The sequence below is a fragment of the Thermodesulfobacteriota bacterium genome (assembly GCA_036397855.1).
Taxonomy (GTDB): Bacteria; Desulfobacterota_D; UBA1144; order Nemesobacterales; family CSP1-2; genus DASWID01.
Genome location: DASWID010000122.1, coordinates 1 through 54,365, shown reverse-complemented (window position 1 = coordinate 54,365; position 54,365 = coordinate 1). Strand labels below are relative to the sequence as shown.

The window sequence follows — 54,365 nt, the reverse complement described above, 5'->3', positions numbered from 1 at the left end:
GTACAGTATCATCACCGTCAAAACCACAGATGATATCGTCATTTCTTGATCCCCTAAGGGTATCTTTTCCACTAGTTCCAAGAATAGCATTAGGAGCACTACAGTCACAAGCTTGATCAAAGATGGCAATGCAAGACTCAGCTGCGTCCATTAAAACGAAACCATCCGAGCAATCCGTTCCGCCACTCCAACCAATTAAAACTGATGCAGCATCAGGAGTCGGTGTAAGCGTGACTTGAGAATTTATTGCATAGTCCTCCGTGCAATCTATTCCACAATCAATCCCAGCGGGACTGCTAGTAACAGTTCCCGTACCGGTTCCAAATTTGCTCACAGAGAGGGTAAACAGCTGTGAAGAAGTACTAAAAGTTGCGGTACAGCTCTTGGCTGCATCCATCGTAACCATTCCATTAACATCACAATCTCCGCTCCAGCCGTCGAATGTGGACCCTGGGTCAGGCGTTGCCGTAATTGTTACATTTGTACCCCCAACGTAATCCTCAGTACAGTCAGCTCCGCAGTCTATTCCCGCTGGGCTGCTTGTTAGAGTAACGCTTCCCGTTCCAGTTTTATTTACTGTTAAAGTAAATGTCTCGATATCAAAGGTAGCGGTGCAGTTCTTGTCTGTATCCATTGTAACCATGTTTGCACAACCGGCATCCCCACTCCAACCGGCAAAAATTGATCCTAGATCTGGAGTCGCTGTAAGATTCACTGTTGTTCCACCATCGTAATCCTCAGCACAATCAGCGCCACAGTCTATTCCCACTGGGCTGCTGCCAACGGTACCGCTTCCCGTTCCAGTTTTATTAATTGATAGAGTAAACTGAGGTACATTAAAATTAGCTATACAGTTCTTACCTGCGGTCAGTCTAACTACGCCATTTGTGCAGTCAGGATCTCCCGTCCAACCCGCAAAAATTGATCCCGGATCTGGGGTTGCAGTAAGCGTAACAAACGTGTCTTCATCATAATCCTCTGTGCAATCAACCCCGCAGTCTATACCGACTGGGTTGCTTGTAACCGTTCCGGTACCAGATCCGTTTTTCGTGACAGAAAGCGTGTGCTGTTGTGGTGGAGAAGGATCATTTCCGGGTCTAAACGCAACGCCCGTAGGTTTATCTCCTACTCCCACCGTTTGTACGATAGTATTACTTAGTGTCTCTACAACCGTGACGGTATCGTCAAGATCGTTGGTGACATATAAATTTGTGCCATCATCACTGACAGCTACTCCTAGGGATGAACTGACGCTAATTGTATCCACTACGGTATTACTGACCGTTTCTATAACTAACACGAAAACGTCAAGATCGTGGGTTATATATACGTTTGCGCCATCTGGGCTAAAGGCTACACCGTAAGGACCGTTCCCCACATTCACAGTATCTACTACGGTATGGCTAATCGTATCTATAATTGAGACTGTATCGCTGCCCCAGTTTGCGACATAAGCTCGGGTTCCGTCCGGACTCACCGCAATTTGGCGTGGTCCATCTCCCACGATAATAGTTGCAATAACAGAATTGGTCGACGAATCTATGACAGATACATTATCGCTTGAAGTATTAGAAACGTATACGTATGTACCTAGAGGGTCAATAGCTACACCAAACGGAAAATTACCTACAGTCAAAGTATCCACCAGCGTATTATTAGATGTTTCTATTATCGATACACTATTTGCGTTTCGGTTTGGAACATAGAGTCGTGTGCCATCTGAGCTAATAGCTGGAAAATGTGGTCCGTCACCACTCGCAAAAGTGTCCACAAGTTTTAAATTCTCAGTATTCAGTACAGATATTGTATCGTCGCTGAAGTTTGTTATATAAACCCTTGTGCCATCTGGACTTACGGCGATTCCATTAGGTCCGTCGCCCACGCCAGGAACACTGGCAACCTCCGTTTGGGTGAGAGAATCTATAACAGACAAGGTATCTGCAGCATTGTTTGCAACGTAAACGGCTGGTTGCGTTAAATCGAATAATAGATCAAATTCAGCAGTACAGATCTTGCTTGCATCCATCCTCACGACACTCCCCGAGCAGTCCGTCCCTCCACTCCAACCCACAAAAACTGAGCCAGGATCCGCATTGGGTGTGAGAGTAACCATCGTATTTTCAGAGTAAACTTCATGAAAATCAGGTCCACAATCAATTCCAGTATCTAAACTTGTTACAGTACCCTTCCCCCCTCCAGATTTAAGAACAGTTAGTGCAAAGCTATTAGGCGGTAGGACACCAAAATTGGCTGTACAGCTTTTTTTCTCATCCATGATCAAGCCACTGTCTGAGCAGTCAGCATCACCTGTCCACCCCGAAAAGAAATTACCAGCATTTGGAATAGCTGTTAGATCTACGATTGTGCCCGGCTCATAATATCTATCGCAATCTGCAAATGTAGTACATGTATTTCCTGCAGGGGATCTAGCAACAGTACCAGAACCTGATTTTGATAGGGTCAGTAAGTATGGTGTAAAAACTCCGATACAGGTTTTATTTGAATCCAATTCAACTTCTCCATCTAAGCAATCCGGATCACCGGCCCACTTGATGAATGTTGAGTTGTAATCAACCTCAGGATTAGTGCAGAACTGCATGAATCCAGGAGGGCATGTAGAGAGCGTATTGATTTCCAGGCTCAGATCAGTACTCACAGGGAGAGTCTCGGAACAATCACTACCTGAAACTGGCCCAAGAATTCCTACCTTCCTGCAATCTATCCCGGCTGGTAAAGCCCCATTAAAAGCAATTACCCGTCCAAACCCAAATATATCTACCGTCAGAGTAAACTGCTGGGAGGATGTGTCAAAAGTAGCATTGCAGGTCTTGTTTACGTCCATCAATACATTACCGTCTGAGCAATCGGGGTCGCCGCTCCAGCCTGCAAAGACCCAACCGGCATCTGCGTTTGGCGTGAGCGTCACACTTGTGCCTTCATCATATATCTCTGTACAATCACCTCCGCAATTGATACCAAGTGGACTACTTGTAACTCTTCCGGCACCCACTTTGGTCACATTAAGCGAAAACTGATTTGAGGGCAATAAGTCAAATGTTGCTGTACATGCTAAATCCGAAACCATCAATACACTGGATGTTGGAGACGTTGGGCATCCTGAAGGTCCACTCCAACCAACAAATGTAGATCCGGGATCAGGTGTTATATTAAAGCTTACAATGGAATTTGCCCCATATGATTCAGAACAATCTAGTCCGCAATCTATGCCAGAAGGATTACTGGTTATCGTTCCTGAACCAGTTCCATTCTTTTGTATGGTCAGCGTAAAAAATTTAACGAATGTTGCACCGCATGATTTATCCGAATCCATAGTGACCATACCGTCCAAACAATCCGCAACACCGCTCCAGCTTCCAAATTGCGATCCCGGGTCGGGCATGGGTGTCAGAGTTACCTGCGTATTCTCACCATAGGCCTCCGAACAATCGCCGCCGCATGAAATACCAGAGGGGTTACTTGTAATTGTTCCGCTTCCAAAACCGTCGCTAAGATTTACAACATCAAGTGTAAACTGCTGCAGCCCAAATGTAGCATTACAGGTCTTACTCGCATCCATCGTAACCATGCCATCTGAACAATCCGGATCCCCGCTCCATCCATTAAAGCTAAAACCTGCGTCTGGAGTTGCTGTTAGAGTAACCTCGGTATTCACGTCATAATTCTCAGTACAATCACTGCCGCAATCTATTCCGGGAGGGCTGCTTGTTACTGTACCTGTTCCACTTCCATCCTTTGTGATCGTAAGTGTTTCCTGGCTAGCTTTTAATGCAAATGTCGCCATACACACCTTTGTACCCATCATCGTTACCATACCATCGGTACAATCGGGGTCCCCTCCCCAGCTAACAAAATTTGAATCCGGATCAGGCGTTGCTGTAAGTGTTATTTCCGTTCCTTCAGCACCCGAGAGGAATGCACAATCACTGCCGCAGTCTATTCCAAGGGGATTACTTGTTACCGTACCACCTCCCAAACCCTCTTTACTCACCAGTAGATATGGGAATGTTCGTGATACTTGTAGGGTCTTTAGACGGCTGCGATTGTCATATGTGAAATCCGAGGAAACGCCGATTTCATTATCGAAGTGAACTGGGGCCCCGGAAGCATGGTACGCAAAATTGCCGGCTACCGGTGGGATATGGAGTATCCTGCCATCCGCATCGTAGTTGTAATCTACAACCTCGCCTGAAGGGTATATCGACAGGATAAGATTATTTTTCCCGTCGTATATAAAGTCAACACTATAGCTTACGCCTCCGATATTGACATCCTGTCTTGTTAGCCTGTTTGACTGGTCATACTGGAAGGCGTATGAGTAACTGGCAGAGCCGCTTTCCATAAGTGTCCTGTTGCTTGCATCATCATAGTCAAGAATAACATCATCTTCCCCGGTAGGGTGGTCAACTAACGTCAAACGATTAAGACGATCATATTCAAAGCCGATAGCTTTGCCATCGGCATTTGTTTTAGATGTAACATTTCCAATCTCGTCATGGCCAAACATAGTTGTTCCGCTCTCAGGATGGCTCTCAGAAATGAGGAAGTTCTTGGAATTAGATGTAAAGACTCGATCGTTGCCTTGAGGTGAATCCACCCTCGTGATATTTCCCAGAAGATCGTATTCATAAGAGGTCGTATTATTGTTCGCATCTAATACACTGCTCAGTCTTTTTTCATCGGGATCACCGAAGGAGGCATAATTTAAAGTCGTATTTATGTTTCGTTCATTCTTGACGGTTACTGAATTTTCCGAATAGGACAAATCTATTTTTGTACTATCCGGATGTGTCATGCTTTTCATCCTGCCAAGGGGATCGTAGGTAAAGCTTTCTCCAACATTGGGAGTTACCAGGTCAAAAGGAAGTGACTCATATACCTTGCGGCCGCACGCATCATAATCGATTTCAGTTTGTACACCGGTTGTAGACAGGGCACCGATTGGCCTGCCAAAACCATCGAGAAAGTGTTGAACAAACGAATCGATTTTTCGAATTATCATCGACTGAGCGCTGAGGTTGTCGTATTCAATCGTTGTTTGCGCCTCGCCACTTGGAGGAGGCGTCATAGAAGTTAATCTGTTTAAACCATCATAAGTATACGAAGTGGTATGCCCCCTCCCGTTAGTAAAGCTCGAAATCGTTCCTTCCCAATTGATCGTTCTTGACTCAATTATTGCCGGATCGGTTGCCAGATCGTCAGACGAACCCAATCTTATTCGTCCGGCAACCCCAAAACTGTATTGATCAAAATTTGAATAGAACCCTCTTGCGTTTCGCTGCCATTCTAGATTTCCATCCGGATGATAGGAGAATTCGGTAATGACTCCAAAGTTATCTTCAGAAAGCAGGTTCCCACTAATATCGTAAGTGTTGGAAATCGTTTTTGATTCAGTACCGAATGTAAAGGTCGTTATTAGAGGCTTACCGATTATATAGTTTCCGGCGGCAAGATCTTCAAAATATGTAATGTCTGTGGTTCTTGAAATTTCACCCGTTTCCGCAATTTGAGTTGGCGAGTCATAAAATCTGTTGTAGGTAAAATCGGTAAGGTAATCGACACCATCCCTAGTTATAGTCTCTCCATCTAAAAGTGGTAAAAATATCCCCGTTGTCGAGGCAATCGGATCAATCCCATCATTAGAGATTCGATATGAAGTCCACATATTATTATCAGTCTGGAAGATAAGATTAACGCTATCCCTTACTTCCTTATTATTGAGCAAACCTATGCTCCACCCACCATTAAACGAACCCGTTCTCAAGCCAAAAAACTTATAAACTTCTTTATTGCCACAGGAATCAGTAACGGTAGTGATGTCTTGAAGGTTTAGCGGATCATAATCAAACACCCATGTCCCGGAGGTTATATTTCGTCCGGATGTAGTTCTGGACGTTATCATCCGAAACTGGACCGGCGAAGTTGCGCTTGGAGAATTTAAAAGGTCCAATACAATAGTTTCATAATCATATTGGGCAACACCTCCTGAGGGATATGTAACTGAAATCAACTCACCATCAGGTTCGCTGTCGTTTGGATCAACATCGTAGAAATATTGCCAGCTTGGTCCTATTGGAGGCTGGACCTCCATCAAAAGACGTCCTGATCCTCCATCCCAATGTAACCAGGTAGTAGATGGACTATCATCTCCGGGAAAATAATGATAATTATAAACATTTCCATTCGCGTCAATCGAACTGATTGCATTGCCCCGACATGAGCTATTGAGCATGGCGAAATCGATTACTCTTCCCACACTATCAGTCACTGTTTTAATATGTCGTGTCTTAGAAGCGAGATTTGTATCAGGACATGTACTGATGATACCGGTGTCAGGATCATTATTACTCATATTACAGCAATCGTAGTATTCAATTGTTATCTCGTTGCCATTCTTGTCTCTTATCGAAGTTACATATAGGAAACTATATGAAAAGCCATTGGTGACACGCCGGCTAAATGTATATTCAGTCCCATCGGTTAGGGTCATGACATACCGATCATTAGCCTGATCATAATCTATCTTCCAAAAATCCTCAGTTATATAGGTGCTGTTAACATGTGAATTTATATTTGGGTGGTCATTGTTGTATATGGGGTGAATAGAACCATCTGGCATCTGTAGAAAAAATTCATTTGGATCATTAACAACAGTCAATCCATAATCGCTGATCCTTCCAAAATGCATGTCCCAGCCTAAACCCAAGCTGCCTAATGTTAAGCCAGCAATTGTAGGATTATCTATATTGGTGAAATCTGCGTATAACTTACTATTGTAAGTTCGTTGAATTTTAAGATCAAAGCCGCCATTGCCGGGTAAAATGACATCGGTATGTGTTAGTAATAGGTTTCCAGAAAAAATATTTACGTATTCCTCGGGAGAAAATTTCACATAGGTTTTATTCTTTTTAAACCCCAGTTCGTCATAGTTTTCTCCAATTGCAATTAAATCGTCGGGCTTGAAAAAAACAGAAAAAATTAATAGTAACAAACTATACTTTGAAAGGCTTTTCATTCTAAAAATTTATCTCCACATCTTTCTACTTAAATATTTTGAGTCTATAAACCAATAGATGTTTAACCTAAGTATAGACCCATATTTGAAAGGAGGGTTGAAAATTACAAATTTCAAAAAATGTCTAGTTTAGTGCCGTGACCCCATATTCGTTCTACGATACCCGGGAGCTAACGCTAAGTGCAAACTCCCTGCAACATCTTCTTTTTTTGAGATTCCTTCGTCCCATTCGATTTCTCTCAGTAGCCCTCGCGGCGACTGAAGAGAATGTTTATTTATGTGCTGATGAAAAGGGAAAATACATTTCTATGTTGTTTCTCATTTGTCTTCTCGAAGGGCATAGACTTGTGGCGATCCAAAAAGAGAGAGATTGCTTCGGTCCTTTCAGTCCTTTGCAATGACTCATCGGTAACCCTGCAACAAGCTAAAGGGAAGTTGCTAGTTAAAATTATAAAACGAAAGTTGCTTCCAAAACCTAGCTGAACTGGTTATTTTAATTCTCAGACTCAGAGTAAAATAAACTCAAAGTTTTTATTTCCATGAAAAAGCTCGTCAAGAATATTTCTCGATTCATATTGAAAATCATTCTACTTCTCCTCATCATCACGACCTCTTGGGTTCTTCTTTACAGGTATGTAAACCCACCCATCACGCCTTTAATGGTGATACGGTATCTTGAAAGCGACGGTCAAAGTAGAAGAATCCTTAAGACCTGGAAGGACTATGATTCAATTTCAGACAACATGGCGCTGGCAGTAGTAGCTTCTGAAGATCAGAAATTTTTCGAACACCACGGTTTTGATTTCAATGCCATCAGGGGGGCGGCAATCAATAACATAAGCGATGATAGGGTTAAAGGCGCCAGCACGATAACTCAACAGGTAGCAAAAAATGTATTCCTCTGGCCAGAACGTTCCTGGCTTCGAAAGGGGGCAGAAGCCTATTTCACGGTCTTGATTGAGACATTCTGGAGTAAGAAACGAATACTTGAGGTGTATCTCAACGTAGTTGAGATGGGAAAAGGTATATATGGGGCCGAAAGGGCATCACGGGTTTACTTTGACAAGCCATCTGCCAAACTCACAAAAGATGAAGCGGCACTATTAGCCGCTATCCTGCCAAGCCCGCGCAGAATGTCTCCTGTTAGTCCCTCTTCGTATGTGAACAACAGGCGACAATGGATAAGGGATCAGATGGATAACATCGGAAATCTCAATATACTTACCAAGGATCCGTAATTTATACTCTGCCTCACAAGGCATTGCGTCATGAATTCCGTTATAGAGAATCTCAGGCAAATATTGTAACAAACACCATCTCTCAGGCTTCAATCAAACTCCTTAGCGTGTTGGCCGATTTTGACCTTCTAAGCCTTCTGAGCGCATGTCTCTCAATTTGCCTTACCCGTTCTTTTGTTAAGTTTAGTCTTATTCCTATTTTCTCCAATGTATAATTAGTGTCAAAACCTATCCCAAACCTCATCTTGATAATCTCCCTTTCTCTGCTATCGAGCACCTTAAGCGCATCGTCAACACTCTTTGGGACCAGAGCTTTAGCAATCAGAGAATCAGGGGGACGGAATTCTTGATCTTTAAAAATATCCATGAATGTCGTGCCTTCACGCCCTATAACAGGTGAATCAAGGCAAAGCACGTTTTCACTTGCCTTCAGTGCTCTGCTTACAGCCTTCACGGACATATCTACTTCTCTTGCAATATCTTCAGCAATTGGCCTCCTTCCAATTCTCTTCTCAAGTCGAGCTCGCGCTTCTCTAATCCTTCCGGATTTTTCTAATACATAGGCAGGTATCTTCACCGTTCGTGTCTGACAGTAGATAGCTCTGGTCATGGCCTGTGTTATCCACCAACACGCATAAGTGGAAAACCTGTAGCCCTTCTTATAATCAAATTTCATAACCGCGGTTATAAGGCCGAGGTTTCCCTCTTGAAGCAAATCAAGAAATGGAACACCCCGCCCTTCGTATTTCTTTGCAATACTTGCTACAAGCCTCAGGTTTGCATTAATAAATCCATTTCTGTATTGAATGGCTTTTTTTGAAAAAACCTCCAACAGCTTAAATAATCTCACGAGCTTTTTTGAACAAGGGTAACCTTCAGAGTGGCTTGAGCCGGTACCAGAAAAAGACATTGATTCCTGAGGAATTCTCGCGGCATCAATGTTTCTGCCATATTCTTTCCGTATCAGACGTTTGACCCCTTCAGCCATCTCTTCACATTTCTTGATCTTAGCGGCGACTTCAAGCTCCTTTTTATGGCTGAGCAGGGGCACTGTGCCAACTTCTTTAAAATACGCATTTATAAGTCTGAGATCATTATTTGCGAATCCATCTCCTTTCTCTGTTCTTTCCATCCTATCAAACGTTTCAAAATCGATCTCAGACTCACTCTTGATATCTACATCGGATTCGAAGGATGAAAATTCTTCATCAAATGAATCAAACTGGATCTTGGCAATTTCATCGAAAATTTCCCCTAATTTAGTATCTCGTAACATTTTACTGTCCCCCTAACCTACATTTGTAATGAATTATTTGACTGCTTTAATTCTTCATACAGCTCCCAATTGTTTATTCAGCGGTGCCCTAATCCCGGCAGCGCAAAAACTCACAATTCGATCAATAATTTCCTTCTCGTTCGTGATATTACAGACACCGCCCGATCGCAATTCTAGATCGAAATGGTTTGTCCATGTATGGACCATCGCTCCAATCGTGAAATGTATTCTCCACATAATCTCGGCCTCGGGCGTTTCTGGTAGCACCCTTTTCAATAAATCCTTAACCCTGAAAAAGACCGGATCCAGCTCAGACACAAAGATTCGCCGAATCTCCTTATCAGGATCGGATACCATACGTCCTGCGAAACGGAGAAAATGAGGGTTTTCCAGATAAAGCTCCATGCCCGGGGCAACAAGTGCATAAATAATCTTTTCAACGGGCACAGGATTATCGCCCGCCTCTGCCTCATATGAATCCAAGAGTTCGAAGCGTCTCTTCTTCAGGGGCTCTATTCTCCTGGAAATAACGGCTCGAATCAGTCCATACTTTGTACTAAAGTGATAATTAACCGAAGCCAAATGAGACCCTGCGGCTTTAGTGATATCCCTTACGGATGTCTCTTTGACTCCCCTCTCTGCGAACAATCGTTCTGCAGTATCTAAAAGATTCTCTTTCGTAGTTACTCCAGACATTTTTTACCTCCTCGTTTATTTATATGTTCCATATTTTTGTTTTTACGAATCTCATACATATCAGCAGACTCTAAAACACACTTCCACTGTAAAGACGTAGGGAACCACTTTTTCTAACCCTTATAATACTCCGTATAAATTGGCCCGGTTGACGGGATTATATGGATTTTGCACACGGGCGGTAGTCTCGAAAAATACCTTTTGCAGACTAGGAATCACGCTTCCGGTTGATCCATAATTCTCCCGATTAGTATGTAATTTCGGTGTCTTACGCAAAAGAAATTCGTCTGTGCTGAAATTCATCATGATTGCCTCTTTAAGTTCGTCTATCAGTCATACGAACATATGTTTCAAACAAACGTATGTACTTATTGTATTAATCGTTTTCTGTTTGTCAAGAGGGAATTTTATTATTCAGGAAAATAATGGAAGTAAGTGGTCACCTAACCATCAGAACTGAATCACCGTAAATGAACATCCCGGCGACACAAGCTGTCATCATGCACGCCAGAGTTGCGGCTATAAGAGCACGAAAACCAACCCCCGCTATAACACCCTTTTTATCAGGCGCAAGGGCTGAAATTCCGCCTACAAAAATTGCCAATGAAGCGAGGTGAGCAAATCCACATAGCGCATAAGTTGCTACTATCACAGAACGCGGATGGATTAATAAGCCTTGTTCCATTAAATTAGCCAAATCCTGGTATGAGACCACTTCTGTGACAACTACTCTCTCGCCTATGATCTTTGAAATATTATATGCGTCGGAGATTGGGACCCCGATTACGATTGTAAACGGGTAAAACAGATATCCCAGAAGCCCCTGTAGAGACCAGTCTATATGCATTCCGGTGAAAACATTAACTTTCCCACCGATTCCACCGACGACTAAATCAATGAGTGAAACCAGTCCCAAAACAGCGATAAGCAGTGCCGCGATTCCCACGATTAGCTTAACCCCGTTATTCGACCCATTTATTATTGCTTCAAATAATGTACTTTCTTTTTGGTAATACGGGATAATCTGGACTCCTAGTGTTTTCGGCACTTCACTCTCCGGCAATATTATTTTCGAAATAACCAAAGCGGCGGGTGCTGACAGGATTGAAGCAGAAATCAAATGGCCGGCGATTGTTGGAAAAACACTTTGAAGACTGAAAATATATATAGCGAGAACACTGGATGAAACCGTCGCCATACCAACAGTTAGAACGGTGCAGAGCTCAGAGCGTGTCATCTCGTTTAGATGGGGCCTAACCGTTAATGCTGACTCAATCCCTACGAAAATGTTACTTGCCGCAACCAGGGACTCGGCTCCGGAAACCCTCATAAATCTTGTAAACACGTAAGAAAAACCCCTAATCACAGTCGGCATGATTTTATAATAATATAAAATTGACATCAGGGCCGAAAAGAATATTATGGCAGGAAAAACCTGAAACGCTAGAAAAAAACCCAATGAGGATTCTCCATGCTCGTTCACCTCTCCGGGAGATAGGGACAGCCTGCCAAAAAGAAACTTCGCTCCAGCCGAAGCCGAATCAAGAACCCTTACGACAGAATCGTTAATGAATAAGAAAAAACTTGTACCCGCCGGGATTACGAAAATGAAAGTGGCAAAAGCAATCTGTAATACTAAGCCCCATATAATTACTCGGAAGTTTATATTCCTTCTATCGGTGGACATTAGCCATGCGACACCAAGCAGTACAAATAAACCAACAAAGCTAACGAGGTTATAAATAGTCATAAAGTTCCCTCTCAATGAATCTACACCCGAACTATAGGAATGATTTGATAGGGGTTATGCACGCACCTTGAAAATTGGGGACATTATAATCCAAGTAGAGGGATTAATGAAGGCTCCTATCATTACTTCCGATGATAGTCTCCTTAACCTATTTCTGCATGTAACGGCAATCTTCGCGTCGCTATAAATTATATAAAAGAATGGAGGACTAAAGTCCTCCGCTACCATAAATGATATCGGGATTGCTTCACGGAGTTTAAACGCACCGTATCGAAGTGTTCGCAACAACGGGGAGGACAGCAACACCGATATACAAGAACTTCAATCTTTGAGTAAAAGCCTATCCACAGACCACTTACCTCCGCCACCAATCAAAACAACTAACGCCAAGCCAATTGCTAAAATATGGTATTCAAAACCCTCTCCCTTTTGTGTGCCAAACCAGTTCATGAAGAATCCATTGGGTAAATGAACCATTAAAATAGCACCTAGCATATTCAAACAAATCCCAAACGCTGCAAGCCTGCTCAAAAAACCTATAATGAGTCCAAGCGCGCCAAACGACTCAGCAATTATAACAAGAAATGCAATAATTGACGGCAACCCTTGTTGTGTGAAAAATCCCATCGTTCCAGAAAACCCTGCTCCCCCAAACAAGCCTAAAGTCTTCTGTAAACCATGCGGTAAAAAAACAATCCCCAAAGCTAACCTCGCAACGAGTAAAGCAGAATCATCCTCTGTTCGAAAAAATTTATTTAGCATAAAACACCTCCTGTAAGGCCATTTTACGTGATCTTAAAATATTCTTAGTCACCTGTCTATCTGCAATCACATACTAAAACGCAATTACCAAACGCTGATAATTTGAGTTTACTACGAGTAAGGATTATCCGTTATTATTTTCTGTTCCCTACTACCTCCATCGATAAAAATCAAAGCAGTTAGAACGGCTGCCATCGCAAGCCCGGTGGAAATAAACATGATAACACGAAAAGCATCAACAAAAGATTCCGCAATGGCCCTTTTTAATGCTAAACTCGATTGCGCAGAAAGCCCCGGAGGTATCTCGGCTGCCGCAAGTTTGATTCTCTCTGAATCGAGATACTCAATCGCATAGGGCGTTAGGCTGATGTCGACAATTCTCTCATCGAGCCCCTTGTTGAATGACTGTAAAGCAAATATTCCCAGTACTGCAATTGATAGCAGTCCGGAAATTCTTGATACAGCGTTGTTAATACCCGAAGCAAGTCCGGATTGTCTTACATCAACTGCTTCCATCACAACTGTAGACAGTGGAGCCACACTAAAACCAGCACCTAATCCCAAAACGAAAATTGCGGGGAAATAAGTCAACCAATAACTTCCTCCAATTCCAGGTAATGCGAAAAGCACATAGCCGAGTGCAATTATTGTACCACCTACGACAAGTGGTATTTTCCCACCATGTTTACTTGCCAACCCACCGGCCCATCTGGACAGTAAAAATATCAACAATACAAAAGGTATCCACACAGCTCCTGCGCCGGTTGCCGTGTATCCCTGCACCTGAATCAGATTGAATGGAACGAAGAATAGTGCCCCGCCCATAGCAGCGTACATTAAAAATGTAATTACATTTGCCGCACTGAAAGTTCGAGATCGAAACAGATGAAGAGTCATCATAGGAGATTTGTTATATCGCTCGACAATTACGAATAGCATTAAACAAACTGTACCGACCACTAAAGCAGCGATGACGAAGGGGTTACCAAAACCCATACTAGAAGACTCAATAAGTCCATAAACAACCCCTCCAAGTCCAATCGTGGTCAGGACTGCACCAAGCCAATCTAATCTTAAACCTTCATCATCATTACGGCTCTCAGGGACTCTTGAAAATAAGACTACCAATACAACACACGCAATAGGGACATTTATAAAAAAGACCCAACGCCATGAAAAGTTCTCAACCAACCACCCACCTAACACAGGACCCAACCCAGCCGTAATGGCAGTGAAAGCTGACCAGGTACCTATGGCTCGTCCCCTCTTTCCATCACTGAATGATGAGTTGATGATAGAGAGACTCCCTGGTACCAGTAGCGCTCCCCCAACACCCTGCATTGCTCTTCCTACAATAAGCTGTGCTGTATTAGGTGCGAAACCACACCAGATTGATGATATGGTAAAAACAATAATTCCAATAGCAAAAATACGCCGCCGACCAAAGTAATCGCCCAGGGTTCCTCCTACCAAAATAAGTGAAGCAATAAAAAGCGCATATGCCTCAACCATCCACTGGACCCCTGCCAGAGTTGCATGAAGATCCCTCTGTATTACTGGCAGTGCCACATTTATTGCAGTACTATCAATGAAGGCCATGCTGGTCCCAAGAATTGTCGCAAATAGGATCCATGGACCTAAATCTTCAGAATATGAAGCCGTTCCCGACCCGGCCTGAAAATAAGGTTCACCCGATGGGTTTTTTAGTAAATTCGGCATCAAACGTCAAGCTAATTTTCTTGATTTAAAATCCTTTGTCAAATGAGGTTAAAGTTGGTAAGCAGAAATTTACAAATGTTATGTCGGAGGAAAACAATCTCGCCGACCGGAAAGAATTTACCGGTTTAATGACGATATAATGCATCGCATATAACTGAAAAAACGATTACAGAATCAAAAACAGTTTTGTGAGGAAAAAATCGCCTACAATGATGAGTACCATCGAGATAACCACAGTTAAAGTTGTAGCTCTCCCAACTCCTTCTGTTCCCCCCTCTGTAGTCATTCCCACATAGCAACCAATTATGGAAACTAGTATTCCAAAAAACACGGTTTTCAAAATCCCGCTGAAAAAGTCGGTCAGGGTTATAAACCCTTCCATACTTGATATAAATAGCCTCGGCTTGACTCCTAACTCAACGTCGGCCATGATCATCGCACCGATAATACCGGAAAGGTCGGCAATTACCGCAAGAAATGGAAAGGAAATCGCAGCAGCAATAAATCTTGGAACAACAAGTTTCTTTATCGGATCGGCGCCCAATGTTCTGATAGCATCAATTTGCTCTGTCACCTGCATGGATCCAATTTCAGCAGTTATTCCTGAACCAACCCTGCCACCTACCAAAAGAGAGGCTAGTACAGGACCCAATTCCCTAACGAATGCGAGAGTGACAATGGGCCCTATTACACCCTTCGCGCCAAAAAATGCGAATCCCCAAGCGAGCTGAACAACCATAACCATTCCTATTGCTATAGAAGAGACCACTACTATAGGAGTTGATTTAAATCCAATTTCATCCAACTGTTGTACTACAAGCCGAAAGTTAAACGGAGGGCTAATACTTGTGTATAATGTCCTATAAAACAGGATTACAACATCTCCAACACGTTCAAGTATAGAAAGAAAATACCCGCCAATATCTAATATAATTTCCTTCATTTAAATCAGCTCATTATTTTAAATTGTGAAACGAACTCATTGAACTCTCCAAACCAGCTATCAAAATTATCTCGCGCTGATGAATATGCTATGTCGTAAATACAGTCACCCTTTTTTAATACTACGGTGCTGATTTTTATGGGAACACCAGAGAGCTTTCCTTCATAGATTCTTTTAAGAGAAATCACACCGCTTACGTTCGGCTCGCTGCTTTCTATCAATTTCTTATCATCTATCCCGATTACCAGGGTATTAGAAAGGGCCTTTAGATTATATTTGATCTTATTCTTGTCACAAGTCGAATTTACAGTAATAGTCGATTCATCTTGCGGGTTCCAATATGCCAAGTCGCCGCCCTTTATCTCTATTCTTTTCCAAGTGTCGGGTAAACTGCCAATTATGTAGGCGGTATCCTCTTTTTCATAATACAATCCATTGAGACTACCGGAAGAGGAATCGGCGCCGGCATAGTACTTTGCAAATTTCGCAATTGAGCAAGAATTAAACAAAAAAATAAAAGTCGTTAATATCACGAACCGCTTACTCATAAAGTGACAAGTTGTTATCTTCTTGAACTCCCGCTTGACTTATATCTAAGAAATTAGATTGATTAACTGGAAAAGTATACCTGCGACTAAGGCACAAACCGGGAGTGTAAAAATCCACGCCATAACAATATCCCTGGCTATTCCCCATCTGACGGCTGAAAATCTCGTTGTCGATCCAACCCCCATAATCGAAGATGCAATCACATGTGTCGTACTTACGGGGACACCCAGCGACGCCGCACCAAGCATGACTACAGATGCGGAGGTTTCTGCAGCAAATCCCTGAACCGGCTTAATCTTGAGAAGGTTTACACCAAGGGTTTTAATAACCTTCCATCCACCAAACGCGGTACCGAGTCCCATCACGATTGCACAAGCACTGATTACCCAGATTGGAACCTCTACAGTATCGAGGTAGCCTCCGGTGACAAGGGTCATCGTAATCACACCCATCGTCTTCTGAGCATCATTGGTGCCATGACTGATAGCCATGAAACCAGCGGATAAAATCTGAAGTTTTCCAAAAGTCCTGTTAATTGATGTTGGTGAAAGGCGATGAAATAGCCAGATGATAAGGAACATTAATAGGAACCCAATGCTAAAACCAAAGATTGGCGATGCAACAAGCGCAATCAGGATTTTGGTTACCCCGGCTATCTGAAGAGCGGCAATACCCTTAAATGAGATTGTAGCCCCAATTATTCCGCCTATTAAAGCATGCGATGCGCTTATGGGAAGCCCCACTCTAGTCATAATCACCGTCCAGCCGGAAGCAGTTATCATCGCCGAAAGAATTACCGTCTGAGTTATAGTTTTGGGATCGGTAATATCTCCACCGATTGTCTTCGCAACTTTTGTGCTTAAATACGCTCCTAGAAAATTTAATGTAGCACCGAACAGAACTGCTTGGAGAGGCGAAAGAACCCTTGTTGACACCACGGTTGCTATCGAATTTGCAGCGTCGTTCCAACCATTAGTAAAGTCGAATAAAAGCGCTATTACTATAACTACGACCGTCAATAAGAGGGTGTCATGCATTCTCGAGGACTATTCCTTCCAAGATGTTTGCTACATCCTCACATTTGTCAATCGCATCTTCAAACGTCTCGTAGATATCCTTCCACTTAATTATTTCAGTGGGATCAAAATTAGAATTAAACAGGTCTGACAGGGCGATCCTAAAGACCCTATCGCCCTCATTTTCAAGGCTATGGATCTCGATACAGATGTTTAGAATCGATTTAGAGTTCTTTAGGTTACTGAGCCCTTCTACTCCCTTTGCCACTTCTATAATGGCCCTTTCCAGTGTATCGATTAAGGAGAGCGCATGGGCAGTTGATGTCGTTATTTTATATAAGAAGACCCTTTCCGATGCAGCATAAATAAGGTCAAGAATATCATCCATCCTGGTTATTAGGGAATGTATAAATTCACGATCAATCGGGGTTATGAATGTTTGATGCAATTTGGAAATTGTCTCATGGGTTATACGGTCAGCTTCATGTTCAACTTCCTTTATCTTCTTCGTCTTGTCGGCTGCAGTCGATAGATCTTGCATCATTTCCTTAAAAAGTTTTATACCCGCAAGGATTTTCTCGGAAGCCTCGTTAAAATAAACAAAAAACTTCTCTTCTCTTGGAAAAAATCTAACCATCAGAGTGGATTATGAGTTCTTATAACTCGTTTTTAAAACATGTGACCTGTATTTGAGTAACTTTCAATGATACTTGAAACTCATTTAAAAACCAAGCATCATATTAACTTAAAAGTAGATACATTAGGGGAATTATAGATTGAGCAAGGTTGAAGTTTACACAACTACTTACTGTCCATATTGTCGGGCGGCAGAGGCGCTTCTTGACAAAAAGAAGGTCGACTATAAAAAAATCGATGTTACGCATGACCATGAATTGAAAAGGCGAGTAATGGAACAGTTTAGTTGGAGAACAGTACCGATCATCATAATAGACGATAAAGTTATTGGCGGATACGATCAACTCGCTGCGCTTGAAAGGACAAGTAAACTGGACAAAATCCTCAATCATGTCACGGAGAAATAATGTGAAGACACCCAGAAGGGGCGTCTCTATCGCGCTATCAAAATCCGGGACATACAATTAAATATTTTGACTCATCATAAACTCTAATTTACCTTGAATCCCATGAAAGTGAGAACCAGATTTGCTCCAAGCCCTACTGGCTCCCTGCATATTGGGGGCGCCAGAACAGCAATATTCAACTGGCTATTTGCAAGGCACTTCGGGGGTAAATTTATTCTCAGGATTGAGGACACCGATCGCAGCCGTTCAACGGAAGAATCCATTACTGAGATACTGGATGCTATGTCATGGCTAGGTCTGGACTGGGATGAAGGTCCGTACAGACAGTCGGATAGAATTGCTATTTATCAAGACCACGCTCAAAAACTGATAGAGAGTGGAAATGCATATAGATGCTATTGTACCGCTGAAGATATTGAGTCGAGAAGAAAAGAAGCTCAAAAGCAGGGAAGGATTTATAGATATGAAGGCACCTGTAGAAAACTAAGATCCCATCCTGAAAACAAACCTTACGCCATTCGACTCATGACACCCGACTGGGGCTCAATAGAGGTGGATGACCTTATAAGGGGAACGATAATCTTCGACGCCAAAGAAATTGACGACTTTATAATCCAAAAAACCGATGGGTTCCCGACGTATAACTTTGCGGTAGTAGTTGATGATGCTGAGATGGAGATATCTCATATAATCAGAGGAGACGATCATCTACCAAACACACCTAAGCAGGTTTTAATATATGGAGCTTTCTCGTATGATGTCCCGAAAATTGCCCATGTATCCACAATACTGGGTTCAGATAAAGCAAAGCTTAGCAAAAGGCACGGCGCTACCTCGGTGATAGCGTACAGAGAAAGCGGTTACCTGCCGGAGGCCTTAATAAATTATCTCGCCCGCTTGGGTTGGTCCTATGGGGATCAGGAGATCTTCTCTAAGGATGAATTGATTGAGAAATTCACCCTTGACAATGTCGGCAAATCTCCCGCGGTATTCAACCCGGAAAAGCTTATTTGGTTGAACGGCTGGTACATAAGGAATAAACCAGCCAGTGAGGTCGCAGAACTTGTAATTCCGCTACTTCAGGATAAGGGGTTCCGAGTAAAAATGGATTCCAAATTAATAAAGATAGTCGAGAATCTTAGGGAAAGAGCGAAGACACTCGTAGACATAGTAAACTCAGCAGATTATTTTTTCAACGATGAAATTAAATTCGACGATAAGGCAAAAAATAGATTTCTGACCACAGAATCGCTGCCAATATTTGAAAAGCTCATAAATAGGCTATCCAAACTAGATGAATTTACTATCGAACAATTACAAAGGATTTTTCAAGAAATAATTGATGAAAGCGGGCTCAAACTTGTAAACGTCGCTCAACCTACGAGGGTAGCACTAACAGGTGGTGCGGTAAGCCCAGGGATTTTTGAGGTCATGGAAATACTCGGAAAGGACAAAGTTATCGAAAGATTAAAGAAGGCAGTCGCACATATCTCAAGTGCCTAAAGCCGTAACGGAAAACCTTAGTTTTCGATTTAAGAACCCCCTATCCACCTCGCCCATTTTATTTTATTGTTCTCCAATATGTTTACCAGGTTCTCATCAGCCGTCCAGAACTCACAGCCTTCGTGTTCTGCAAGGGCTAGATAAAATGAATCATAAGCAGTCGGCAGTCCTAATCGCTCAGATATGGCCCATCCCATTTCAACTAATTCTGGTTGATATATCAATTCAATGTTTCCGCTCCTGATTTGATTCAGAGCTGAAAACCCTTCCTTCAGTGTAATGACTTGCCTATGCACTTTATTTCTCAAAGCGGAGGCTATTTCATAGATAAAAAGTGTCGGTGCAACTAGAGAAACCCCTTCAAGCAGCCAATTGCGAAGGACTTCTTGCGCCCTGTTTGTATATATTTCAGGCAATACCCACTTGAGAGCTAGGCTTGCATCAATACAGACTTTGTCCATGAACTATTAACTAATCGTCCTCACGTGTCTAAGATCCCGAATGGTTTCAGTTGAATCCTCTAATAAGGAACTATGGTGTCTTTCCTTTATTTCTCTACATAACCTCTGACACCCGTCAAACCAATCTAGGGTTTTCTTTGATCTATTTACTTCATCTATAGGACTGATGATTCTCTTTAAATCATCAGAAGAGATACGTACGACTCTACCTATTTTATACGCCTTAAGTTTTCCTTCTCTAATATGCCGTCTCACAGTAGCCTTACTAATCTTGAGTCGTTTCGACACTTCATCTATGGTTAACAGATCTTCCATTGCCGTCCCATGTGTTAAACTTTATTTTAATATTCATAAGTATGGATAGATACACATAATAGGTCAATACTTTACTTGCAAAGCTAGGAAGTCTCGTCGATCTCAACTACAATTTTTGAGATGGCTTTCGCATCATCTTTTGACCTAACCTCGTACCCCTTAAACTCATCACTTACGGTATCGTAGACAACGAATGTCGAGGGAATGTCCTTTTTGTTCACCCCGTCGTATCCCATTATAGCTCCAGGATTAATCAAAAGGGTTTTATTAACATGTTGAACTCTATAAATATGGTTATGGCCAAAGCACACCACATCATAATCTCCCGACTCAGCAATTGATCTTGCAATATTTGGATAATGATTTACTGCAAGACGCTTTCCACCTAGCTTGAGCTCTGCAAATTCACCATGAATTATTACGCGGCCACCATACTTAATTGCGTTGTTGGTGATGCGGTATTGATCGCCATCATTATTTCCGAACACTATATGGATTTGCTTTGGAAAGCCATCGGCCATCAAGTCCACTATGAACGGGGAGCACAAATCCCCGCAGCAAATGAGAGCGTCAGCACCCTGAATTTTTTCGACTGCAGCTCCCAAATTCCACACATTGTCGTGAATGTCTGAAATGATTGCAATTTTCATATTCTTCACTTCTAATTAAACATGACATTTACACCATATTTATTTACCCACATTACTGCAATGGTACTTCAAGAATGCCGTGGATATTTTTGGTGATTCAAATTAACTACATGCTTAAGATTCTACTATATTATACATATTGAGCCTTCACCTCAATTAATAGAATATCAACCCTAATGCGCTATTTATAATGGGCTAACACTTCAAATCTAGAGACTTCATTGTCTAACTTATGTCAAATTATCTTTATTTGAAACAAACTAATACGCAAATTAGAATACCCTAGAGATGAAGATAATAGGACTTACTGGAAATATCGCATCTGGAAAGACCGAGGTAGCAAATATTTTTAAACAACTAGGGGCAAAGGTAATTGACGCCGACAAGATTGCAAGGGAAGTCGTGGAACCCGGCGAGATTGCCTGGAAAGAGATCATAGAAGAATTCGGAAACAATATCTTAAATACCGATGGCTCAATTAATAGAAAAAAATTAGGGGAAATTGTCTTCAATGATGATACGAAGAGAGAGCAACTAAATCGGATCACCCACCCCAGGATAATGACAAAACTAAAAGAGTTAATCGATAAGTATAAGAAAGAAAATGGAAATCTGGTAATTGTTGAAGCGGCTCTCATAGTTGAAAAAGGAGGTCTGTTAAATCTTATTGATGAATTGATAGTAGTTGTCACTGATGAAGAAACTCAGGTTGAAAGAATAATGAAAAGAGACGGACTCCGAAGAGATGAAGCGCTCTCAAGAATAAAATCCCAGATGCCAATATCTGAAAAAACTAAACATGCAACACATGTTATCGATAACTCGGGGAGTTTAGGAGAAAGTAGAAAACAGGTTGAAGAAGTTTGGGAAAAAATAACAACTGAGTTGCCACAAAGACTCTAAGACACAAAGTTCGAATTCATAGAGTTAAAATGCAGAAGTCAGGAGTCAGAAGTATTTATTCTTCTGGATTCTGAATTCTGACTTCCAAATCTACGTTTTTAAAACTCATGTTCCTCCTTTGTGCCTTAGTGCCTTAGTGGCTAACTACGACTTTGATTAAGGGAATTTTTCTGGTATAGTTGATTCCGCTTTTTTGAGATGGAGAAGGGGTTTGGATTCTAATTATATCCCTAAAACTTACAAAATCTCAAACGTAAATTGTTTTCTGAATTTAAATGATAATTCTTACTACAACAGGCCCGACGAAACACAGTTCAACACCCAAATTGCTGTCTTCCTTACCCAAGTGTAATTTCCCCGATCCTATAGATCAGTGAAGGAGTAAAACATGAAGGATAAGATTGAAATTCTGGAGCATAAGGAAAAGGAAGCAGAACAGGGTGGAGGAAAAGCTAGAATCCAAAAGCAACACGAAATGGGGAAGCTCACAGCTAGAGAGAGAGTTAATCTTCTGCTCGATAAAGGCACATTTGTGGAACTAGACAAGTTTGTCGTTCATAGATGCACAGATTTCAATATGGATAAAAACAAAATACTTGGAGATGGTGTAATAACGGGGTACGGAAAGATAGATGGGCGACAGGTATTTGTATTTGCACAGGATTTTACTGTTTTTGGCGGATCTCTAGGAATGGTCTACGCAAACAAGATCGCAAAAATTATGGACCTTGCCACACAGGTCGGAGCCCCGGTAATCGGTTTAAACGATTCTGGTGGTGCAAGGATTCAGGAGGGTGTTGAAAGCCTTGCAGGCTACGCCCACATATTTTTAAGGAATGTACTCGCCTCGGGTGTTATTCCTCAAATCTCGGCCATAATGGGACCCTGCGCAGGTGGTGCTGTATACTCTCCAGCTATGACCGATTTTATAATTATGTCGAAAGACACCAGTTATATGTTCATAACCGGTCCCGACGTCATTAGAGCCGTCACCCATGAGGAGGTAACCAGAGAGGAACTTGGTGGCGCCATGGTTCATAATTCAACTAGCGGCGTAGCCCACTTTGCAGCACAGAACGATAAGGACTGTATTTTACTCATCAAGGAGCTACTAAGCTTCTTACCCTCCAACAACATGGAAGATTCACCAAGAATTTCAACAGACGATCCCATTGAACGACGTGAAATGAGCCTGAGGGGTATAGTCCCAGAAAATCCCAACAAACCCTACGATATCAAAGATGTTATCAGGCTTATCGTAGACCATGGTTATTTCTTCGAGGTTCAAGAACATTTTGCCCAAAATATAAATATCGGATTTGCTAGACTGGATGGCAGGGTTGTGGGAATTGTAGGCAACCAGCCAAATGTGCTCGCCGGATGTCTTGATATTAATGCGTCCGTGAAGGGTGGAAGGTTCGTGAGATTCTGTGATTGTTTTAACATTCCCATTCTTACCTTTGTTGACGTACCTGGATTTCTTCCCGGTACGGCCCAGGAATGGGGAGGTATTATCAAACACGGGGCTAAGCTTCTATATGCATATTGCGAAGCAACTGTACCAAGGGTCACCGTTATTACGAGAAAGGCCTATGGCGGCGCGTATGACGTCATGTCCTCCAAACATGTAAGGGCCGACATTAATTTTGCTTATCCCACCGCAGAGATAGCTGTAATGGGCCCGGAGGGAGCTGTGAACATAATCGCAAGGAAGGAAATAGAACAGGCCGAGGACCCTGAAGCGGAGAGAGTGAGACTTACCGAAGAGTATAGAGAAAGGTTCGCTAATCCTTATAGAGCTGCCGACCTTGGCTTTATCGATGAAGTTATCAGGCCCGAAGATACAAGACCAAGGGTGATAAGGGCGTTTGAGATGCTTGAAGCTAAAAGACAGACAAATCCACCAAAAAAACACGGAAATATTCCATTATAGTGAAAGTAGCCACCAAGACACTAAGGCACAAAGGAGTAATAGGAGTTTGAAAGTCAATTTTAGAAGTCAGAAGACGGTATCCAGAAGAAAAATTGCTTCTGACTCCTGACTTTTGTATTCTAATTCCTAAACTCTCGCTTCGTATCTCATCGTCTTAGTGGTCAAGGACTTATTGGAGAAGATAAATGTTCAATAAAATACTGATTTCCAATAGAGGGGAAATCGCAGTACGTATTATACGGGCTTGCAATGAGCTTGGAGTAAAAACGGTTGCAATCTATTCCGATGCAGATAGAACCTCACTCCATGTCGCACTAGCAGATGAAGCCTATCACGTAGGTCCTTCAGCACCCAGTGCGAGCTACCTAGTTAAGGAAAAAATAATAGAAATCGCAAAAACTTCAAAGGCCGAAGCCATTCATCCAGGATTCGGGTTTCTGGCCGAAAATGAGACCTTTGCAGAGATGTGTGAAAAAGAAGGGATTGTATTTATTGGCCCCTCATCAAAATCTATCCGACTAATGGGAGATAAAGTAACCGCTAGAAAAATTGCCCAGGAGACGGGTGTACCGCTAGCACCGGGATCTGAGGGTGCTGTGAGTGATGTGGAAGCAGGGGTAATAGCCAAGAAAATTGGTTATCCAATTATGATAAAAGCCTCGGCCGGTGGCGGTGGAAAGGGAATGAGGCTTGTTTTGAAGGAAGATGATTTCAAAAGCTCATTACGTATGGCCAGAAGCGAGGCCCGTTCATCATTCGGCGATGATTCAGTCTACATTGAAAAATTTGTCGAGCAACCGCGCCACGTTGAGATTCAGGTTATAGGTGACTTGCACGGAAACATACTACATTTGTTCGAACGAGAATGTTCCATACAAAGAAGGCATCAAAAGGTGATTGAAGAAACTCCTTCTCCAGCCATTAATGCTAAGACCAGAAAAAAGATGGGGGAAGTAGCAGTTAAAATCTCAGAGGCAGTTTCTTACCACGGAGCTGGAACTGTCGAATTTATATTGGATCAGAAGGGAAATTTCTATTTCCTAGAGATGAATACGAGAATACAGGTTGAACATCCAGTTACCGAAATGGTTACTGGATTCGACATCGTTAAATGGATGATAAGAATAGCCAACGGAGAGAAGCTGCCTTTTAAACAAAAGAACATCACAATGAAAGGGCATGCGATCGAGTGTAGAGTTTATGCCGAAGATCCTGAGATGAACTTCATACCTTCACCCGGCAAAATAGTCTATTTCAGGGCGCCGAATGGTCCGGGTATTAGGAATGACTCATCGATCTACAGTGGTTCTGAAATTACCCCATTTTACGATCCTATGATTTCAAAGCTCATAGTATGGGGTGAAACAAGAGAAGTCGCTATCAGCAAAATGATTTCTGCGCTAAAGGAATTTGTTGTTCTGGGCGTCAAGACAAACATCGGTTTTTTATTACGCGTGATGGCTAACAATGAATTTAAAGAGGGCACTATTGATACCGGTTTTATTGAGAGACATTCAGATACTCTTAAACCTACTTCACTTGATATAGAACCGGCTCTTGTTGCTGCGGCCATAGCCATGAGAGATGCTAGTCATGATATTGAAAAAACAAAATATAGGCCAGCTTCAAACTGGAAACTTTTCTCTAGAAAACTTGGTCTAACCCGGAATAATATGCTATGACCTACAACTTCAAATATAACGATCAAGTTTACAGGATCAGCTTAGAGGAAGACGAGAAAAAAACCCATTTTGAGTTCAATGGGAAGAAGGTACCTGTAGAGTATCAAAAGATTGATAACTATATTTATTCAATCATTTTAGAGGGAAAGTCTTTTTGCGTGGGAGTACGGAAAAATGGGAAAAAGGTTCACGTTTTTTTTGAAGGCGATCTCATTGAACTAGAGGCGATATCTGAAAGACAAAGGTCTAGTGCTGCTGTTTCTGACTCAGGAGCACAGGTAATAACATCACCCATGCCGAGCCGCGTTGTTAAAATACTTAAAAAGGTGGGAGACGATGTGCAGGCTGGTGAGGGTGTAATAGTTGTAGAAGCTATGAAAATGGAAAGCGAGCTTAAATCAAACATCGAAGGTAAAGTTACAGAGATAAAGGTTGAGGAAGGTGACGCGGTTGAAAGTGGGACCGCCCTGGTAACTTTATCTTCAGAGTAATTAACCTCTTAAATTTAAATCAGATCCAAAAGCAACCACCCGCAAATGTTACTTTTCCAAGTTTGGCGTCAGATGCGCTTGATTTATCGCCCTCAAAAGACAACACACTACCTACGTGAAATAGAAAAAAAGAGATTAGCAAAAACATTCTTAATTTTTTCATTGCAATCGTATTCATATTTTTAATTAAACTGAATATTACACGCAACTCATTAATATCATTAAATAACTTTTCATTCAAATTGTTTGACTACTTGGATTAAAGTTTTTTTAATAAAGACCTTTAAATTCAATTAATAGTGATTATTTTACGGTTTATAGGGGTAAATCATGAATAAAGAAAGTATCGACTATACAGCTACTCAAACGGCTGACGGTTTTTTAGTAGAGTTTCACGACTCAATAAAACCTTGTATAAGCATAACAGATAAAGATTTTCACGCGTTTGCCATGAGAATAAATGAAGGATTTTTCAATGCAAAAGAAATAACCTTCACAGAGAAGGAAGAAATTCTATTTAATCTATGGCAATTGCTCCTTATACCTGAAAACACAAAACATTGATCTAGATGCTAGATGAGCTACTCCTGCAGGATTTGTAATCCAAAAGCCCGAGAATCCTTCCATAAGCACTCTATCTAGTTTATTCGAGCGGTGTATCGTCTAAATTTGCCCATTCAGCCATGGATCCATCATACAACTTAGTTACTGGGTAACCCACCAGCTCAAGAGCGAAAGCAACAAGCGAAGCCCGAATACCCGATTGGCAGAGTGTAACATTCGTCTGATTCTTATTGATCCCGTACCCTTCCAATAATTCCTGAATCTCTTCGGCGGACCTGAAGCGACGAACTGCTTCAATATCGTTTGAGTTTTCGAGGAACCTGTTCCATTCCAATTGAACTGCTCCTGGTATATGACCGGCCCTTTTATTGCCACGGTCCTCCTTTCCGCCATATTCATCATCTGACCTGACGTCGAGGATCCTCCATTCTTGAGCCTTATAATGTTCCTTAATTTGTTCAAGCGTCGCGAGACGATCAGGATTCTTAGAAGGCGAGAACGTTTCTACCCTATCCGAAGCCTTGGAAGTTTTGAAAGATACGGGGAATCCAGATGATACCCATCCCTGCCAGCCGCCATTGAGAACTTTTGCATTTTCGTGACCGTAATACCTGAGAACCCACCATAGTCGAGCTGCCAAGAGAGAACCCCTGTCATCATAAAGAACGACAGATGTGTTTTCGCCAATACCCAGCTCAGCCATTAATCCCTTGAATTCGTCTGGCTCCTGTAGATGAAGGGTGATGTCACCACTGGCATCTTTCGCCTTTATGTATGGGTGTACGGGAAGTTGTAACGCCCCGGGTATATGAGCACGACTATAAGATCCCTTATCCATCGGACAGTCGACAATTACCAGGTTAGGGTCCCGTTTGTGTTGGTCGAGCCATTCGGGACTAACTAAGAGATCCACTTTGGCATAATCGATTTATTTTTCCCCCACATTCATTTTTGAAATACCGAAATACTACAGCCAATTTCTCCTGTATGCGCCATGTGGCAATATGATAAATTAAGATCCTGCCTTGATCAAAATTATTTTAGGTCAATTGTGTAGCATTGCAAGAGCTAACCGCATTTTTGTGTTATTGCATTCATGAGATAAGTAACCAGGAAGCGATTTTAGACTTCTCAATATAAACATTCTATTTGAACTTTAAATCATCCTTGCCCATACTTAATCAACCTAAATAATTATTAGACAGTTCAGACCGGAGGCTCTGCAACTTAAAACCGTAATGCGATCAAATTCTTCAGCTTTAATTTTAACGATACTTATTATTCTGGGGTGCGCGTCTGTCGCACAAAACGAGACCAGCAATATATGCCCTTCAAAAAAAGCACTAACCGACATATCGGGAAGTGGCGAAAGCAAAGCAGTAGCTATTGAAAACTTCAGAGATAATGCAAGAAATGCATGCTATGAATTATGTAAACAGAGTAGTTGCAATTCAGATGCTAAAGACGGCATCTGCAGTATTGACGACCCCAAGAGCAAATGTTGCTTTTTAGAAAAATGGACAAGCGAAAACGACCAGCCTCTTAGGGATGAAAAAGGTTTCTGGAATTTGGTTAATAAAGTGACTTGCGACTGTGGATGCAGTGAATGTAACGATAAGCATGCTAGGCTAGTATACGCCCAACCTCTTGAATCGGAAATAAAAAGTGATCGAATAGAAGCTGAGGAAGAGGCACTTGAATGGGCCAGGAACTGGTGTTCTGAGAATGAGTGCCGTAGGTTTAAGTGTCAAGAAGGGAAAAAGTGTGTGAGCACATCTGTTCATCCGGCACGTCAGCAGATAAAATCCCCCCCCGAGGATCGAAACAAATTTATTTCAACTTATGTAATTGAAAGCTGTGAATGCAGTTGTAAATAAGAACCTGAATGCCTTTTCTCTCAAACGTTCGTCATCTCGATAATCTTTGGGAAGAAACATCTTGTCAGTCTTTTTTTATTGGGCTATACCCTTTTCCCTTGAGTAGCTTAAGAATTTCCTCCTGATGTTCAAAGCTCCTGGTCTCAAGACATATTTCCACAATCGCTTCGCCAATCGGAAGATCCTTTGAATACCTGTCATGATAGATTTCTACTATATTAGCTTTTGCCTCGCCGAGAAGGGTGGTGAGCGTCCCCAGGGAACCCGGTACATCTGGCAATCCTAGTTCCAGTCTTAATAGTCTTCCATTTTTCAAAAGCCCTCTTTGAATAATTCTGGCTAGTAGATTAATATCAATATTTCCGCCGCTGATAATGATCGCAACATTCTTTTTACAAAAATCCTTTTTTCTTTTAAGGAGTCCGGCAAGCCCCACGGCGCCTGCACCCTCCACCACGATTCTCTTTCTCTCTGTTAATAGAAGGAGTGACTCTTCAATCCCATTTTCATCAACTGTTAGGACTTCATCAACATATTTTTGTGCTATTTCAAAGGTAATCTCACCTATCCTTTTTATGGCGATTCCATCGGCAATGGTCTGTGTTGAACCGGTTTCTACTATCCTTTTTTTCTTCATTGAAAGAAACATTGAAGGAGCCCCTTTTGATTGAACCCCAAATACCCTAATATTCGGATTCATCTTCTTTACGGCTATCGCAACACCAGCAATCAATCCACCCCCACCAACAGGAACAATAACCGACTCTACATTTTTAAAAGAATCGATAATTTCAAGTCCTACAGTACCCTGACCCGCTATAACCTCAGGATCATCAAACGGGTGAATGAAGACTTTCCCTGTTTCTCGCTCGAGTTTCCTAGCATAACCGAATGCATCGTCAAATGTATCACCAAAAAGAACTATTTCTCCCCCGTGATTCTTCACCGCTAACATTTTGTTGATCGCAGTACCTTCCGGCATAACCAGAGTCGATTTCATTCCAAGTAGCTTTGCTGCCAGTGCTACGCCCTGAGCATGGTTCCCCGCAGAGGCTGCGACAACCTCTTTTGTAATGTCCTTCAGTTTGTAGAGCTTATTGTAGGCCCCACGAATCTTGAATGAACCGGTTCTTTGAAGATTTTCAAGCTTCAAATAAACATTAGCGCCCGAAAGCTCACTCAGTGAATAGGAGTATACAAGTGGGGTTCTCAGGATTACATGTTCCAGTATCTTATCCGCTTCTTCAATATCTTCTAATGTAACCATTTCGAAATCGTGCTTAATAAATTCCCCTAATTCATTCTTAAAAAAGGCTGGGAGCGATACTTCAATTTTCGGTGGGAGTATATCAATTACTCCGATGTATCGAACCTCGACCAGTTATAGTTAAAATTAATCATGAACAATTGTTGCTATTAGTCGTCGAGTACATTAAGATTTTTGTTCTATCGATAAAGTTTCTTAATCGGAGAGTCCAATTAAAATTGCAGTCTTTGAAAATAAATCTGAAACCCATTGCTTTAGACTTATCGCAACTTTCCATCAGACAATAAATTATTCATATTCTAATATAAAATAAAAAAATGCAAAAAAATATCATTTTTACTCTTTTAGTTTTTCTTCTTCTGATAGGATGCAAAGGCGACCCTAATAATTCTTCGTCTGGGGATATTTCCGAGAAAGACACGTTAAGAATTAACATCGGTACGGAACCGCCGTCGCTTGACTGGTCTTTGGCTACAGACAGCACTTCTTATTTAATACTAAATAATATAATGGAAGGGCTAACGAGGTTTGGAGACGATTATAAGCCAGAACCGGCTCTGGCGGAAGGATGGGAGGTAAGTGATGACGGAAAAACATATACTTTCTATATCAGAAAAAACGTATTTTGGTCCGATGGGAAACCACTAAAAGCTGGGGACTTTGAATATTCATGGAAAAGAATTCTTGATCCAAAGACGGCAGGAGATTATGCATACTTTCTTTATGATATTGAAAATGCAGAGGAAGTTAACACCGGTAAGCTAGCCAATCTGGAAAAAGTCGGCGTCAAGGCAATCAACGACAATATTCTTGTGGTTAAGCTAAAGCACGCGGCAGCTTATTTCCCCAGTCTTTTAACCTTTATGTCTACCTTTCCAATGAGAAAAGATGTCGTTGAAAGGTATGGTTTGAAGTGGACCGAACCTGAAAATATTTTAACACTCGGTCCTTACTCACTTTCTTCTTGGCGTCATCATGATGCGATTTTGCTTACAAGAAACCCGAGATACTGGGGAGAAAAATCAACGGTTGAATTTGTAAATATGATAATGAATGAAAACCCAACGTCGGCGCTCGCCCTTTATGAAAGCGGGGAGCTGGATTACGTTGACGGAAGTGGCATTCCGGTTCTCGAGATCCCGAGGTTAAGACTTTTGCCTGATTTTTCGACACAACTTCAGTTTCGAGGAAACTACATAGCATTCAATGCCAAGAAACCCCCCTTCGATAATCCACTGGTGAGAAAAGCCTTCTCAGCCGCAATAGATAGAGGCAGTATAGTCAATCTCATACAGGGTGCGGGGATTCCAGCAACGTCCTGGATACCAAAGGGAATGCTTGGCTATGCCCCAAACATCGGTATAAAGTTCAATCCAGATCAGGCAAAAGCGTGGTTGTCGCAAGCTGGCTATCCGGATGGTAAGGGATTCCCTAAAGTTACCTTCCTATATCCGGATGTAACCAACAATCGAATTATAGCCGAAGCCCTTCAGAGCATGTGGAAAAAACACCTCGGTGTCGATGTGGAACTCTCAAATCAGGAATGGAAGGTCTATTTAAGCACAATTAATACTGATCCGCCAGAAATACACAGGGCCGGATGGGGTGCAGATTTCCCAGACCCACATAATTTTATGAATCTTTTTGAGTGCAACAGTGGAAATAATAGAACACAATGGTGCAATCATAAATACGACGAACTAGTGGAAAAGGCTGCACAAGAAACAGACGTTCAAAAAAGAAAAGCGCTTTATGATAAAGCTCAAGAAATTCTTACCGAAGAGGACGTGCCAATTGCTCCCTTCCTAATCTCAATTCAGCAGAGCATGGCTAAACCCTACGTTGCTGGTCTTAAACCGAATCCCCTTGGGATCATTCTTTTTAATAAGGTGCACTTCGTCGACCATAACAAGAAAACTGAATAACAAGGAATTGGTTAAGTGTAACTTAACCTCATTCCAATCATATAGAGGATATCATCGAGTGTTATAATTCCCGTCAGTTCACCCTTTTTATTAACGGTTGGAACCCTCCTAATACCGTGATCTTGCATTACTTTTACAAGGTCAGCAGCCCTTTGACTATCCTCCCCGGTAATAATGCTAGCTGTCATAACATCCTTTACTTTTGTCCTATTTAGATCTGCTTTCCTAGCGACAACTCGCACTGCTATGTCCCTATCAGTTAAAATCCCGACTGGCTTTTTATTCATTACCACCACAACGCACCCTACTCCATTTTTGTCCATAAGCTTGGCTGCTTTTACGACAGAATCATTAGGATTTGCAGTGATAACCCTCTTTTTTTTAATTTTTCTTATGTGCATATACTATTTCTCTTTAAAATAGGGGATTATTTCTTTAGCATATGTATTAAGAGTTACCTCGGGGTCAGGACTAAATCTGTAGAATAATACAAAATGGTTAACGCCACTATCGATAAACTTCTCTATCTTCTGAATGCAATCCTTCTTTGAACCTGTGATTGTAAAATCCAATACCGCCTCCCGTGGAAAGAATTTACCTATTTCTCTGAACTTCTGTCTCCCTGCTTCATCCTGAGGAACAACATTAAAGTAATTTAAGCCACGATACTCCTCAGGGATTTCAATGTCGTAGCCGGCCTTCTTTAACTGGTCCTGCATGATTAATACGTACTTGAAGGGCTCTAGTGTCTTATAAGCGTCATCAACGTCCTTTCCAAGCGACGTAAAGCTCCATAAGCAAGCATCAAAATTATCCAAGGATCGATTTGCATTTTCCGCATTTTCCTTGATTTGACTCAAATATCCAGAATAAAGGCTAGGAGTAAGATCTATTGGAAGCCACCCATCAGCCATCTGTCCGGTAAACTCGAGACCCTTTGGGGTATGAGTAGCCATATACATTGGGATTAGTTTTCTTTTGTAGGGTTTCACCTGAAGAAATGCACTCTTAAGGTTATAAAATTCCCCATTGTAATCTATGTGCCCCTCTTCCTGCCAAAGCTTCCTCATTATCTCCATTGATTCCCTCAGTCTAGATAGAGGCTTATTCCATTTTATTCCATAGGCATCCAGGTTCATGGACTCACCAACGCCCATACACAGAGAAACCCTTCCTTTTGAAAGATGGTCGATCGTCGCAAGTCTTTGTGCAAACACAGCTGGATGCATTCTGTGCGGATCAGAGACTGTTCCAAGCGTGATGTTGCTTGTCATTCCCGCCGCAGCCGTTGCTACAGTCCATGCCTCATGTGCCTCTGTGGGTGAGACGAAGACAACGTGATCCGGATACCAGATACTATCAAAGCCAAGCCCATCAACCTTCTTAGAAAATTCCAGAAGTCCATTTAGATCGGCCCCTGGCATAGGGGCAGAAAGTCCGAATTTTATCTCTTTACCCATTTATCACCTCTTGATAGATTGATAATGTCATTATAAACAAAATAAGCGCAGGATGAAAATACCCTAAGTTCATAGAAAAGGACTCAGATAATTATTATCAGAGATTCGAAAATATCGGCTATCCGTCGGTTAACAGGTTAAGATAATCCGATCATCCTGAGCAGGGTCGAAGGGTGGTTGTGCAAATCTGTCGCTCAACTAAATCTCATTTTCCTAGTGTATTTATGACATTCGCTTTAAGTAAATATAATGGATGTCATTGTTATCTTAGAGCACCCAGGAACATGATCTGGATTCCCACTCAAAACATCTGGGAATGACACTTAGCCTGTTCCATGCTCATACGAATATATAAGGATTCCCTAAGAAATCTTATGTCCCGATGCATACCTGATAATATAAATTCACTAGCAAGCCTGTTCCGAGCCGTTCGACAGGGCTCACGACAGGCTTTGTCGAGGGGATTCGTGACGTACTCGATTAGAAAATATGCAATTTCAAATAATCCAGTGGTGAGCACGTTGGGGAAGCCATTGAGATCAATGTTATACTAGCTTGAATTATCATGTTTGCCATTATGGGAGCATCAGGAAATACAGGCAGCAAAATAACCAAGAACCTCCTGGATCATAAGGAAAGTGTAAGGGTGCTTGGCAGGTCGAGAGACAGGCTGCAAACATTCATAGATAGGGGAGCCGATGCTTTTATTGGCGATGCATCAGATCCAGATTTTTTGACAGCTTCGTTTACTGGAGCAAAGGCTGTATATGTTATGATCCCCCGTGATAACTCTGTAAATGACTTACGAGCTCAAGACAATAAAATTGGAGAGCGCGTCGCGGAAGCCATTCGAGATTCTGGCGTCAAGTACGTTGCAAATCTAAGCAGCTTAAGCGCATACAGACCCGATAAAAACGGGCCAGTCAGGGGTTTATATGATCAGGAACAAAGGCTTAATAAGCTTTATGGAATTAACATCCTCCATTTACGACCTGCATACTTCATGGACAACTTCTTTCGATACATCGAGATGATCAGAAAAAGAGGAATTATCGCAACGGGCTTTATCGGTTCAGTCGAATTCCCTATGGTTGCGACAAAGGATATAGCTAACGAAGCAACCATGCGACTTTTGAACCGTGATTTTTCCGGAAAAACATTTAAGGAACTAAGAGGCGAGAGAGATCTATCATTCATAGAGGCGACGGAGATTATCGCAAAAGAAATAAATATTCCAGAACTCAGATATGTTCAACTTTCATATGACGACCTTGAAAAAGGTTTGATTGCCTCGGGGATGAGCAGTAACGTGAGTGGACTGATTTTGGAAATTACAAAATCTATAAATGAAGGTATATTAGGAAAGGATAACCCAAGAACCGTTGATAATTCCACTCCTACAAGCTTTGAAGAGTTCGCTAAAACCTTTGCCAGAATCTACTATCGTAGTTCTTCGGGTTAACTAATCTCCTCACGTGTTATAATTGAAAACCAATTAATGACACGGAGGATTCATAATGAAATTTGGCATAGGGCTCTTCACCATGCAGTCGCATAAAGACAATCCCGTTTCTCAGTCAGAGCTTTATAAACAGACTCTTGAACAGGTTAGACTTGCTGAAGAGGTAAACTTTGACTCGGCGTGGATTTCAGAACATCACTTTCTCCCTGACGGCTACTGTCCTTATCCCCCCATTGTCGCGTCAGCAATGGCCGCCGTTACAAGTCGTATAAGAATCGGTTCAGCCGGAGTTATCCTCCCACTTCACAATCCAATAAGGGTAGCCGAGGACGCTGCCCTTGTTGATAACATCTCAAATGGAAGATTTAATCTAGGCGTCGTTTTGGGCTACAGGAAAGAAGAATTCGATGGATTTTGCATCCCAATGAAGCAAAGACCGTCAAGAATGGAAGAGGGAATAGATGTAATAGTTAAAGCATGGACTGAAGAGAATTTCTCCTTTAAAGGAAAGCGATATGAATATAGCAATCTCAATGTGACTCCAAAACCCATCCAAAAACCCCATATCCCAATTTACATCGGGGCATTCGAAAAGCCGGGAATCAAGAGGGCCGGGAGAATGGGTTGCCCTCTCCTTATCGGTCCAGGAAGAACGATGCAGATGGTCAGAGATACATTGAACTTCTACAATGAAGGAGCTAGAGAAGCACATAAGAATTCAGATAATATAGAACATATTTTAATTAGAGAAACTTATGTACACCCTGACAGTGAAAAAGCTAAACAGGGCGGTAACAAATACATTATTGATATGTATAAATACTATTTCACCTTAGGTGTAAAGATGTACGTACGAGGGAAGCAACTCACAGGGCTTGATGACCCTTTGTTTAAGCACCTTTCAGAAGACAGATTTATAATCGGAACTCCTGAGCAATGTATCAATGAGATTAATCGCTATAAAGATGAATTAGGAATTAACTACTTTGCCTCTCGAATGGTATTCCCACAGGCAAATCACGAAACGATTTCAAAATGCATTGAGTTGTTCGGCAAAGAGGTCATCCCGGCCTTTGGCTGATTGTACTTACGGTTAATATTCACACGACAGGAGGGGTTTCCCATCTCCGTAGGCTACAATTTAGAATTAGGAGGCACCATCCGTGCCGGTCACCCTGAGCGTGTCGAAGGGTAAACAATTTGTGTTCAGTGTAAAATATCCGTCCTTCGATCCTTCGATAAACTCAGGACTCAGGACGGACGGTTTATTTATAAAGCTCGTGCAGTGTAAGAAATCCCCAACCATTTCTTTCATCATGTTCTCTGAGTCCAGCGCTCTAAGCTTGATCGAAGAGTCGAAGGGTAAAGGGATGAATATATCCTTTGTCTTGACATTGTCACAGCAAAGGCTATCATGTGTATTGTAAATTAATTGTTCCTTTAAAATCTAAGATTCTCAGGTGCCTGCTAGGCTTAAAAGGGAAATCCGGTGAGAATCCGGTGCAGCCCCGCTGCTGTAAGTAGCCCTAAAAACCCTTTGCATCTAATGCCACTGAAATCATTTATCGATTTTGGGAAGGCGCAAAGCGGTTCGATGGCTACGAGCCAGAAGACCTGCCTCTGAAACCTTGATTTACTTTTTATCGAGGGGATAAAAGTAAATGACTTCTAAATTAAAATTATCCCCTGCCTGTAATTCAAAAGAGCAGGGGGCTTCATGAAAAAAGCAGTTCTTTTATTTCTCTTCTTAATTTCTACAAAGGGCTTCGCACAGGAAGAGAAGGTTCTTGAGCCCGTGATTGTCGAAGAAGCCCCTGTCAAGCCTCCATTAAACTATCCTTCGGCATTCTCAACTATACTGGACCTCGAGGATTTCAGAGGTGAGTATAACACTACTTCCGAAATCCTTTCTTTTTCTCCCGGAGTCGTTGTCAGGGATTTTGGAGGATTCGGACAACTTAAAACACTCTCCATCAGAGGCTCCTCGAATGACCAGGTGGTTATTCTCTTAGACGGCATAAGACTGAACAGCCCGCTTGGGGGAGGAGTAGACCTATCTACAATACCAGTTGATTATGTCGATAAATTTGAGGTCATAAGGGGCGGTGCATCAGCCCTGGCTGGCTCAGACGCTATCGGTGGGGTTGTAAACATCGTCACGAAGAAAACCGATAAGCCATTTACTTCATTATCCGCCACTTATGGTTCATTCGAAACTCTATTGTTAAATGCGTCAAGAGCCCAAAAAATTGGAAATCTTGGATACTTTCTATCTTATACGCACTCCCAAAGCAATGGTGATTTCGAATTTAAATCCATAAATGACCTGAGCGTTAAAAGAATAAATAACGAATTCCACTCTGAGAGTTTTTTGGGAAAGGTTGATTATGATCTGAATGGCTTGAAAGTTAGATTTTTAAATGAATTCTTTTACGACGACAGGGGCGTTCCGGGACTCGGTGAATTTCAGCAACCCGACGCAAACCAAAAAGACATCAGGAACCTCAGTAGCGTTAATCTTTCAAAAGAGGGGTTTGTTAGACCTAACATTGACTTTGATCTGGTATTGTACAATCGTTTCGATAATCTGAAGTTCAAAAACCCGGAACCGACCATTGGTCCTCCCATAGACACGCTGAGCAAAATTTTCACTTTTGGAGCAAATCCGAGGCTCACGTGGTATGCCCCCTTCAACCAGATAGTCACAATCACTACTGACTTCAGAGGAGATGTCTTAAGAAACGAGGGTTTTGATAACCCCGATAGGTTTACATACAGTCTTTTCCTGAGCGACGAGATAAACCTCTTGGAAGATTTGATACAAATAAACCCTTTGGTGAGATACGATCTTTACAAAACCTCTGCTGAGACAAGTACGATAGAAGATGGGTTTTCACCAAAGTTAGGTGTAATTTTAAATCCGATCAATTATATTTCCCTGAAAGGGAATATAGGCAGGTCCTTTAGAGCCCCGAGTTTTGGTGAGCTCTTCTTCCCAGAAGAGGGGTTCATTGGTGGTAACCCTAACCTAAAGCCAGAAACCTCGTTTGACTTTGACTTTGGTCTTATTTTTTCACACCCGAGGATTGGTTTCGAAATCAACTACTTTCGAGATAAAATAGATGACCTGATTCTATTCGTATTCATCAGCGCACAACGGATAGAACCACTTAACGTGGGTAATGCAAAAGAACAAGGAATCGAAACAAGTTTAGTCGTAAGGCCATTCGATTTCATCGAGCTTTTCGCAGGATACACATTTCTAGACGGTGAGCTGGAGGACACAGGAGCCCAATTACCTGGGAGGCCGAGAAACAAATTTGATCTCAGAATGGTGTTATCCCATAGATACTTAAAACTTTTTTGGGAAACACACTACGTCGATAAAATTCCTCTTTCTCTTTTTCCCGACTCACCAACCACGGATGCAAGGACTACATTCGATGTCGGCGCTACAACTGAATGGTGGAAACTGTTTCTGACGTTCGAAGTTAAAAATCTACTTAATAACCTGGACGTGCGGGATGCGCTGGACTTTCCGCTGCCGGGGAGGACAGTGTTTTTAAAAGCCGGGATAAATTTTTAAAGCGAGGATTCACGATACAGGATGCAGGATACAAGATACAGGATACAGGATGCAAGTAAAAACATTCTTCAATGTGCATCATGGATCATGAATCGTGCATCGTGAATCTTTTTTAAATTTTAAAAAAGGAGGGATTAGTCATGAGAATGTTTAAGAGCATGTTTATTGTTATTATGTTGGGGGTATCAGTCGTGGGGTGTAATGATACAGGCGGCGAAGACGGCGGGGGTTTTATTCCAACCGGAAACATCATCGCAGTGGCTGAAAGAAGCGGTTCAAATCAAACCATCAAGGTAGGTGGTACACCCGGCGCAGTCCCACCGGGTAGCCTTGTAGAAGTGACTAACATTAACACCGACGAGACACAGGTTACTTCGGGAGAGAATGACGGAAGCTTCGACCCAACTTTTATAGGTAACACAAATGATATTTTTAATATTCAAGTGACAGATGGCGGCGCCATTGTTGAAGACACGACAATAGGAGTCACCTTACTTTCTCAAGCGGTGAGAAGAGACTTAGCCCAGCTTGGGAGTGTACCAACAGCAATAGAAATTAGAGGGGATAGAGCATATGTAACTAACGGATTTTCGAATAACATCCAAATATTCGATTTAGACCAGAACACTCCACAGCAAATTGGAACGATTGTGCTTCCCCAAGGATCAAATCCGGTCGCTCTGGCATTTCTGGATGACACAAGGGCTTATGTTGCAAATAACATTGGACAGAGCGTGGCACTGGTAAATCTTCAAACTAGAAACTGTGAATTAATTATCGTTCGAACAGGTGAGGGTAACAATTTCCCACCGTGCCAAGAGGTAAGATTTGCGGTCGACGGATTTGAAGATCCTTCAGGCATTGCGGTAGCAGATGGAAAGGTTTATGTGTCCAACAATAATCTCAATGAATTCTTCGAACCAGCGGGGCGTGGATTCATATCAAGAATCGATGCTGAATCCAACCAGTTCTTAGGTACATTCACGGCATCTGGTGCAAATACGGGTGGAATGACAGTTATTGGAGAGAGAATTTATGTTGTAAATGCTGGAGACATTTCTTCAACGCCTGACTTTTCGGAATTTTTCTGCGAATTCGATTTCCCGCCTTCAATCGATGTAATAGATGTCGAGACCGATTCTATAATTGATACAATAGATATTCCACTGAGCGAAACAAATTCAAAGGTGTGTCTTCCAAATAGAATTGCACCGACTCCGGATGGAAGATTCGGATACATGGGATTAGGCCTGGTAGGCGCGCTTTTAAAGGTAAATTTGGAAACCAATACTGTCGTAAATGGACCTAGCAACCCAATAATTGTGACCGATATCAGCGGACTGAATAATACCGGAGATATAGAAATCAACGAAGACGGTCTCGGGTTTACAACTCTTTTCAATTCTGATCAAATTGCTGTGATTGATACTGCGAATGATGAAATTAGTCCTTTTCCATTTAGTTTCTTTTTCCCCGCGGGAATCCGAGCAGATAATCCAAACTCGGACTTATTTGACGGAGTACAATTTCTAGCCATTAGACCTGGAACTGCGGGGGTTGACTTTGAGGGAGCAGATATATTCTACACAACAGGAATAAGCTCAAAATTTGGTTCTGTAAATACTGCACTCGTGCTACCTCCTCAGTGAATGAAGGTTGCATCTGTAGGTAAAGTAGTTAAAGATTATTGTTAAAATAATTCTCAGTTGCAATGACAAGAGGGGTTATTGATATGCGGATATGTTCATTACTTCCCAGTACTACGGAAATTGTTTGTGCGTTAGGGTTGGCTGAAAACTTAGTGGGCGTTACACATGAATGCGATTATCCACCTGAAGCCAGGGATAAATCTAAGGTCATAATGAGTTTTATCAATCCAAATGAGTTATCAAGTCGTGAAATAGATGAGTTAATCGTCAAAAATCGGAATGAGGGCAAAAGCACCTATCTCATAGACATTGAGGCATTGAAAGAGGCTAACCCCGACATAATACTTACTCAAGGATTATGCGAAGTATGTGCCGTTTCAGGAAATGAAGTACTGGAATCGGTAAAAGCCTTAGGTCATACCCCCGAAATAATTTCCTTGGAACCAAATACAATTGAACAAATCCTGGATACAATCCTGACAATTGGAGATGCAACCGAAACAAAGGATCGTGCGGATGAAATTGTAGGAAAACTAAAATCAAGAATACACAGGATTAAATCCCTTTTTTCAGATGAGAGGGATAGACCAAGAGTGTTCTGCATGGAATGGCTAGAGCCTACATATGCCGCAGGCCATTGGATTCCGGAAATGGTTCAACTGGCAGGTGGAGACAACGGAATTGCAAAACCTGGCGAACCATCGCTTGAGGTATCCTGGGACGATATTTTGAACTTTGCACCTCAAATTATCGTTGTAATGCCCTGTGGGTTCAATATTGAAGACACCCTTAAGGAAATTGATATCCTGACTTCTCATAAATATTGGAACCAAATACCTGCTTCAAAGAGGGGGCATGTCTACCTGGTTGATGCAAATTCGTATTTTTCGAGGTCAGGACCGAGAGTAGTGGACGGACTCGAGATATTGGCAAAGATAATTCATCCAGAAGCATGTGAATTTGAATTTCCAAATAACTCTGTCCTGAATCTGAGGAATCACTATTATTTCGAATTAAATTTGGGATGATAAATGAAATCGGTTATAAAAACCTCCTTAGTTCTCTTTTCAATATTAATCTTCTCTTACGTAACCCTTTACGCTAATTCCGACAAAAACCCTCAACGTATAGTTTCGCTTTCACCGAATGTCACAGAGATTATTTATGGTTTAGGCGCCTGGGATAAGATCGTAGGTGTTACGATGTATTCAGACTTCCCACCTGAAGCGGACGCTGTCCCAAAGGTGGGGGGGTGGGTAAACCCAAACCTGGAGGCAATTGTCAGACTGAAGCCTGACTTGGTCATCTTTATGACAGATCAGGACAGTATATTCGGAGATAATATTAGAAAGTTAGGTTTAAACACGCTTGCTGTCGATAGCAATAAGTCGATTAAAGACATACAGAATTCGATTCTCCAGCTAGGTAAGGTCTTACAAAAAGAACAGGAGGCAGAAAACCTTTCAAATAAAATTAATTCAAACTTCGAAGAAATTAGTTCAAAGACTTCCGAAGTCCCCAAGAAAAGGGTTTTATTTGTTGTAGGTCGGAATCCAGGAACACTTGAGGATATTTATGTAATTGGAAGAGACAACTATATAAACGAACTAATAAATCTCGCGGGTGGAGAAAATGTGGTGAAAAGCAATAGGTTTGCACTAAAGATTGCAAAAGACGCCATCCTTTCGTTTGATCCACAAGTCATAATTGAGACGACGTACGATAAAACAGAAAACAAAGGCTCAACTATTAAAACATGGGGCGGTCTTAAGGAAATTTCAGCCGTTAAAAATAACGAGGTCCACGTCGTTTCAAGCTCGGAATTGCTCCGACCGAGTCAGAGAATAATTGAGGGTGCTTATATTTTGGCTCATATTCTACACCCTGAGGTATTCGAAAGATATCATGGAGCCACCAAGGCACAAAGGCACAAAGAATGACAAGCAAAACACAAAATACAAGTTCCAAAATTCAAATCAAAAGAAAATTTTTTACCATTTGGAATTAGGTGACTAGAATTTATTTATATATTCGTGTCTTCGTGCCTTTGTGGCGATAAACACATGGAAAATATAATTGAGGGACAGAATATCCGTTTCTCCTATGATGGGGTAGAGGTTATAAAGGGCGTCGATTTATCTATTGGTCAGGGAGAATTTGTCGGACTGCTCGGAGCAAACGGTGTCGGCAAATCAACCCTACTGAAGATTCTGACGGGCATATTGAGCACAAAACGTGGGAAAATACTCTATAAAAGTAAGGAACTAAAATTTTTGCCTAAAAGAGAGATCTCTAAAAGAATCGCCTATGTACCCCAGAATCCGACATTTGGTTTCCCTTTTACGGTCTCTGAAATAATAAAAATGGGTAGGGCCCCATATCTAGGAAGGTTTGAGTTTGAAAATGATAAAGACAATGAAATAGCTTTTCAAGCGATGGAAACTGTAGGCCTAACCCATCTCCAGGACCGATTAGTCACTGAGATTTCTGGTGGAGAAAAACAGCTCACTTCCTTTGCTCGCGCCCTTGCCCAGGAGCCTGAGGTAATGATTCTCGATGAACCAGTATCCTTTCTCGATGTGAGGCACAAAACCGAGATACTAAGACTCTTATTAAAGCTCAAAAACGAAAGGAATATATCTATAATTGCAGCCACACATGACATATTTTCTGCGCTATTTTATTTTGACAAATTAATCATATTGAAAGACGGAGGGATACTTGCCGAGGGTGAATTTGATCAGGTACTGACTGACGACATCTTGAGCAAGGCTTATGATATTGAAGTAACAGTGAGAAAAGAAGACGGAAAGATTTTCGTATTTCCAGTTGGCTAATGTTAAATTTGAAATCACTTCTTCGACGGAATTCACTCATTCTCATGACAAAACCATGACATCCTAATTGAATTTTGCTTTAATAAAATGCCGCTCAAATTAATAAGAGACCCGTAGATTCTTGTGAATCTAGAGATCATGCACGCCAAAAAAAAACTCATAATATCATCAAGCATACTCATTTTGATCTGGATCCTAATCTCACTCATCAGCATATTCATTGGAACTTATGATATAAATCCAGTTAAAGCCGTATTCTCGGGTGACGAACTCGCAAGAACGATTTATTTTAAGATCAGAATTCCCAGGATTCTTATGGCTTCTATTGCCGGCGGAACTCTTGCCATAGCGGGTGCCGGTCTACAGGCACTCTTCAGGAATCCGCTGGCCTCACCATTTACGCTCGGGGTATCGGGAGGCGCCTCTCTCGGAGCGCTTCTTGCGATACGGATTGGGTTGGCAAATGGATTCCTTGGCTTCTCTGCCGTGTCTGTCTTGTCCTTTCTTTTTGCGATCTTTACCATTCTCTTCGTTTATTCTATATCAAAGCTCCGGGGGGTTGTTGCAACCGGCAGACTTTTATTAGCCGGAGTAGTCGTGAATTTCCTTTATTCAGCCATAATACTTTTCTTACAATTCTTCTCAGACCTTACTCAGCCGTTACAGACTATGAGATGGATTATGGGAAGCTTAGACATCGTTGGATTCGATACCGTCTGGAAAAGCCTTTTATTTGTTATCCCAGGTTGTTTGATCCTTCTTTCGATGACAAAAGACATGAATTTATTTTCACTAGGTGACGATGTAGCATCCTCTCTAGGAGTAAACGTCGACATGATGGAAAAGAAAATCTACTTTGCCACATCGCTTGCAGCTAGTGCCGTAATCTCAGTTACAGGTCCTATCGGGTTTGTCGGTTTGATAATTCCTCACATCCTGAGAATGATATTAGGAGTTGATAATCGTATAATATTACCCTGTTCGTTTTTTCTTGGGGCTTCCTTTCTCACTGCTACGGACACAATATCCAGGACTATTCTTTCGCCTGTTGAAATTCCAGTTGGAATTATCACAGCCTCTTTTGGAGGGGTTTTTTTCCTTTGGCTTCTTATGAAGACTAAAAAAGAGGTAATTGTTTAATCCTAAAGTCCAATTTAATAGCCAAAGGCCTAAGGTCTAATTCTTAAGTTATTGGACAAAGCCTGCCTATCCCGACTCAACTCATAATTATGAACTAGGAGCCACGGGAGACTTGAAGGGATCAATTCCTTCCTCAGTATCCGAGGGTTTCGGTGGCTCGTCCGTTGTAGTCTGGGCCTTCGTTTCTTGAGTTTGGGTTCCCCGTGAGGGCGCCTCCTCTCTTACAAATGCGAAGTAAATAGCCAAAAACACTATGAAGAGAACGATTACATACATATTCCCCTCCCTTATAAATAGTTACTAAGATTGTTTAATGCGCTATCCGATTAACAAAATCATAATAATAAATTTTATACATAAATGTCAAGCTATATTAATCGTAGATCTCTATTATATTGGACCCAGGGTTTAACTTTCACCCTGGAGTCAAGAAACCGGCGAGAGAATTATGATCGGACCCAGGGTATATTATAGTGTTTCAACATTTTGCGAAAAATATTAATTCAGCAGTGACATAGTTGATATCGTACTTTGTTAAATTTTTCCTAAATTCTGAAGCCCAAAGGAAGAACCGTTGCAATTGAATTCCGAACTAGAAATATCACTCTCGCTGATAGAGTCGGGTTGCATGGCCACATCAATTAATAGCGAAACGCTCTTCATTTTTAAGCATTCTCAAGAGGTAATCGAGTCACTTAGAGGAGTCGAAAAAATAGCTTTTGAGCTCGAATGCTTAAAAAGACCCGAATTCCCCACAATAATTATGCTTTTTTATCTCGAAGGTTATAATAACAACCTCTACCAGTTTGAATACTCTTTCGCAATTGAATCAGAGAACGAGATGGAGCTTCTTAAGAAATTATTGGAGCAAGGCCACTTTTACATATATTTTTTTGACACGAGGATTCAGTACTCAAAAATGGTTTCGTTAAACAATATTGACGCAGAAAACATCAAATCCATAATAGTTGAGGCTACAAATTAGTTTGACAAAATCGATGCTTACCCTGATAATATCCCTTCGACTATACCTCGGAGGAAAAAAGTAGACTTGGGTTTTGTAAAGATAACTGGCACTGGCTCATATACACCCGACAGGATCCTTTCAAACCAGGACTTTGAAAAAATGGTCGACACTTCCGATGAATGGATTAGAACCAGGACCGGGATTGTCGAGAGGAGAATCGCCGAACCACAAGTGGCTTCATCTGATATGGCTTATGAAGCCGCTTTAAAAGCGCTTGAGTCAGCATCAATAGATCCCGCTGATGTTGATGGGATAATCTTGGGAACTGTCACACCCGATTACATATTCCCTGCCACTTCATGCTTTGTCCAGAGCCGCCTGGGAGCAAAAAATGCATTTGCTTTTGATCTTCTGGCAGGTTGTTCCGGGTTTATATATGCCCTACAAGTAGGAAAAAGTATGATTGAAGCCGGGAATGCAGAAAACATTCTGGTAATAGGAGCCGAAACGTTATCAAGGATCACGGATTATAAAGACAGGTCAACCTGCATACTCTTCGGAGATGGAGCAGGAGCCGCAGTGTTATCTAAATCAGAAAAATCCGGTATTTTATCAATTTTTCTTGGTGCAAATGGGGACGATTGGGAAAAAATTATCCTTCCTGCAGGTGGTTCTCGTACTCCAGCAAGTGAGGAAACCGTCCAAAATGGGTTACACTATCTAAAAATGAAAGGAAATGACGTATTTAAAGAAGGGGTAAAGGGACTGGAGTTTGCATCATTGGAGGCTATAAGGAAAGCAGATATAACCACGGCACAGGTAGATCTATTCATACCGCACCAGGCAAATTACAGGATTATGGACGCTGTAAGGAGACGGCTAAACCTCTCTCCCGAGAAGCTGTTTGTGAATGTTGACAAGTATGGAAATACCTCCTCGGCTTCTGTTCCGATTGCTCTAGATGAAGCAGTTAAAAGTGGAAGGATTCAAGAGGATGATTTAATCCTTTTCGCCGTTATAGGTTCCGGATTTACATTTGCGTCAGCAGTCATAAAATGGTAAAAACTTCGAGTATTTTCCTTCCACCTGTTCTTTTGTAAAATATACCCGATAACTTATCAGCAAAGTTGTGACAACCCACCCTTACTATTCACATTTATGTTGGAAATCAAATATTGTGTCCTTCCTAAAATTAAGAAAAAAATAATCGAGTATAAGATCAATCTTATATCGGGTAGAATAAGCAGCCAATCGTAGTAAATTGTCTGACCGAGGTTTGCTGAAATTATCCCTTCAATCATAAATATTGTATTTCCCGTTCTTATCATCTCCGCTTAATATTTTTTATATGCGCAGGTAAGAGATATAAAGTTTGATTTACATCTGCCAATTTTTACCTGAACCTGATAGGCCTGCGTAATACTCCGATTCATGATAATTCCTTTTCTAACAAAATGTCAATGATGGAATACCCAATCAGCGAACATCTTTCAATACCTTTCTTGTCCAATGAACCTAGAAATGGTAATTTTTTCCCCAGTGTCTACAGAATCAATACACGGAGGAGGCGCAAAACTAAGAGGAGAACTTACCCCTCCCGGTGATAAATCGATTTCCCATAGAGCAATTATTTTAGGATCTATCGCCGAGGGATTGACAACCGTTACCGGGTTCTTGCCAGCGGGTGATACCCTTTCGAGCGCAGACGCTATGATGATGCTCGGTATACCAATCAAAATAGACGAAGATACCCTAAAGATAAGGGGTAAAGGTACATATGGACTCGTCGAACCAGAAAATACTATCGATGCAGGAAATTCTGGAACAACTGCGAGGCTCCTTACCGGCATCCTGAGTGCACAAAATTTTTTCTCCTCTATAACGGGTGATCAATATTTAAGGGCCCGACCGATGGAAAGAGTTGTAATTCCACTATCACTTATGGGGGCTAGAATTTGGGGAAGAGATAATGGGAAAAAATTACCGCTTGCTATTTTGGGAGGTAACCTAAAAGCTATAAGCTACACGTTGCCCGTGGCTAGTGCTCAGGTAAAATCCGCTATTCTTCTAGCCGCTCTATATGCAGAAGGGGAAACCGAGATCATCGAGCCTGAACCCACGAGAGATCACACTGAAAGGATGCTTTCATATTTCGGAGTGAGGATTGAAAAAGATGATTCCAGGATTAAAGTTAGAGGGCCACAAAAGCTTGAAAGTGGAAGAACATTATCAATACCCGCGGACATTTCTTCAGCTTCATTCTTTATTGTAGCTTCCTTAATTAACCCAAACTCTGAAATCTTAATCAAACGTGTCGGCCTAAATCCAAGTAGGACGGGGGTCTTAGAAATTCTTAAAGAAATGGGTGGAGACATCAAAATACTGAATAAAAGAGAGGAAAGCGGCGAGGATATCGGAGATATACTAGCAAAATCCAGCAAATTAAAAGCAGTAGAGATAGCTGGAAGGATTATTCCTAAGACGATTGATGAACTTCCCATAATTGCGGTTGCAGCTTGTTATGCGGAGGGGGAAACCGTAATCAAAGACGCAAAAGAATTAAGGGTAAAAGAAACCGATCGAATAAAAGCCGTGTCAATAGAACTCAGAAAATTTGGGGCCGAAATAGATGAACTAGATGACGGAATGATAATCAGGGGAAGAGAAACCTTGAAAGGAACAGAGTGCTCAAGCTGGGGGGATCATAGAATCGCAATGGCCCTTGCAGTTGCTGCTACTCGTGCAAAGGGCAGGACAGAAATTAAGGATGCAGAATGTGTTTCCGTATCTTTCCCAAGATTTTTCAATATACTGAAGACCCTAAGAACCTGATTATGGCACATCGGAAAAACGGCATAATCATAACTATCGACGGTCCGTCAGGTGCAGGCAAGAGCACTGTTGCTCAAATTGTCGCCGAAAAACTTGGCCTACTATATATTGATACTGGTGCCATGTATAGAGCAGTTGCTCTACTCGTAGCGCGAAGCAGCATCAATACGGATAATGACGAAGGACTCGAAAGACTCCTTCGCACTTCTACTATCAAGATCGATAGGAATTCCAACAATAATGTTAAAGTACTTCTTAACAATGAAGATGTGTCTGATAAAATTAGGAGACCAGAGATTTCTCGACTTTCCTCCTACTTGGCTACCAAAAGGGTGGTAAGGAATAGACTCAAGGTAATTCAAATGGACATGGGTACTAAGGGTAATATCGTGGCAGAGGGGCGAGACATGGGCACTTATGTGTTCCCCCATGCTGATTTCAAGTTCTATTTAGATGCATCACTTGATGAAAGGGCCAGAAGAAGATGGCTTCAGCTTAACGCTAGTGGCAGCCGATTAGGTCTTCATGAAATAAAAAGTGAAATAGAACAAAGGGATATACAGGACAAAGAACGCTCTGAATCCCCCTTGCATCCTGCTCGGAATGCGGTCATAATAGATACCACAAAACTCAGCACTGATGAAGTCGTTGAAATCATATTATCTGAGGTGAATAACTAGCTTGATGCCATTAGGAAAGGGCGTTCAGGTCATATATATAGATGGGGAAAAGATTCAATCCTTATGCTCGATTCGAATATACCTCAAGCATGCTAATTTCATAAAAAAATTGTAAAGAATAAACAGTTTTAAATGTAGTAAGACTTAACATGGAACAGGAAACACACTTTTCCGAATTTCTGGGCGAAAGCATAAACGTCCCCGACAGAGGGCAAATATTCAAAGGCAAAGTTGTTCGGGTTGATAAGGATGACGTCTTTATTGACTTCGGGTTCAAATCCGAGGGAGTGGCTCCAATTAATGAATTCTATGGGAAAAATGGCGAGCCTGAAGTAAGTATCGGAGACGAAGTCGATGTTATATTGGAGAAATGGGTCGATGATTCGGGGCTTCCAAAACTTTCAAAAAAAAGAGCAGATATTATGAAGGAGCATGAAAGGATTGAGCAAATTTATCAAAACGAAAAGCTAATTAGGGGAAATATTAAGGAAAAGGTGAACGGCGGACTGATCGTAGATATAGGCGAAAAGATAGAGTTGAACGCTTTCTTACCCGCTTCACAAATTGATCTCAGACCTCAGCACAATCTGGATAAATTCATCGGAAAAAACATAGAAGCAAAAATTGTAAAACTCACCGATAGAGGAATAGTCCTATCAATAAGAACGTATCTGGAAGAGCAGAGAGAGGTGAAAAGAAGAAAGGCTCTTTCTACACTAGAAGAGGGCAAAATCGTATTAGGTAAAGTAATGAAAATACTTGACCAGGGTGCATTCATAGATCTAGATGGGGTCGAGGGATTCCTACCCATAAGTGAAATATCTTGGGGTAGAGTAAGACATCCAAGTAACGTAATAAATTTAGACGAAACCCTAAAAGTGAAGGTAATTAAAATCGAATCAGATGCGAAAATCACGCTGGGGCTAAAGCAGACTAAGCCAGACCCTTGGACTTTCGTCGAAAGAAAATACAAGCCAGGCTCGAGGATTAGGGGAAAAGTGGTCTCTATTGTGGACTTTGGCATATTTGTTGAGCTCGAACCAGGGGTTGAAGGGCTAGTTCACACCTCTGAAATATCATGGATAAAGAGATTTAGGCATCCCAACGAGGTAGTCAACATAGGTAGAAGAGTAGAAACAATGGTGATCGAAGTCGATTCAGAGAAAAAAAGAATTGCCCTAAGCCTGAAGCAAATCGACCCTAGCCCATGGGAAATTTTCAAAGAACAGTTTCCACCGGGAACTAGAATTAATGGCAAGGTGAAGAACGTAAATGAAAAAGGGGTATTCGTCGAGCTTGGTGAGGACCTAGTTGGTTTGGTTCGTCCTACAGAGATTTCATGGAAGGGAAGGGTCGATCCAAAAGAGTTGTTTGCTGAAGATCAAGATATCGAGGTTGTAGTCTTAAACGTAGATGAAAAAAATAATAAAATTGGACTCGGCGTAAGACAACTTAATAAGGACCCGTGGGAAGAAGCCTTGGAGACGTATAAGCCAGGTCAAACAGCATTAACAGGAAAAGTCGTTGCCATAAAAGACAGGGGAATAGTTCTCGAACTTGAAAATGAAATCGAGGGTTATATTCGGGCCAACGAGTTTGATCATGGAACGGAAAAGGAATCAAATAGCGTCGCTAAAATAGGCGATATCATAACGGCTAAAGTAATTAGCTTTAATCGTAGGAATAAACAGGTAAATCTCAGTAAGAAAAACTATGAAGAACAACTTGAAAAGGAAAGAATTTCAAGCTTTTTATCCTCTCAGGGGGAGTCATCTGTAAAGCTTGGAGAGTTGCTGGAAAAAGAGCTAAAATCTATATCTAAACAAGATTGAGGTTATCAAAAGCTTGCGTGGTCTAATCATCACATTCGTAGTCTTGGTAATTATCTTTTTTGCCTTCTTAATCGGTTTCGGAGCTGGGATCGCAATATTTGGAGACGGTGGCTTCGTTGCTGGCGATAAGGTAGCAGTGATGACGATTGATGACATCATTCTTGATTCCCAAACATATCTTGAAAGCCTTTCTAAAATTGAAGCGGACGATTCAATTAAGGCCCTCGTTTTGAGAATAAATTCCCCGGGAGGTGCCGTAGGACCATCTCAGGAGATTTACAGCGAGGCTAAAGCACTTAGAGAAAAGATCCCTGTGATCGCAAGCCTTGGATCAGTTGCGGCTTCGGGCGGGTATTACATTGCTTGCGGAGCGCAGAAAATCATTTCGAATCCTGGAACCATAACCGGGAGCATAGGAGTTATTGCACAATTTGTAAGTTATGAACAGCTATTAAACTGGGCTAAAGTAGATGTTGAAGTAATAAAGAGTGGGAAATTCAAAGATGCTGGTTCCCCTTTTAGAGAAATGACGGAGGCTGAAAAGAAATATATGCAGAAAATTATTGATAATGTGCATTCTCAGTTTAAACACGCTGTATCTGAATCACGGAATCTAAGTGATAAAAAAATCGACGAAATTTCAGATGGTAGAATTTTCACTGGACAGCAGGCGCTAGAACTGAACCTTGTTGATGAATTGGGAACCATCAGCGATGCAATTAGACTTGCAGGAACTATGGGTGGTATTAAAGAGAAACCAAATGTCATTTATTTTCCGAAAAAAAAGAGATCCATAATAGATTTTATTTTTTCAAAGATCGATGGTCATGGACTTTCTACTTTACCCTTAAAAGGGCGCTTTGGTCTGTTTTACCTTGTAGATATAATTAATTAACGATGAAACCAGTTTGGGCTCCTTGGAGAATTGAATATATTACCAAGGGAAGAAAAAAGGGGTGTATCTTTTGTGATAAGCCCAAAGAAAAAAAAGATAGAAAAAATCTCATACTATATCGAGGCTCAACAGGCTTTATTATTATGAACCGCTACCCTTATTCAAACGGTCACATCATGGTAGTACCTTATAGACATATAAGTAATATCTCAAATCTTAATGAAACAGAAAGATTAGACCTTATGAATCTTTCAATCATAGGGGCACAAGCTTTAGAGGTGCTTAAACCCGATGGCTTCAATATTGGAATGAATCTTGGTAGAATAGCAGGGGCAGGGATCGACGACCATATTCATTTTCACGTTGTACCCCGGTGGAACGGAGATACCAACTTTATGCCCGTCATTGCGGATATTAAAGTAATACCCGAATACATAGATCAAACATATCTAAAGTTGTTTGAAGAACTAAAAATTACAGGGAGGTAAGATATGAAATTCATTAAGATTATTTTACTAGCTGTGTTTGTTGTATTAGTTATCGTTCTTTTTGTCCAAAACCAAGAGGTATTTACTCATGACTTTGAGCTTAAATTTGACATCAAATTCTATAAAATAGGTCCCTACCTTACTACAAATATAGTAATCATCCTTGTCACATTTATTGTAGGGGTCCTCTTCTCAGTATTGTGGGGTGCATTCCACTCCGGCTCGTTAAAATCTCGAATAAAAGAGCAGCAAAGAAGAATCAATGAACTCGAGGCAAATCGGACAGAATCCACCTCATCTATATTTGGAGGACCAACTATTAGCGGTCGCTCAACTGAAACAGCAACGGAAGATATGAACAATTAAATCCTAACCTACGAAGATTAAAGAAACCTGGACTAAATATATTTAACCTCCTCAAATCCGAAAAAGTCGTAATATTGATAAATGCGTAAATACTTTTATCCTATTATTAGATATGAATCAAATCTCACAAAAACCAAGCTGGATTAAGGCTAGGATTCCAAACTCCACCAATTACAAACACCTCAAAGCACTCATTAGGAACCTCAACCTTAACACCGTCTGTGAAGAGGCCAAGTGTCCAAACATTGGTGAATGCTGGGGAGCAGGCACTCTTACATTTATGATTCTTGGGGATACATGTACAAGGAGCTGTGGGTTTTGCCATGTAAAAACGGGAAAAGGTGAAGAACTGGACTGGGAAGAACCACAAAGGGTTGCAGAAGCAGTTAGTAAACTTATAGAAAATAGCGCTTACATTAACCATATAGTAATCACATCGGTTAACAGGGATGATAAAAATTATGAGAGTGCATGTATATTTGCCGAAACAATAAAAAAAGTAAGACAATACAACTCTGGAATAAAAATCGAGGTCCTCATACCGGATTTCAAAGGGGATCTAGAAGCACTTAAAGAAGTTCTAGGATCAGCGCCCGATGTGCTAAATCACAACATTGAAACAGTGCCGAGACTCTATTACCTGCCCCAAAGAACAACTACAGGAAAAAATAGAGCTGTGAGACCGCAGGCAAAATACGAATGGTCACTAAGAATTTTAGAAGAAAGCAAGCATCATGGGCATGACGGTATCTTAACAAAGTCAGGAATAATGCTTGGCCTAGGCGAGGAAATAGAAGAAGTTATTGAAACGCTCAGAGACTTGAAAAGTGCTGGTTGCGACATTGTAACAGTCGGACAATACTTACAGCCATCTAAAGACCACCTTCCCGTATCAAGATACTATCACCCTCTAGAATTCGAATCCCTGAAAAAATATGGAGAAAAAATAATCGGCATACCCCACATAGAGTCCGGCCCACTCGTAAGAAGCTCATATCACGCAGAAAAGCAGGTGCATAAAATGACTGAGGTACTGAGACAAAATTAATAAAAAATCAGTTCCCATCTCGACCCATATTTCTTATAAGCTTATACTTCCGTCTCTGCTCTAAGCAATAAGCAAAATTTTTCTTCAGATTTCTCTCGAATTCTCGTCGATAGCTTGTTGCTCGTGATACCAAAGAGGAAGCCGTTTAGGATCGGGAAGATTATGGACACGGCGGCGAATCTTCTCTGAAACGGAGAAAACCCGCTTCTGTTCAGGTAACGCCTGCTTCTGTGACTCCTCCCGAATCTTCAGTAACTCTTCTTGGGAATGTATTCCTTTATCTTTTGAGATAGGAGTTACAGAGCGCGGAAATCCGTAGTCACCAACAACCATCCAGTCATCCCCACGAGCATCTTTTCATAATTTGCCCGAATCCCTTCGATCCTCTTCATGAGATTCTCGTCATACTTTTGCTGTCTTATGTAAAAAGTTAGATATTCATCTTCGATTTCAGGGTCACGGTAAAGTTCTAGTGACAACCGGGTTTGTGAGTCAAATCGCTGAACGGTTAGTTCACAGACTGAAATAAGGAGACCAATAATATCAGGATAACGGCTCAGGTAATCAAGTACCTCAGAAGGTTTTGGAATTACAATACCACTTTCCTGAAGATGGTTTAACGTCTTCTCAATTTGAACTTCTTCGATAATCGGCGGGTTAAGGTATTCTTTACTCATGAAGGATTTCTTTCTCTTTTATCTCAATAATACTTTAATTGCCAACGAAAAACTTCTCAACACTAAGCGTGAAAAATGCTATTTTGGTATGTGGTCTTAAACAAATGGATTAATAATCGTCAAATCTTGGATTTCTTAAATATTTAGCTTTCATTCATTTCATCCCGCGTAAAAACTCCACCAGAATTAGCATAGCTGAGAGATTTCATAAGGGAGTCAAAATCAACTTTTTGTTTATCAAACCCAACATAACGCTTGAGCCATTCAAGAAATAAAGCGTTCAATGTGGTTTTTCCCCTTCTTGCTCTATCCCGCGCCTTTCTGATAAGTCTTTCATCAGCACTAAAGGTTATATATTTCAACATGATTTTTATATCCCTTTGTTATAGTCTACATATTTAAAATACACTATTTTTGTATTATTTTTTAGGAAATATTCATCGGTGATTAAACTTACGCATTGTAAAATATGACAGTTTTTCATTATTCAATCTCATCTGAGCCATTTTAAGTTATGTCGATTTAAGATCGCTTCAGTTTCCAATTGACTTCTATGGATACCCGATAAATGTATCCGGGTATATCAGCGGATCGTATTTAATCACAAGTCTAGCAATTGGAAGTCAAGCTTTTCCAAGCCGGATTTAAATTTCCTACCCAACTCCCTGATATTTACTCCTTGATAAATCCCTAAAAACAATTAACATCGTTTCCTCATGAAATATGTGATTTTACAAGCAGATGGGATGCCAGACCATCCCTTGCCAGAACTTGGAAACAGAACACCGCTTGAAGTCGCCCATACACCCAACCTGGACAAATTTGCCCAAACTGCAATACAATTTGGACT

General features: G+C 41.4%; 49 protein-coding genes and 1 riboswitch. Of the genes, 27 read left to right on the top strand and 22 right to left on the bottom strand.

All coding sequences use genetic code 11. The annotated features are described in order from the left end of the window. Nucleotides 1–7,033, bottom strand: a 7,033-nt coding sequence (locus VGA95_09665; protein HEX9666806.1) for a beta-propeller fold lactonase family protein, incomplete at its 3' end; no start/stop codon positions are given. A gap of 539 nt (nt 7,034–7,572) precedes the next feature. Here VGA95_09665 and mtgA point away from each other — a divergent pair. Beyond that, nucleotides 7,573–8,271, top strand: coding sequence for a monofunctional biosynthetic peptidoglycan transglycosylase (mtgA, locus tag VGA95_09660; GenBank protein HEX9666805.1), 699 nt, complete (start codon nt 7,573–7,575; stop codon nt 8,269–8,271). Between the two features lie 82 nt (nt 8,272–8,353). Here mtgA and VGA95_09655 read toward each other — a convergent pair whose 3' ends face one another. From VGA95_09655 to VGA95_09615, 9 genes are all read right to left on the bottom strand, one after another. Continuing rightward, nucleotides 8,354–9,547: a sigma-70 family RNA polymerase sigma factor gene (locus VGA95_09655; protein HEX9666804.1), complete on the bottom strand. Its 1,194-nt coding sequence runs from the start codon at nt 9,545–9,547 to the stop codon at nt 8,354–8,356. A 54-nt stretch (nt 9,548–9,601) separates the two neighbouring features. Next, nucleotides 9,602–10,243 carry a TetR/AcrR family transcriptional regulator gene (locus tag VGA95_09650; protein ID HEX9666803.1) on the bottom strand — a complete coding sequence of 214 codons (642 nt, stop codon included), beginning with the start codon at nt 10,241–10,243 and terminating at the stop codon, nt 9,602–9,604. A 439-nt stretch (nt 10,244–10,682) separates the two neighbouring features. After that, entirely contained in the window at nt 10,683–11,993 is a 1,311-nt protein-coding gene (locus VGA95_09645) for a nucleoside transporter C-terminal domain-containing protein (protein ID HEX9666802.1), read from the bottom strand. A 321-nt stretch (nt 11,994–12,314) separates the two neighbouring features. After that, on the bottom strand, nt 12,315–12,755 hold the full coding sequence (locus VGA95_09640; protein ID HEX9666801.1) for a DoxX family protein: 441 nt from the start codon (nt 12,753–12,755) through the stop codon (nt 12,315–12,317). A 111-nt stretch (nt 12,756–12,866) separates the two neighbouring features. Continuing rightward, nucleotides 12,867–14,474 (bottom strand): MFS transporter, encoded by a 1,608-nt coding sequence (locus tag VGA95_09635; GenBank protein HEX9666800.1) that lies wholly within the window; start codon nt 14,472–14,474, stop codon nt 12,867–12,869. Between the two features lie 166 nt (nt 14,475–14,640). Beyond that, nucleotides 14,641–15,417, bottom strand: coding sequence for an ABC transporter permease (locus VGA95_09630; protein ID HEX9666799.1), 777 nt, complete (start codon nt 15,415–15,417; stop codon nt 14,641–14,643). 5 nt (nt 15,418–15,422) lie between these two features. Next, entirely contained in the window at nt 15,423–15,965 is a 543-nt protein-coding gene (locus VGA95_09625) for a hypothetical protein (protein ID HEX9666798.1), read from the bottom strand. A gap of 45 nt (nt 15,966–16,010) precedes the next feature. After that, complete coding sequence (locus VGA95_09620; GenBank protein ID HEX9666797.1) at nt 16,011–17,003, bottom strand: anion permease; 993 nt, start codon at nt 17,001–17,003, stop codon at nt 16,011–16,013. Then, the gene (locus VGA95_09615; GenBank protein HEX9666796.1) at nt 16,996–17,619 is read right to left on the bottom strand and encodes a DUF47 family protein; all 624 of its coding nucleotides are present in this window, start codon (nt 17,617–17,619) and stop codon (nt 16,996–16,998) included. Before VGA95_09615 ends, VGA95_09620 begins: the two co-directional genes overlap by 8 nt. A 139-nt stretch (nt 17,620–17,758) precedes the next feature. On the opposite strand from VGA95_09615, the gene VGA95_09610 reads away from it, so the two are divergent. Both VGA95_09610 and gltX read left to right on the top strand, forming a co-directional pair. Then, a complete protein-coding gene (locus tag VGA95_09610; GenBank protein ID HEX9666795.1) occupies nt 17,759–18,025 on the top strand; it encodes a glutaredoxin domain-containing protein in 267 nt (88 codons plus the stop codon). 102 nt (nt 18,026–18,127) lie between these two features. After that, entirely contained in the window at nt 18,128–19,528 is a 1,401-nt protein-coding gene (gene gltX / locus VGA95_09605) for a glutamate--tRNA ligase (protein ID HEX9666794.1), read from the top strand. Nucleotides 19,529–19,557: 29 nt separating this feature from the next. On the opposite strand, the gene VGA95_09600 is transcribed toward gltX, so the two are convergent. The 3 genes from VGA95_09600 to VGA95_09590 all read right to left on the bottom strand — a co-directional run bounded on the left by VGA95_09600 (nt 19,558) and on the right by VGA95_09590 (nt 20,954). Further along, complete coding sequence (locus VGA95_09600; GenBank protein HEX9666793.1) at nt 19,558–19,989, bottom strand: type II toxin-antitoxin system VapC family toxin; 432 nt, start codon at nt 19,987–19,989, stop codon at nt 19,558–19,560. Nucleotides 19,990–19,995: 6 nt separating this feature from the next. Next, entirely contained in the window at nt 19,996–20,304 is a 309-nt protein-coding gene (locus VGA95_09595) for a helix-turn-helix domain-containing protein (GenBank protein HEX9666792.1), read from the bottom strand. A gap of 83 nt (nt 20,305–20,387) precedes the next feature. Continuing rightward, nucleotides 20,388–20,954, bottom strand: a complete 567-nt coding sequence (locus VGA95_09590; protein ID HEX9666791.1) for a YfcE family phosphodiesterase — start codon at nt 20,952–20,954, stop codon at nt 20,388–20,390. Between the two features lie 288 nt (nt 20,955–21,242). On the opposite strand from VGA95_09590, the gene coaE reads away from it, so the two are divergent. From coaE to VGA95_09565, 5 genes are all read left to right on the top strand, one after another. Then, the gene (coaE, locus tag VGA95_09585) at nt 21,243–21,857 is read left to right on the top strand and encodes a dephospho-CoA kinase (protein HEX9666790.1); all 615 of its coding nucleotides are present in this window, start codon (nt 21,243–21,245) and stop codon (nt 21,855–21,857) included. 388 nt (nt 21,858–22,245) lie between these two features. After that, on the top strand, nt 22,246–23,790 hold the full coding sequence (locus tag VGA95_09580) for a carboxyl transferase domain-containing protein (GenBank protein ID HEX9666789.1): 1,545 nt from the start codon (nt 22,246–22,248) through the stop codon (nt 23,788–23,790). A gap of 185 nt (nt 23,791–23,975) precedes the next feature. Continuing rightward, nucleotides 23,976–25,472 carry an acetyl-CoA carboxylase biotin carboxylase subunit gene (gene accC / locus VGA95_09575; GenBank protein ID HEX9666788.1) on the top strand — a complete coding sequence of 499 codons (1,497 nt, stop codon included), beginning with the start codon at nt 23,976–23,978 and terminating at the stop codon, nt 25,470–25,472. Beyond that, complete coding sequence (locus VGA95_09570) at nt 25,469–25,963, top strand: biotin/lipoyl-containing protein (protein ID HEX9666787.1); 495 nt, start codon at nt 25,469–25,471, stop codon at nt 25,961–25,963. Before accC ends, VGA95_09570 begins: the two co-directional genes overlap by 4 nt. Before the next feature lie 330 nt (nt 25,964–26,293). Beyond that, the gene (locus tag VGA95_09565; GenBank protein HEX9666786.1) at nt 26,294–26,527 is read left to right on the top strand and encodes a hypothetical protein; all 234 of its coding nucleotides are present in this window, start codon (nt 26,294–26,296) and stop codon (nt 26,525–26,527) included. A gap of 79 nt (nt 26,528–26,606) precedes the next feature. Here the strand turns inward: VGA95_09565 and VGA95_09560 are convergent, their stop codons facing one another. Further along, a complete protein-coding gene (locus VGA95_09560; protein HEX9666785.1) occupies nt 26,607–27,440 on the bottom strand; it encodes a sulfurtransferase in 834 nt (277 codons plus the stop codon). 325 nt (nt 27,441–27,765) lie between these two features. Between VGA95_09560 and VGA95_09555 the strand changes: the two genes are divergently transcribed. Further along, nucleotides 27,766–28,404: a hypothetical protein gene (locus VGA95_09555; GenBank protein ID HEX9666784.1), complete on the top strand. Its 639-nt coding sequence runs from the start codon at nt 27,766–27,768 to the stop codon at nt 28,402–28,404. 64 nt (nt 28,405–28,468) lie between these two features. Here VGA95_09555 and ilvA read toward each other — a convergent pair whose 3' ends face one another. Further along, nucleotides 28,469–29,671 carry a threonine ammonia-lyase gene (ilvA, locus tag VGA95_09550; protein ID HEX9666783.1) on the bottom strand — a complete coding sequence of 401 codons (1,203 nt, stop codon included), beginning with the start codon at nt 29,669–29,671 and terminating at the stop codon, nt 28,469–28,471. 317 nt (nt 29,672–29,988) lie between these two features. Here ilvA and VGA95_09545 point away from each other — a divergent pair, with 317 nt between their 5' ends. Next, on the top strand, nt 29,989–31,596 hold the full coding sequence (locus VGA95_09545; protein HEX9666782.1) for a peptide ABC transporter substrate-binding protein: 1,608 nt from the start codon (nt 29,989–29,991) through the stop codon (nt 31,594–31,596). An 11-nt stretch (nt 31,597–31,607) separates the two neighbouring features. Here the strand turns inward: VGA95_09545 and VGA95_09540 are convergent, their stop codons facing one another. Together VGA95_09540 and VGA95_09535 are read right to left on the bottom strand one after the other, a co-directional pair. Further along, nucleotides 31,608–31,997 carry a CBS domain-containing protein gene (locus tag VGA95_09540; GenBank protein ID HEX9666781.1) on the bottom strand — a complete coding sequence of 130 codons (390 nt, stop codon included), beginning with the start codon at nt 31,995–31,997 and terminating at the stop codon, nt 31,608–31,610. Between the two features lie 3 nt (nt 31,998–32,000). Continuing rightward, the gene (locus VGA95_09535; protein ID HEX9666780.1) at nt 32,001–33,056 is read right to left on the bottom strand and encodes an LLM class flavin-dependent oxidoreductase; all 1,056 of its coding nucleotides are present in this window, start codon (nt 33,054–33,056) and stop codon (nt 32,001–32,003) included. Nucleotides 33,057–33,621: 565 nt separating this feature from the next. Between VGA95_09535 and VGA95_09530 the strand changes: the two genes are divergently transcribed. Together VGA95_09530 and VGA95_09525 are read left to right on the top strand one after the other, a co-directional pair. Then, a complete protein-coding gene (locus VGA95_09530; protein HEX9666779.1) occupies nt 33,622–34,518 on the top strand; it encodes an NAD(P)H-binding protein in 897 nt (298 codons plus the stop codon). 55 nt (nt 34,519–34,573) lie between these two features. Then, nucleotides 34,574–35,599 (top strand): LLM class flavin-dependent oxidoreductase, encoded by a 1,026-nt coding sequence (locus VGA95_09525; GenBank protein ID HEX9666778.1) that lies wholly within the window; start codon nt 34,574–34,576, stop codon nt 35,597–35,599. A 66-nt stretch (nt 35,600–35,665) separates the two neighbouring features. Here VGA95_09525 and VGA95_09520 read toward each other — a convergent pair whose 3' ends face one another. Continuing rightward, a complete protein-coding gene (locus VGA95_09520) occupies nt 35,666–35,836 on the bottom strand; it encodes a hypothetical protein (protein ID HEX9666777.1) in 171 nt (56 codons plus the stop codon). 123 nt (nt 35,837–35,959) lie between these two features. Beyond that, nucleotides 35,960–36,155: riboswitch (cobalamin riboswitch) on the top strand. An 80-nt stretch (nt 36,156–36,235) separates the two neighbouring features. Here VGA95_09520 and VGA95_09515 point away from each other — a divergent pair. The 6 genes from VGA95_09515 (at nt 36,236) to VGA95_09490 (ending at nt 43,730) form a co-directional block, all read left to right on the top strand. After that, entirely contained in the window at nt 36,236–38,104 is a 1,869-nt protein-coding gene (locus VGA95_09515; protein ID HEX9666776.1) for a TonB-dependent receptor, read from the top strand. A gap of 140 nt (nt 38,105–38,244) precedes the next feature. Beyond that, the gene (locus tag VGA95_09510; GenBank protein ID HEX9666775.1) at nt 38,245–39,753 is read left to right on the top strand and encodes a hypothetical protein; all 1,509 of its coding nucleotides are present in this window, start codon (nt 38,245–38,247) and stop codon (nt 39,751–39,753) included. Between the two features lie 83 nt (nt 39,754–39,836). After that, nucleotides 39,837–40,781, top strand: coding sequence for a cobalamin-binding protein (locus VGA95_09505; protein HEX9666774.1), 945 nt, complete (start codon nt 39,837–39,839; stop codon nt 40,779–40,781). A gap of 3 nt (nt 40,782–40,784) precedes the next feature. After that, nucleotides 40,785–41,693 carry an ABC transporter substrate-binding protein gene (locus tag VGA95_09500; protein HEX9666773.1) on the top strand — a complete coding sequence of 303 codons (909 nt, stop codon included), beginning with the start codon at nt 40,785–40,787 and terminating at the stop codon, nt 41,691–41,693. A 123-nt stretch (nt 41,694–41,816) separates the two neighbouring features. After that, entirely contained in the window at nt 41,817–42,590 is a 774-nt protein-coding gene (locus VGA95_09495; protein HEX9666772.1) for an ABC transporter ATP-binding protein, read from the top strand. A 138-nt stretch (nt 42,591–42,728) separates the two neighbouring features. Continuing rightward, a complete protein-coding gene (locus tag VGA95_09490; GenBank protein HEX9666771.1) occupies nt 42,729–43,730 on the top strand; it encodes an iron ABC transporter permease in 1,002 nt (333 codons plus the stop codon). An 87-nt stretch (nt 43,731–43,817) separates the two neighbouring features. Here VGA95_09490 and VGA95_09485 read toward each other — a convergent pair whose 3' ends face one another. Next, nucleotides 43,818–44,006: a hypothetical protein gene (locus VGA95_09485; GenBank protein HEX9666770.1), complete on the bottom strand. Its 189-nt coding sequence runs from the start codon at nt 44,004–44,006 to the stop codon at nt 43,818–43,820. A 352-nt stretch (nt 44,007–44,358) separates the two neighbouring features. On the opposite strand from VGA95_09485, the gene VGA95_09480 reads away from it, so the two are divergent. The 9 genes from VGA95_09480 (at nt 44,359) to lipA (ending at nt 52,838) form a co-directional block, all read left to right on the top strand. Next, nucleotides 44,359–44,715 (top strand): hypothetical protein, encoded by a 357-nt coding sequence (locus VGA95_09480; GenBank protein ID HEX9666769.1) that lies wholly within the window; start codon nt 44,359–44,361, stop codon nt 44,713–44,715. A 66-nt stretch (nt 44,716–44,781) separates the two neighbouring features. Further along, the gene (locus VGA95_09475; GenBank protein HEX9666768.1) at nt 44,782–45,759 is read left to right on the top strand and encodes a beta-ketoacyl-ACP synthase III; all 978 of its coding nucleotides are present in this window, start codon (nt 44,782–44,784) and stop codon (nt 45,757–45,759) included. A 459-nt stretch (nt 45,760–46,218) separates the two neighbouring features. After that, complete coding sequence (aroA, locus tag VGA95_09470; protein HEX9666767.1) at nt 46,219–47,529, top strand: 3-phosphoshikimate 1-carboxyvinyltransferase; 1,311 nt, start codon at nt 46,219–46,221, stop codon at nt 47,527–47,529. Nucleotides 47,530–47,531: 2 nt separating this feature from the next. Further along, nucleotides 47,532–48,209, top strand: a complete 678-nt coding sequence (gene cmk, locus VGA95_09465; protein ID HEX9666766.1) for a (d)CMP kinase — start codon at nt 47,532–47,534, stop codon at nt 48,207–48,209. Nucleotides 48,210–48,358: 149 nt separating this feature from the next. Further along, the gene (locus VGA95_09460; GenBank protein HEX9666765.1) at nt 48,359–50,041 is read left to right on the top strand and encodes a 30S ribosomal protein S1; all 1,683 of its coding nucleotides are present in this window, start codon (nt 48,359–48,361) and stop codon (nt 50,039–50,041) included. Between the two features lie 13 nt (nt 50,042–50,054). After that, on the top strand, nt 50,055–50,936 hold the full coding sequence (sppA, locus tag VGA95_09455) for a signal peptide peptidase SppA (GenBank protein ID HEX9666764.1): 882 nt from the start codon (nt 50,055–50,057) through the stop codon (nt 50,934–50,936). 2 nt (nt 50,937–50,938) lie between these two features. Continuing rightward, a complete protein-coding gene (locus VGA95_09450; protein ID HEX9666763.1) occupies nt 50,939–51,424 on the top strand; it encodes an HIT domain-containing protein in 486 nt (161 codons plus the stop codon). A gap of 3 nt (nt 51,425–51,427) precedes the next feature. Further along, on the top strand, nt 51,428–51,790 hold the full coding sequence (locus VGA95_09445) for a LapA family protein (protein HEX9666762.1): 363 nt from the start codon (nt 51,428–51,430) through the stop codon (nt 51,788–51,790). A 112-nt stretch (nt 51,791–51,902) separates the two neighbouring features. Then, nucleotides 51,903–52,838, top strand: coding sequence for a lipoyl synthase (gene lipA / locus VGA95_09440; protein ID HEX9666761.1), 936 nt, complete (start codon nt 51,903–51,905; stop codon nt 52,836–52,838). Nucleotides 52,839–52,922: 84 nt separating this feature from the next. Here lipA and VGA95_09435 read toward each other — a convergent pair whose 3' ends face one another. The 3 genes from VGA95_09435 to VGA95_09425 all read right to left on the bottom strand — a co-directional run bounded on the left by VGA95_09435 (nt 52,923) and on the right by VGA95_09425 (nt 53,880). Beyond that, nucleotides 52,923–53,171, bottom strand: coding sequence for a hypothetical protein (locus VGA95_09435; protein ID HEX9666760.1), 249 nt, complete (start codon nt 53,169–53,171; stop codon nt 52,923–52,925). Next, a complete protein-coding gene (locus VGA95_09430) occupies nt 53,135–53,515 on the bottom strand; it encodes a hypothetical protein (protein HEX9666759.1) in 381 nt (126 codons plus the stop codon). Before VGA95_09430 ends, VGA95_09435 begins: the two co-directional genes overlap by 37 nt. A gap of 143 nt (nt 53,516–53,658) precedes the next feature. Then, complete coding sequence (locus tag VGA95_09425; protein HEX9666758.1) at nt 53,659–53,880, bottom strand: hypothetical protein; 222 nt, start codon at nt 53,878–53,880, stop codon at nt 53,659–53,661. Nucleotides 53,881–54,365: the final 485 nt, after the last annotated feature.

Bases quoted from the DNA above. Each gene is read 5' to 3' on its own strand.
- mtgA (HEX9666805.1), top strand. From the start codon at position 7,573: ATGAAAAAGCTCGTCAAGAATATTTCTCGATTCATATTGAAAATCATT.
- VGA95_09655 (HEX9666804.1), bottom strand. From the start codon at position 9,547: ATGTTACGAGATACTAAATTAGGGGAAATTTTCGATGAAATTGCCAAG.
- VGA95_09650 (HEX9666803.1), bottom strand. From the start codon at position 10,243: ATGTCTGGAGTAACTACGAAAGAGAATCTTTTAGATACTGCAGAACGA.
- VGA95_09645 (HEX9666802.1), bottom strand. From the start codon at position 11,993: ATGACTATTTATAACCTCGTTAGCTTTGTTGGTTTATTTGTACTGCTT.
- VGA95_09640 (HEX9666801.1), bottom strand. From the start codon at position 12,755: ATGCTAAATAAATTTTTTCGAACAGAGGATGATTCTGCTTTACTCGTT.
- VGA95_09635 (HEX9666800.1), bottom strand. From the start codon at position 14,474: ATGCCGAATTTACTAAAAAACCCATCGGGTGAACCTTATTTTCAGGCC.
- VGA95_09630 (HEX9666799.1), bottom strand. From the start codon at position 15,417: ATGAAGGAAATTATATTAGATATTGGCGGGTATTTTCTTTCTATACTT.
- VGA95_09625 (HEX9666798.1), bottom strand. From the start codon at position 15,965: ATGAGTAAGCGGTTCGTGATATTAACGACTTTTATTTTTTTGTTTAAT.
- VGA95_09620 (HEX9666797.1), bottom strand. From the start codon at position 17,003: ATGCATGACACCCTCTTATTGACGGTCGTAGTTATAGTAATAGCGCTT.
- VGA95_09615 (HEX9666796.1), bottom strand. From the start codon at position 17,619: ATGGTTAGATTTTTTCCAAGAGAAGAGAAGTTTTTTGTTTATTTTAAC.
- gltX (HEX9666794.1), top strand. From the start codon at position 18,128: ATGAAAGTGAGAACCAGATTTGCTCCAAGCCCTACTGGCTCCCTGCAT.
- VGA95_09600 (HEX9666793.1), bottom strand. From the start codon at position 19,989: ATGGACAAAGTCTGTATTGATGCAAGCCTAGCTCTCAAGTGGGTATTG.
- VGA95_09595 (HEX9666792.1), bottom strand. From the start codon at position 20,304: ATGGAAGATCTGTTAACCATAGATGAAGTGTCGAAACGACTCAAGATT.
- VGA95_09590 (HEX9666791.1), bottom strand. From the start codon at position 20,954: ATGAAAATTGCAATCATTTCAGACATTCACGACAATGTGTGGAATTTG.
- coaE (HEX9666790.1), top strand. From the start codon at position 21,243: ATGAAGATAATAGGACTTACTGGAAATATCGCATCTGGAAAGACCGAG.
- VGA95_09580 (HEX9666789.1), top strand. From the start codon at position 22,246: ATGAAGGATAAGATTGAAATTCTGGAGCATAAGGAAAAGGAAGCAGAA.
- accC (HEX9666788.1), top strand. From the start codon at position 23,976: ATGTTCAATAAAATACTGATTTCCAATAGAGGGGAAATCGCAGTACGT.
- VGA95_09570 (HEX9666787.1), top strand. From the start codon at position 25,469: ATGACCTACAACTTCAAATATAACGATCAAGTTTACAGGATCAGCTTA.
- VGA95_09565 (HEX9666786.1), top strand. From the start codon at position 26,294: ATGAATAAAGAAAGTATCGACTATACAGCTACTCAAACGGCTGACGGT.
- VGA95_09555 (HEX9666784.1), top strand. From the start codon at position 27,766: ATGCGATCAAATTCTTCAGCTTTAATTTTAACGATACTTATTATTCTG.
- ilvA (HEX9666783.1), bottom strand. From the start codon at position 29,671: ATGGTTACATTAGAAGATATTGAAGAAGCGGATAAGATACTGGAACAT.
- VGA95_09545 (HEX9666782.1), top strand. From the start codon at position 29,989: ATGCAAAAAAATATCATTTTTACTCTTTTAGTTTTTCTTCTTCTGATA.
- VGA95_09540 (HEX9666781.1), bottom strand. From the start codon at position 31,997: ATGCACATAAGAAAAATTAAAAAAAAGAGGGTTATCACTGCAAATCCT.
- VGA95_09535 (HEX9666780.1), bottom strand. From the start codon at position 33,056: ATGGGTAAAGAGATAAAATTCGGACTTTCTGCCCCTATGCCAGGGGCC.
- VGA95_09530 (HEX9666779.1), top strand. From the start codon at position 33,622: ATGTTTGCCATTATGGGAGCATCAGGAAATACAGGCAGCAAAATAACC.
- VGA95_09525 (HEX9666778.1), top strand. From the start codon at position 34,574: ATGAAATTTGGCATAGGGCTCTTCACCATGCAGTCGCATAAAGACAAT.
- VGA95_09520 (HEX9666777.1), bottom strand. From the start codon at position 35,836: ATGATGAAAGAAATGGTTGGGGATTTCTTACACTGCACGAGCTTTATA.
- VGA95_09515 (HEX9666776.1), top strand. From the start codon at position 36,236: ATGAAAAAAGCAGTTCTTTTATTTCTCTTCTTAATTTCTACAAAGGGC.
- VGA95_09510 (HEX9666775.1), top strand. From the start codon at position 38,245: ATGAGAATGTTTAAGAGCATGTTTATTGTTATTATGTTGGGGGTATCA.
- VGA95_09505 (HEX9666774.1), top strand. From the start codon at position 39,837: ATGCGGATATGTTCATTACTTCCCAGTACTACGGAAATTGTTTGTGCG.
- VGA95_09500 (HEX9666773.1), top strand. From the start codon at position 40,785: ATGAAATCGGTTATAAAAACCTCCTTAGTTCTCTTTTCAATATTAATC.
- VGA95_09495 (HEX9666772.1), top strand. From the start codon at position 41,817: ATGGAAAATATAATTGAGGGACAGAATATCCGTTTCTCCTATGATGGG.
- VGA95_09490 (HEX9666771.1), top strand. From the start codon at position 42,729: ATGCACGCCAAAAAAAAACTCATAATATCATCAAGCATACTCATTTTG.
- VGA95_09485 (HEX9666770.1), bottom strand. From the start codon at position 44,006: ATGTATGTAATCGTTCTCTTCATAGTGTTTTTGGCTATTTACTTCGCA.
- VGA95_09480 (HEX9666769.1), top strand. From the start codon at position 44,359: ATGGCCACATCAATTAATAGCGAAACGCTCTTCATTTTTAAGCATTCT.
- aroA (HEX9666767.1), top strand. From the start codon at position 46,219: ATGGTAATTTTTTCCCCAGTGTCTACAGAATCAATACACGGAGGAGGC.
- cmk (HEX9666766.1), top strand. From the start codon at position 47,532: ATGGCACATCGGAAAAACGGCATAATCATAACTATCGACGGTCCGTCA.
- VGA95_09460 (HEX9666765.1), top strand. From the start codon at position 48,359: ATGGAACAGGAAACACACTTTTCCGAATTTCTGGGCGAAAGCATAAAC.
- VGA95_09450 (HEX9666763.1), top strand. From the start codon at position 50,939: ATGAAACCAGTTTGGGCTCCTTGGAGAATTGAATATATTACCAAGGGA.
- VGA95_09445 (HEX9666762.1), top strand. From the start codon at position 51,428: ATGAAATTCATTAAGATTATTTTACTAGCTGTGTTTGTTGTATTAGTT.
- lipA (HEX9666761.1), top strand. From the start codon at position 51,903: ATGAATCAAATCTCACAAAAACCAAGCTGGATTAAGGCTAGGATTCCA.
- VGA95_09435 (HEX9666760.1), bottom strand. From the start codon at position 53,171: ATGGTTGTTGGTGACTACGGATTTCCGCGCTCTGTAACTCCTATCTCA.
- VGA95_09430 (HEX9666759.1), bottom strand. From the start codon at position 53,515: ATGAGTAAAGAATACCTTAACCCGCCGATTATCGAAGAAGTTCAAATT.
- VGA95_09425 (HEX9666758.1), bottom strand. From the start codon at position 53,880: ATGTTGAAATATATAACCTTTAGTGCTGATGAAAGACTTATCAGAAAG.